This window comes from Pseudomonas sp. A125 (assembly GCF_055409485.1).
Window position 1 is genome coordinate 113377 of sequence record NZ_JBUZVP010000003.1, and the last position, 55179, is coordinate 168555.

Annotated in this window: 54 protein-coding genes (2 of these 54 cut by a window edge); 23 read left to right on the forward strand and 31 right to left on the reverse strand. The window is 63.2% G+C overall.

Annotation, left to right across the window (positions count from 1 at the left end):
• The 4 genes from tssC to ACZRN6_RS05590 form a co-directional block, all read right to left on the reverse strand.
• Positions 1–648: the 5' portion of a type VI secretion system contractile sheath large subunit gene (gene tssC / locus ACZRN6_RS05575; RefSeq protein WP_322144520.1), read on the reverse strand. 852 nt of this gene lie to the left of the window's left edge; 648 of the gene's 1500 nt are visible here — the first part of the coding sequence; it begins with the start codon at positions 646–648; its stop codon lies beyond the left edge, outside the window.
• A gap of 80 nt (positions 649–728) precedes the next feature.
• Positions 729–1229 (reverse strand): type VI secretion system contractile sheath small subunit, encoded by a 501-nt coding sequence (tssB, locus tag ACZRN6_RS05580; RefSeq protein WP_322144519.1) that lies wholly within the window; start codon positions 1227–1229, stop codon positions 729–731.
• A 35-nt stretch (positions 1230–1264) separates the two neighbouring features.
• The gene (gene tssA, locus ACZRN6_RS05585) at positions 1265–2287 is read right to left on the reverse strand and encodes a type VI secretion system protein TssA (protein WP_464007393.1); all 1023 of its coding nucleotides are present in this window, start codon (positions 2285–2287) and stop codon (positions 1265–1267) included.
• Positions 2288–2418: 131 nt separating this feature from the next.
• Positions 2419–8697 carry an amino acid adenylation domain-containing protein gene (locus ACZRN6_RS05590; protein WP_464007394.1) on the reverse strand — a complete coding sequence of 2093 codons (6279 nt, stop codon included), beginning with the start codon at positions 8695–8697 and terminating at the stop codon, positions 2419–2421.
• Between the two features lie 487 nt (positions 8698–9184).
• Between ACZRN6_RS05590 and ACZRN6_RS05595 the strand changes: the two genes are divergently transcribed.
• Both ACZRN6_RS05595 and ACZRN6_RS05600 read left to right on the forward strand, forming a co-directional pair.
• Complete coding sequence (locus ACZRN6_RS05595) at positions 9185–9979, forward strand: helix-turn-helix transcriptional regulator (protein ID WP_322144517.1); 795 nt, start codon at positions 9185–9187, stop codon at positions 9977–9979.
• Positions 9979–11457 (forward strand): efflux transporter outer membrane subunit, encoded by a 1479-nt coding sequence (locus ACZRN6_RS05600; protein WP_464007526.1) that lies wholly within the window; start codon positions 9979–9981, stop codon positions 11455–11457. The genes ACZRN6_RS05595 and ACZRN6_RS05600 overlap by 1 nt, the downstream gene beginning before the upstream one ends.
• 142 nt (positions 11458–11599) lie before the next feature.
• On the opposite strand, the gene ACZRN6_RS05605 is transcribed toward ACZRN6_RS05600, so the two are convergent.
• The 5 genes from ACZRN6_RS05605 to ACZRN6_RS05625 form a co-directional block, all read right to left on the reverse strand.
• Positions 11600–12565, reverse strand: coding sequence for a flavin-nucleotide-binding protein (locus tag ACZRN6_RS05605; RefSeq protein WP_464007395.1), 966 nt, complete (start codon positions 12563–12565; stop codon positions 11600–11602).
• A gap of 2 nt (positions 12566–12567) precedes the next feature.
• Positions 12568–13467, reverse strand: a complete 900-nt coding sequence (locus ACZRN6_RS05610) for a LysR family transcriptional regulator (protein WP_464007396.1) — start codon at positions 13465–13467, stop codon at positions 12568–12570.
• Complete coding sequence (locus ACZRN6_RS05615; protein ID WP_322144514.1) at positions 13467–14387, reverse strand: LysR family transcriptional regulator; 921 nt, start codon at positions 14385–14387, stop codon at positions 13467–13469. The genes ACZRN6_RS05610 and ACZRN6_RS05615 overlap by 1 nt, the downstream gene beginning before the upstream one ends.
• 40 nt (positions 14388–14427) lie before the next feature.
• Complete coding sequence (locus ACZRN6_RS05620) at positions 14428–15048, reverse strand: glutathione S-transferase family protein (RefSeq protein ID WP_464007397.1); 621 nt, start codon at positions 15046–15048, stop codon at positions 14428–14430.
• A gap of 125 nt (positions 15049–15173) precedes the next feature.
• Positions 15174–16046 (reverse strand): LysR family transcriptional regulator, encoded by an 873-nt coding sequence (locus ACZRN6_RS05625; RefSeq protein ID WP_322144513.1) that lies wholly within the window; start codon positions 16044–16046, stop codon positions 15174–15176.
• A 190-nt stretch (positions 16047–16236) separates the two neighbouring features.
• Between ACZRN6_RS05625 and ACZRN6_RS05630 the strand changes: the two genes are divergently transcribed.
• Both ACZRN6_RS05630 and ACZRN6_RS05635 read left to right on the forward strand, forming a co-directional pair.
• On the forward strand, positions 16237–17010 hold the full coding sequence (locus tag ACZRN6_RS05630) for a glucose 1-dehydrogenase (RefSeq protein WP_322144512.1): 774 nt from the start codon (positions 16237–16239) through the stop codon (positions 17008–17010).
• 13 nt (positions 17011–17023) lie between these two features.
• Positions 17024–18076, forward strand: coding sequence for an L-idonate 5-dehydrogenase (locus ACZRN6_RS05635; protein ID WP_464007398.1), 1053 nt, complete (start codon positions 17024–17026; stop codon positions 18074–18076).
• Positions 18077–18080: 4 nt separating this feature from the next.
• Here the strand turns inward: ACZRN6_RS05635 and ACZRN6_RS05640 are convergent, their stop codons facing one another.
• From ACZRN6_RS05640 to ACZRN6_RS05650, 3 genes are all read right to left on the reverse strand, one after another.
• Positions 18081–18875 (reverse strand): ABC transporter permease, encoded by a 795-nt coding sequence (locus tag ACZRN6_RS05640; protein ID WP_464007399.1) that lies wholly within the window; start codon positions 18873–18875, stop codon positions 18081–18083.
• Positions 18872–19549 (reverse strand): ABC transporter ATP-binding protein, encoded by a 678-nt coding sequence (locus ACZRN6_RS05645; RefSeq protein WP_322144509.1) that lies wholly within the window; start codon positions 19547–19549, stop codon positions 18872–18874. Before ACZRN6_RS05645 ends, ACZRN6_RS05640 begins: the two co-directional genes overlap by 4 nt.
• A gap of 97 nt (positions 19550–19646) precedes the next feature.
• On the reverse strand, positions 19647–20111 hold the full coding sequence (locus ACZRN6_RS05650) for a metallophosphoesterase family protein (RefSeq protein ID WP_322144508.1): 465 nt from the start codon (positions 20109–20111) through the stop codon (positions 19647–19649).
• Between the two features lie 193 nt (positions 20112–20304).
• On the opposite strand from ACZRN6_RS05650, the gene ACZRN6_RS05655 reads away from it, so the two are divergent.
• Complete coding sequence (locus tag ACZRN6_RS05655) at positions 20305–21510, forward strand: DUF1835 domain-containing protein (RefSeq protein WP_464007400.1); 1206 nt, start codon at positions 20305–20307, stop codon at positions 21508–21510.
• On the opposite strand, the gene ACZRN6_RS05660 is transcribed toward ACZRN6_RS05655, so the two are convergent.
• Genes ACZRN6_RS05660 through ACZRN6_RS05670 form a run of 3 tightly spaced genes read right to left on the reverse strand, consistent with a single transcriptional unit; the run spans position 21507 to position 22236 of the window.
• Entirely contained in the window at positions 21507–21725 is a 219-nt protein-coding gene (locus ACZRN6_RS05660) for a hypothetical protein (RefSeq protein ID WP_464007401.1), read from the reverse strand. The two genes, ACZRN6_RS05655 and ACZRN6_RS05660, sit on opposite strands and share 4 nt — an antisense overlap.
• Positions 21722–22105, reverse strand: coding sequence for a VOC family protein (locus ACZRN6_RS05665; RefSeq protein ID WP_322144505.1), 384 nt, complete (start codon positions 22103–22105; stop codon positions 21722–21724). The genes ACZRN6_RS05660 and ACZRN6_RS05665 overlap by 4 nt, the downstream gene beginning before the upstream one ends.
• The gene (locus ACZRN6_RS05670) at positions 22102–22236 is read right to left on the reverse strand and encodes a hypothetical protein (RefSeq protein ID WP_464007402.1); all 135 of its coding nucleotides are present in this window, start codon (positions 22234–22236) and stop codon (positions 22102–22104) included. The genes ACZRN6_RS05665 and ACZRN6_RS05670 overlap by 4 nt, the downstream gene beginning before the upstream one ends.
• A gap of 117 nt (positions 22237–22353) precedes the next feature.
• Between ACZRN6_RS05670 and ACZRN6_RS05675 the strand changes: the two genes are divergently transcribed.
• Positions 22354–23256 (forward strand): LysR family transcriptional regulator, encoded by a 903-nt coding sequence (locus ACZRN6_RS05675; RefSeq protein ID WP_464007403.1) that lies wholly within the window; start codon positions 22354–22356, stop codon positions 23254–23256.
• Here the strand turns inward: ACZRN6_RS05675 and ACZRN6_RS05680 are convergent.
• Positions 23253–24137, reverse strand: a complete 885-nt coding sequence (locus tag ACZRN6_RS05680; protein ID WP_464007404.1) for a LysR family transcriptional regulator — start codon at positions 24135–24137, stop codon at positions 23253–23255. The genes ACZRN6_RS05675 and ACZRN6_RS05680 overlap by 4 nt on opposite strands.
• A 103-nt stretch (positions 24138–24240) precedes the next feature.
• Between ACZRN6_RS05680 and ACZRN6_RS05685 the strand changes: the two genes are divergently transcribed.
• The 4 genes from ACZRN6_RS05685 to ACZRN6_RS05700 all read left to right on the forward strand — a co-directional run bounded on the left by ACZRN6_RS05685 (position 24241) and on the right by ACZRN6_RS05700 (position 28238).
• Entirely contained in the window at positions 24241–24897 is a 657-nt protein-coding gene (locus ACZRN6_RS05685) for an RraA family protein (protein WP_464007405.1), read from the forward strand.
• On the forward strand, positions 24894–26123 hold the full coding sequence (locus ACZRN6_RS05690) for a pyridoxal phosphate-dependent aminotransferase (protein ID WP_464007406.1): 1230 nt from the start codon (positions 24894–24896) through the stop codon (positions 26121–26123). Before ACZRN6_RS05685 ends, ACZRN6_RS05690 begins: the two co-directional genes overlap by 4 nt.
• 97 nt (positions 26124–26220) lie before the next feature.
• Positions 26221–27546 (forward strand): MFS transporter, encoded by a 1326-nt coding sequence (locus ACZRN6_RS05695; RefSeq protein WP_464007407.1) that lies wholly within the window; start codon positions 26221–26223, stop codon positions 27544–27546.
• Positions 27547–27575: 29 nt separating this feature from the next.
• A complete protein-coding gene (locus ACZRN6_RS05700; protein WP_464007408.1) occupies positions 27576–28238 on the forward strand; it encodes an RraA family protein in 663 nt (220 codons plus the stop codon).
• A gap of 8 nt (positions 28239–28246) precedes the next feature.
• On the opposite strand, the gene gspD is transcribed toward ACZRN6_RS05700, so the two are convergent.
• The 13 genes from gspD to hpaR (ACZRN6_RS05765) form a co-directional block, all read right to left on the reverse strand.
• Positions 28247–30424: a type II secretion system secretin GspD gene (gspD, locus tag ACZRN6_RS05705; RefSeq protein WP_464007409.1), complete on the reverse strand. Its 2178-nt coding sequence runs from the start codon at positions 30422–30424 to the stop codon at positions 28247–28249.
• Positions 30421–30945, reverse strand: a complete 525-nt coding sequence (locus tag ACZRN6_RS05710) for a hypothetical protein (RefSeq protein ID WP_464007410.1) — start codon at positions 30943–30945, stop codon at positions 30421–30423. The genes gspD and ACZRN6_RS05710 overlap by 4 nt, the downstream gene beginning before the upstream one ends.
• Positions 30942–31553 carry a type II secretion system protein GspM gene (gspM, locus tag ACZRN6_RS05715; RefSeq protein WP_464007411.1) on the reverse strand — a complete coding sequence of 204 codons (612 nt, stop codon included), beginning with the start codon at positions 31551–31553 and terminating at the stop codon, positions 30942–30944. Before gspM ends, ACZRN6_RS05710 begins: the two co-directional genes overlap by 4 nt.
• A complete protein-coding gene (locus ACZRN6_RS05720; protein WP_464007412.1) occupies positions 31528–32565 on the reverse strand; it encodes a type II secretion system protein GspL in 1038 nt (345 codons plus the stop codon). Before ACZRN6_RS05720 ends, gspM begins: the two co-directional genes overlap by 26 nt.
• The gene (locus ACZRN6_RS05725) at positions 32562–33284 is read right to left on the reverse strand and encodes a type II secretion system minor pseudopilin GspK (RefSeq protein WP_464007413.1); all 723 of its coding nucleotides are present in this window, start codon (positions 33282–33284) and stop codon (positions 32562–32564) included. Before ACZRN6_RS05725 ends, ACZRN6_RS05720 begins: the two co-directional genes overlap by 4 nt.
• Positions 33281–33901, reverse strand: coding sequence for a prepilin-type N-terminal cleavage/methylation domain-containing protein (locus ACZRN6_RS05730; RefSeq protein WP_464007414.1), 621 nt, complete (start codon positions 33899–33901; stop codon positions 33281–33283). Before ACZRN6_RS05730 ends, ACZRN6_RS05725 begins: the two co-directional genes overlap by 4 nt.
• Positions 33898–34269 (reverse strand): type II secretion system protein, encoded by a 372-nt coding sequence (locus ACZRN6_RS05735; RefSeq protein ID WP_322144492.1) that lies wholly within the window; start codon positions 34267–34269, stop codon positions 33898–33900. The genes ACZRN6_RS05730 and ACZRN6_RS05735 overlap by 4 nt, the downstream gene beginning before the upstream one ends.
• Positions 34266–34697, reverse strand: coding sequence for a GspH/FimT family pseudopilin (locus ACZRN6_RS05740; RefSeq protein ID WP_464007415.1), 432 nt, complete (start codon positions 34695–34697; stop codon positions 34266–34268). Before ACZRN6_RS05740 ends, ACZRN6_RS05735 begins: the two co-directional genes overlap by 4 nt.
• The gene (gene gspG / locus ACZRN6_RS05745; protein WP_464007416.1) at positions 34697–35122 is read right to left on the reverse strand and encodes a type II secretion system major pseudopilin GspG; all 426 of its coding nucleotides are present in this window, start codon (positions 35120–35122) and stop codon (positions 34697–34699) included. Before gspG ends, ACZRN6_RS05740 begins: the two co-directional genes overlap by 1 nt.
• 20 nt (positions 35123–35142) lie before the next feature.
• Positions 35143–36345, reverse strand: a complete 1203-nt coding sequence (gene gspF, locus ACZRN6_RS05750) for a type II secretion system inner membrane protein GspF (RefSeq protein ID WP_464007417.1) — start codon at positions 36343–36345, stop codon at positions 35143–35145.
• Positions 36342–38078, reverse strand: a complete 1737-nt coding sequence (gene gspE, locus ACZRN6_RS05755) for a type II secretion system ATPase GspE (RefSeq protein WP_464007418.1) — start codon at positions 38076–38078, stop codon at positions 36342–36344. Before gspE ends, gspF begins: the two co-directional genes overlap by 4 nt.
• Before the next feature lie 327 nt (positions 38079–38405).
• On the reverse strand, positions 38406–40796 hold the full coding sequence (locus tag ACZRN6_RS05760; RefSeq protein WP_464007419.1) for a TonB-dependent siderophore receptor: 2391 nt from the start codon (positions 40794–40796) through the stop codon (positions 38406–38408).
• Between the two features lie 87 nt (positions 40797–40883).
• A complete protein-coding gene (gene hpaR / locus ACZRN6_RS05765; RefSeq protein ID WP_322144486.1) occupies positions 40884–41306 on the reverse strand; it encodes a homoprotocatechuate degradation operon regulator HpaR in 423 nt (140 codons plus the stop codon).
• Positions 41307–41518: 212 nt separating this feature from the next.
• Here hpaR (ACZRN6_RS05765) and ACZRN6_RS05770 point away from each other — a divergent pair, with 212 nt between their 5' ends.
• Positions 41519–42775, forward strand: a complete 1257-nt coding sequence (locus ACZRN6_RS05770; RefSeq protein ID WP_464007420.1) for an OprD family porin — start codon at positions 41519–41521, stop codon at positions 42773–42775.
• An 11-nt stretch (positions 42776–42786) separates the two neighbouring features.
• On the opposite strand, the gene hpaA is transcribed toward ACZRN6_RS05770, so the two are convergent.
• Positions 42787–43689 carry a 4-hydroxyphenylacetate catabolism regulatory protein HpaA gene (gene hpaA / locus ACZRN6_RS05775; RefSeq protein ID WP_177047956.1) on the reverse strand — a complete coding sequence of 301 codons (903 nt, stop codon included), beginning with the start codon at positions 43687–43689 and terminating at the stop codon, positions 42787–42789.
• Positions 43690–43832: 143 nt separating this feature from the next.
• Between hpaA and ACZRN6_RS05780 the strand changes: the two genes are divergently transcribed.
• From ACZRN6_RS05780 to hpaI, 8 genes are all read left to right on the forward strand, one after another.
• Positions 43833–44498, forward strand: a complete 666-nt coding sequence (locus ACZRN6_RS05780) for a fumarylacetoacetate hydrolase family protein (RefSeq protein ID WP_464007421.1) — start codon at positions 43833–43835, stop codon at positions 44496–44498.
• The gene (locus ACZRN6_RS05785; RefSeq protein ID WP_464007422.1) at positions 44495–45265 is read left to right on the forward strand and encodes a fumarylacetoacetate hydrolase family protein; all 771 of its coding nucleotides are present in this window, start codon (positions 44495–44497) and stop codon (positions 45263–45265) included. Before ACZRN6_RS05780 ends, ACZRN6_RS05785 begins: the two co-directional genes overlap by 4 nt.
• 5 nt (positions 45266–45270) lie before the next feature.
• Positions 45271–46731: a 5-carboxymethyl-2-hydroxymuconate semialdehyde dehydrogenase gene (gene hpaE, locus ACZRN6_RS05790; protein WP_322144482.1), complete on the forward strand. Its 1461-nt coding sequence runs from the start codon at positions 45271–45273 to the stop codon at positions 46729–46731.
• Positions 46732–46901: 170 nt separating this feature from the next.
• Positions 46902–47759 carry a 3,4-dihydroxyphenylacetate 2,3-dioxygenase gene (hpaD, locus tag ACZRN6_RS05795; RefSeq protein WP_464007423.1) on the forward strand — a complete coding sequence of 286 codons (858 nt, stop codon included), beginning with the start codon at positions 46902–46904 and terminating at the stop codon, positions 47757–47759.
• Positions 47760–47903: 144 nt separating this feature from the next.
• On the forward strand, positions 47904–48296 hold the full coding sequence (locus tag ACZRN6_RS05800; protein WP_464007424.1) for a 5-carboxymethyl-2-hydroxymuconate isomerase: 393 nt from the start codon (positions 47904–47906) through the stop codon (positions 48294–48296).
• A 51-nt stretch (positions 48297–48347) separates the two neighbouring features.
• Positions 48348–49652, forward strand: coding sequence for an MFS transporter (locus ACZRN6_RS05805; RefSeq protein WP_464007425.1), 1305 nt, complete (start codon positions 48348–48350; stop codon positions 49650–49652).
• 10 nt (positions 49653–49662) lie between these two features.
• The gene (gene hpaH, locus ACZRN6_RS05810; RefSeq protein ID WP_322144478.1) at positions 49663–50466 is read left to right on the forward strand and encodes a 2-oxo-hept-4-ene-1,7-dioate hydratase; all 804 of its coding nucleotides are present in this window, start codon (positions 49663–49665) and stop codon (positions 50464–50466) included.
• Between the two features lie 18 nt (positions 50467–50484).
• Positions 50485–51285: a 4-hydroxy-2-oxoheptanedioate aldolase gene (hpaI, locus tag ACZRN6_RS05815; RefSeq protein WP_322144477.1), complete on the forward strand. Its 801-nt coding sequence runs from the start codon at positions 50485–50487 to the stop codon at positions 51283–51285.
• Between the two features lie 128 nt (positions 51286–51413).
• Here the strand turns inward: hpaI and hpaR (ACZRN6_RS05820) are convergent, their stop codons facing one another.
• Entirely contained in the window at positions 51414–51836 is a 423-nt protein-coding gene (gene hpaR / locus ACZRN6_RS05820; RefSeq protein WP_010175444.1) for a homoprotocatechuate degradation operon regulator HpaR, read from the reverse strand.
• A 195-nt stretch (positions 51837–52031) separates the two neighbouring features.
• Here hpaR (ACZRN6_RS05820) and ACZRN6_RS05825 point away from each other — a divergent pair, with 195 nt between their 5' ends.
• From ACZRN6_RS05825 to ACZRN6_RS05840, 4 genes are all read left to right on the forward strand, one after another.
• Entirely contained in the window at positions 52032–53330 is a 1299-nt protein-coding gene (locus ACZRN6_RS05825; RefSeq protein ID WP_464007426.1) for an NAD(P)/FAD-dependent oxidoreductase, read from the forward strand.
• Positions 53331–53457: 127 nt separating this feature from the next.
• Complete coding sequence (locus tag ACZRN6_RS05830) at positions 53458–53823, forward strand: cupin domain-containing protein (RefSeq protein ID WP_322144475.1); 366 nt, start codon at positions 53458–53460, stop codon at positions 53821–53823.
• 52 nt (positions 53824–53875) lie between these two features.
• Positions 53876–54535 carry a response regulator transcription factor gene (locus ACZRN6_RS05835; RefSeq protein WP_322144474.1) on the forward strand — a complete coding sequence of 220 codons (660 nt, stop codon included), beginning with the start codon at positions 53876–53878 and terminating at the stop codon, positions 54533–54535.
• A gap of 87 nt (positions 54536–54622) precedes the next feature.
• Positions 54623–55179, forward strand: the 5' portion of a protein-coding gene (locus ACZRN6_RS05840; RefSeq protein WP_322144473.1) for a molybdenum cofactor biosynthesis F family protein. The gene runs 265 nt beyond the window's last position; only the first 557 of its 822 coding nucleotides appear in the window; it begins with the start codon at positions 54623–54625; its stop codon lies off the right edge, out of view.

The window sequence follows — 55179 nt, forward strand, 5'->3', positions numbered from 1 at the left end:
GTCGCGCGGGTTGGCCAGTTCCTGCCAGGACTCCATCAGCATCACGCTGGGGTCGGCGGCGGTGATCAACGGGCAGTGGGCGGCAGCGCTGACCCGGGCCATCTGGGTCAGCAGTTCCACATCCGGTGCACTGTTGTTGAAGTAGTAGTCGGCCACGAACGCGCCATAGGGCTCACCGCCGAACTGCCCGTATTCCTCTTCGTAGAGCTTCTTGAAGATCGGGCTCTGGTCCCAGGCCACGCCCTTGAACTTGCGCAGGGTCTTGTGCACTTCGTTCTTGGAAATATTCATCACCCGAATCTTCAGCGACTCGTCGGTCTCGGTGTTATTCACCAGGTAATGCAGGCCGCGCCAGGCACTTTCCACGCCCTGGAACTCCTCGTGATGGAGGATGTGATTGATCTGCTCGGTGAGCTTCTGGTCCAGGGCGGCGATCAGACCTTCGATGGTGCCCAGCACGTCATTGGAGAGCAGGTGTGTGCCTTGCAGCGCCTGTTCAGCCAAGGTACGCACGGCGGTTTCCACTGCTTCCTTGGCCTTGTCGGTCTTGGGTTTGAACTCTTTTTGCAGGAGGCTGGCGAAGTCGCCGGCATCAAACTGAGTGGCGCCTTGCGGCAGTCCGGACTGTTCCGATTGTGTAGTGGACATGACGGTATCCTTGAAAATTGGGCACAAGCGTCCCCGTGCCGGGGCAATCAGGGCGCCGGCAGAGTCAGCGGGAAAATCAGTTACTCGGGTTGTTTGGGCGCACTGCTCAATGCTTGCATCACGGCCGGATCGCCCAGCAGCCTGGCCATCAACTCTTCAGCGCCAACCTTGCCGTCCATGTAGGTCAGCAGGTTCGACAACTGGCTGCGGGCGGTCAGCAACTGGTTGAGGCTCGGCACCTTGCGGGCGATGGCGGCCGGGGTGAAGTCGTCCATGTTTTCGAAGGTGATCTCCACCGGCAGGTTGCCTTCACCGGTCAGGGTGTTGGGCACCTGGAACGCAACGCGCGGCTTCATCGACTTGAGGCGTTCGTCGAAGTTGTCGATGTCGACCTCCAGGAACTTGCGTTCGGCGACAGGCGGCAACGGCTCGGCAGGTTTGCCGGAGAGGTCGGAAAACACGCCCATCACGAAGGGCAACTGCACGGTTTTTTCCGCCCCGTAGATTTCCACGTCGTACTCGATCTGGACCCGCGGGGCGCGGTTGCGAGCGATGAATTTCTGACTGCTTTCTTTGGCCACGGGATAGCTCCAGTGTGAGGGTTGATTGGGGACGGTCAGTCGTTGCCGGGGCGAATACCGCTGACCAGCGCCAGTTGTGCCAGACCATCGGGGGCGAGGTCTTGCAGCAATTCCATGAAGTTTTTGTCGATCAGTTTCTTTGCCCGCTGCAGCAGGAACGGCACGGGGCTGGCGGGTTCGTGGGTGTTGAAATAGGTGCACAGGCGGTCGATGGCCTGACGCGCGTCTTCGCGGCTGCTGATCTCGCCCCTCATGGCCTGCAGGGCTGCGGCCGGTGTCGGGCCGGCGTCGATGTGGGTCGCGACAGACGGGCTTTCTGGCAGGCGCCGACGCACGGTGTCGGCCTGGCGACGCAGCAAGGTCGCCAGGCCGCCGAGGTCGATGGCGCGGCCAACGCCGACGTGTTCGGTGAGGGATTGTTCGATGTGCTGGCTGCGCTGCAAGGCTTCGGTGAGGGCCGCTTCGGTGTGGCGCAGGGTTTGCGGATCCGCGTCGGCAAAGGCGCCGTCGATCATCGCCAGGGCGTCAGTGCTGCCCTGCTCGCCGCTGGCCAGATCGAGGTCACGCAGGCTGAACTGGCCGACACTGCGGGCGCCCACCAGGGGCATGTCCTGCAGCTCGCGCAACAGGCCGGTGGGTTCGCACAGGGTGGCGAGGATATTGATGCGCAGCAGCGGGTCGTGGTCGTCGTCCGGGTCGAGTTGCGGGTGCAGGCCGCCCCAGCAGTTAACCAGCAGGGCTTCGATCAGGCCGAGGCCGGCATTGAGGCCGTGGATGCCATTGAGGTTGAGTTGGGCACGGGTCAGCCAGGTGGCCAGGCGCAGGTCGCGGCTGCGTTGCATCAGCGGCAATGCCAGGGACATTACCCGCTTCCAGTTGGGCACGACGGCCTGGGTGATGGTGTCGCCGTATTGGACCTCGGGCTTGCCCAGGGCTTCTTCTTCCAGCTGGAGGAAGTCGGGGTCGTACTCGACGTTCTCGCCACAAGGCTCGATGTCGCCCAGGGGTTGGGCCAGCGCGCTGAAATCCAGCGGTTGCGCTTGGGTGGAGAGGTCCATCGTACTGCCCTCGTTGAAGATGTTCTGGGGATAGAACAGGCGAGGGCCTGGGTTTATTCCTTGGGGTTTGAAAATAATCCGCGCAGGCCTGTCCGTTACGGCAGTAACGGACAGGTACAAGGGTGAAAGCCTTAAATCCTGCGCCGGTGCCCTAACTGCGGAATCGCCGCCAGAGGCACCTCCACCCGCGCCACCGCGTGCCCGACCAGCCCCGCCAACCCGGCCAGGGTGGGCTGGCTGAACAACATCCGCGCATCCACCTCCAGCCCCGCCTTGCGCATGCGCGCCACCACCCCCACCGCCAGCAATGAATGGCCGCCCAGTTCAAAAAAGTGATCCTGGCGCCCTACCCTTTCCAGCTTCAGCACCTGGGCCCATACCCCGGCGATCAATGTTTCCACCTCGCCCCGAGGCGGCTCATAGGCACGGCTTACCACCGCCTCTGCCCCAGGCTCCGGTAAGGCCTTGCGGTCCAGCTTGCCGGCCGGGTTAAGTGGCCACATGTCGATGTGCACAAACGCCGCAGGCACCATGTATTCAGGCAATGCCTCCAGCATATGCGCGCGCAGCGCCTCCAGCCCCGGCACCCCATCGCGGGCCGTGAAATAAGCCACCAGCCGCTCATCCCGAATCAATACCGCAACCTCGCGCAACGCCGGGTGCCTGGCCAACCGCGCCTCCACCTCTCCAAGCTCCAGCCGTACGCCTCGCAACTTGACCTGGAAGTCATTACGCCCAAGAAACTCCAGGTTCCCGTCGGGCAGGTAACGCACCAGGTCGCCGGTGCGATACAGCCGGTCGCCCGCGACAAACGGGCTGTCGATAAACCGTTCGGCCGTCATCTGTGCCAACCCCAGGTACCCGCGCGCCACGCCGACCCCGCCGATATGCAGCTGCCCACTGACGCCCAGCGGTACCGTGCGGTCATGCTCATCCAGCACATACAGCCGGGTATTGCTGATCGCCCGGCCAATCGGCAGCTGCACGGCCGGCACTGGTGCGCCCGGTTCCAGGGTCCAGGCGCTGCTGTCTACCGTGGCCTCGGTGGGGCCGTAGACGTTGTGCAAGCGCACCTTGGGCAAGCGTGCCTGGACCCCACGTGCCAGGGCTTCGGACAGTTCGCCCCCCCCACATAACACGTCGGTCAGGCTGGTGCACCGGGCGGACTCTTCCAGGTCGAGAAACTGCTGCAACATCGCCGGCACAAACTTGATCACGCTGATCTGCTGCTCGCGAATCACCTGCGCCAGGTACGCCGGCTCCCGGTGCCCGTCGGGGCGCGCGAGGACCAGGCGCATTCCGCTGGCCAGCGGCCAAAACAGTTCCCATATCGAACCGTCAAAACTGAACGGCGCCCGTTGCAGCAAAGCGCCACCCCCGGCATTCGGGCATAGCTGCGAGCCCCAGTGCATCAAATTGGCCAGGCCGCGATGTTCAATCATCACACCCTTGGGCACGCCGGTGGAGCCGGAGGTGTACATCACGTAGGCCAGGTTGCGGGCACCCAGGCCCGGTACCAGGGGGTTGCCCTCGGGGGCCTGATGCCAGGAACAATGGTCGAAGTCGATCACCGGTATCGACACGCCTCCCACCAGGTCACGGGTGGCGCCCTGCACCAGCAACGCCACCGGCGCGCTGTCTTGCAGCATGTAGGCCAGGCGCTCGCGGGGGTAGCCCGGGTCCAGCGGCACATACGCGCCGCCAGCCTTGAGAATCGCCAACAACCCCACCACCAGGTCCAGCCCGCGCTCCACACACAGCGCCACCCGAGAGTCCGGCTGCACTCCTCGCTCGCGCAGGTGATAGGCCAGGCGGTTGGCGCGTTCGTTGAGCTGGCGATACGTCAACTGTTGCTCACCGGCCTGCACCGCCACGGCGTGGGGCGTGTGCCGGGCGTGGGCTTCGAACAGGGCGTGGACCGCCAGGTTCTCGGGGTATTGGGTTTCGGTGGCGTTGAAATCCACCCACTGCTGCTGAAGCTCGGCCGCAGGCAGCACCTGCACATCGAACAGCGACGCTTGCGGCGCCTCGGTCAATCCTGCCAGCACCGTGCCGAGGTACTCCAGCAGGCGCCGGGCGCCGACCTTGAGAGGCGCCTTGGCCTTGAGCCGGAAACCGCTGGCCAGGTCATCCACCGTCAACATCAGCGGGTAACTGAGGATGTCTTCACTGTTGAGCAACTCAATGCCGGGCAGCAGTTCCTGGAGTTCCTCGGCCGAGACATGCCGGTAATTCAGCAGGCTGTTGAACAGCGGCGTAACGCCGGCGCAACGCTGGGCCAACGCCAGCGACGCTTGCTCATGGGCGAGCAAGGCGCTGAGTTGCTGCTGGGTGTCCTTGATCGCCTCGCTCACCGTCAACCCGGCCAGGCGCACCCGCAGCGGCAAGGTATTGATGAACATGCCCAGGGCACGGTCTGCGCCCTCGCCCGCCTGCAACCGTCCCAGCAATACGGTGCCGAACACCACGTCGTCACGGCCGGACACGCGTCCCAGCACCTGGGCCCACGCCAGGTGAAACAGGCTTGCAGCCGTGACACCCAGCACGCGAGCCTGCTCACGCAGGCGTTGGCCGAGGGCGTCGGGAAGTTGCAGGTGGGCTTCCTCGGTCGCGTGGCGTTCCGCCTGGCGTTCCTGCAAGCCGAAGGCCAGGGTCGGCTCGTCGACATCCGCCAGTCGCGCCCGAAAAAACCCTTCGTGCCCGGCCTGGCGTATAGGTGAAAGAGCCTGGGCAACCATGTTGCGATAGGGCACCGACGCCGCAAGTTGTTGTTGCTGGCCACGCAGATGCGCCTGGATTTGCGCCATCAACACCTGGGTTGATGTGGCATCGTTAACCAGATGATGCAAGCGCAGCATGCCCACCCAACGGCGGTTCAGCGGGTCTTCGGCATAATCCAGGGCCATCAGTGGGGCCCTGCGCAAATCCAGCGGGCGCTGGCGCTCGCGCAGTTTGTCGACGACTGGCCCCCCTTCAAGGCTCACCAGCTCCACAGGCAGGCGCGCCTCGCGCCATACCACTTGCATCGGCTGCTCAATGGCATCCCACGCCAGGCTGGTGCGCAAGATGTCATGGCGGTCGATCACCTGTTGCAGCGCCTGGGCAAATGCATCCAACTGTTCGCGGCAGGCAAAGCTGAACATTGCGTGTTGCTGGTAGGGATCGCGCTCATCGGTGATGTGGTGATACAGCAGGCCTTCCTGCAACGGCGCCAACGGGTAAATCTCCTGCACATTGGCGGCCCCACCGGGGATGCCTGCGACGATGCTTTCAATCGTGGCTTGGTCCAGCCTGGCCAGTACCAGCAGGTCCGGGGTAATGCGCGTGCAACCCAAGGGAACCCGGTTGGCCGGCACATCAACCTCAACGCCCATGCCCACCGCTGCCGCCAGCGCGGCCAACGTCGGCTGGCCGAACAACACCTGCACATCCGCCGGCATCCCGGCCTGGCGCATGCGCTGCACCAGTTGGACGGCCAGCAGCGAATGGCCGCCCAATTCGAAGAAATGATCGTGGCGCCCCACCCGCTCGACCTGCAGCACCTCGGCCCAGATCTGCGCCAGGGCGGTTTCCGTGGCGCCTTGCGGGGCCTGGTAAGCCCGGCTGATGAATGCATCGGCACCCGGTGCGGGAAAGGCCTTGCGGTCGAGCTTACCGTTGGCAGTCAGGGGCAACGCCGCCAGCTTTACGTAGGCCAGCGGCAGCATGTAGTCCGGCAAACGCGCTTGCAGATGGGCACGGATCAGCCCGATGGCCACCGGGGCATGCTCGGTGAACCAGGCCAGCAGTTGCCCGTCCCGCACCTGCACCACGGCTTCAGTGAGGCCCTCATAATCGGCCAGGGCCGCTTCGATTTCGCCCAGTTCGATACGCACGCCACGGATTTTTACCTGGTCGTCATTGCGCCCCAGGTAGTCGAGGTTGCCATCCGGCAGCCAGCGCGCCAGGTCACCGGTGCGGTACATGCGGCCGGGGTTGAAAGGGTCATCGAGGAAGCGCTCGGCGGTCATTTCCGGGCGATTCAGATAGCCTCGCGCCACGCCATTGCCGCCGATGTACATCTCACCCGCGACACCGATGGGCACCGGTCGCTGCTGTTCATCCAGCAGGTAGACCGTGGCATTGGCGATGGGCTTGCCAATGTGCAACGCCTGACCCACCTCCACCCGGCCCGAGGTGGCAACCACCGTGGCTTCGGTGGGGCCGTAGTTGTTGATCACCGTAAAACCGCGCGCCTTGTTGAACTGGCGCAGGCGGTCACCGCCAATCAGCAAGGTACGCAGGGTCGGGTGCTCGATGCCCTGGCTGAAGGCGTACTCGGCCACAGGCGTGGGTAGGAAGCACACGTCCACAGGTTGCGTGCACCACCACGCCAGCAGGGCGTCAATGTCTTCGGCGCCGTCATGGGCCGGTGCCAGGTGCAGGGTGGCGCCCACGCACAGTGCCGGCCAGACTTCCCAGGCCATGGCATCAAAGCCAAACCCGGCAACGCTGGCGGTGTGGCTACCCTGGTGCAGGTCGAAGGCCTGGCAGTGCCAGCCCACCAGATTGGCCACGGTGTGGTGCTCGACCATCACGCCCTTGGGCAGCCCGGTGGAGCCCGAGGTATAAATCACGTAGGCGAGGTTGGCCGGGGTGACAGCCACCTCTGGGTTGTGGGCCAATTGTGCAATGGCGTGATCCAGGTTGATCACCGGTACACTCAGCACCGGCAGGCGCCCCCGTAAATCGGACTGTGTGAGGACGGCCACCGGCGCGCTGTCATCGAGCAGATAGGCCAGGCGTTCGGCGGGATGGGCCGGGTCAACCGGCACATAACAGGCACCGGACTTGAGAATTCCCAGCAACCCCACCAGGGTCTCCAGGCTTCGCCGGGCAACAATCGCAACGCGGTTGTCAGGCCTTACCCCCAGCCCACACAACTGTTGCGCCAGGGCATTGGCGCGCTGGTTCAACTCGCCATACGTCAGTGTCTGGCCCTTGTACACCGCGGCGATTGCACCCGGAGCCAAAGCGGCCTGGGATTCCACCCGCGCATGCAGGGTCTGCGCCGCCGGGTACGCCTGGGCGGTGCTGTTCCAGCATTGCAGCTGCGCGGTTTCTGCGGGCGTCACCAACGAAAAGTCCACCACCGTCAACGCCGGGTTTTCCAGCCCCTGCTCCAGCAAATACACCAACCGCCCAGCCAGCGCCTGCACTTCGTGTGGCTGGAAATACGCCTCGTTGTACACGCAATGCAGGCACGCGGTGTGGTGGTAGCGGTTGCTGCGCAAGTGGATCGCGATCGGCAACGGTTCATGGTGGTTGGAGACCTTGATCGCCCGGGCTGATGCCTGGCCGTAGCGAAACTCATGGTCATCCTGCTCGTAGGACACCGACAGGTCAAAGAGCTGGGCACGGTCCGCACGCAGTACGCCCAATTCGCGATTCATCTCGCTCAGCGGGAAACGCTGGTGCCGGAAATCCTGCTTGAGCTGGTCGCGCACACCGCGTACCAGGGCGCCAAAGGAGGTGTCGCTGCCGAACTGCAAGCGCACTGCACTCACCTGGGTAAACAGCCCCAGGGTCGAGCGAAAACGGGCGTTGGAACGGTTAAGGATCGGCAGCCCGACGACCCACTCCTGGCGCTGGCCGGTGCGCGTGAAATACACGTACATCGCGGCCAATAACACATGGAAGGCCGACGCCTGGTAACGGTTGGCCATGCGCTCCATGCGGTTGAGCAGCTCGGCCGGAAATGGCTGCACCAGGGTATTGCTCGGCGCCTGGCCCCTGGCATGGTAACGCGGTGTCAACAGGGGTTCGGGCAAGGCCTGGTATTTGGCCAGCCAGTAGCTGCGGTCACGCGCATAACGGGCCGACTCGCGGTAGCGTTCATCGCTGTCAATGAAGTCGACATAGGACGGCGCTGATAGGTCCGGTTGCCGGCCCTGTTCGAGGGCGCTGTAGATGCCGGCCAGCGATTGCAGCATCTGGCCAAAGCCCCAACCATCGAGGATCAGGTGGTGGGCCTGGGTGCCAAGGCGGTAATGCTGGTCATCAAGCTTGACCAGGAAGAAGCGAAACAACGGTTCACCGCCCATCGAATAGGCCTGGGCCATCCGATCCTGCATCAAGGCCTGGGCTGCGAGGTGGGGATCGGGTGAGCCGCAGACATCATGTTGCGGAACCGACACCTCCACAGCCTCGGCGAACGCCTGCCGGGGCAAGCCATCGGCCTGCACCTGCAACACCGTGCGCAACGCGTCGTGCTTGGCCACCAGTTGTTCTATGGCGCGCTGGATCAATGCAGGATTCACGGGGCCTGTGAGGTCGACATAGCCGCCGATGTTGTACAGCGGCGAGTCACCCAGGCGCAGTTGGTCCAGCCAGATATCCCGCTGTGCGGCGGTCAGGGGGAAAAACTTCATAAGATCCTTCTCATGTGAGGTGTCGATAAGGCGCACAACGCCCCATTGAGGCGAAATCAAGCGGATTTAAGCATCGCGCCCCTTACTCGTCTGTCACCCGAAACCCGGACAGCCGGGAACCGTGCCAGGGTTGGCTGACGTTGCATTGCTGAAACGATTAAATGAATGTAGGAAATTGGCTATAGCTGGCCGTTGCTTGGGCGGCCGAATATTTGCGTCACAAATTTTAATAGTCTTATTTATCAAATAGTTAATAGTCTATAAACCGCTCTAGGCGTGCAGCTGCATCTTATTTCCCTGTCAGTAATGACGAATTAATGACGTGGTTTTTATGGCACGTTGTGTCCCTCGTTTCCGCTACATACGTAGGACAAATCCCCGTGGCTAAATGACGTATCGAGCACCGACCCAGGTTCAAGGAGAACCGCAGGCCTGTACATGCACGGGGTAACCGACGACGGTTTTCGACATCAAGGATGAGATGGCTATGAGTCTGACCAGCAGTATTCGAAATATGGAAAGCCCACATTTTTATTTCGAGTTGGGGGAGTTGATTTCAAGCACGGGCACAGAACACTTTGCAGCGAACATGCTGCACCTGGTCGACAAGCTGATTGCGGTGCACCTGGTAGACCTCAGTGAATGGAGCCTCGACGAACACCAGGCCTGTGTACTGGATATCACCCTATTGGGCAGTGCCGGCCTGAAGCGCGATTTGCCACCGCCAGGCACGCTGCATCATCGCGATGATCACCCGCTGCTGAAAAAGATGCTTGGCATGAACGACCCGCTGTTGATCCAGATGAATGCCAAGGCCAACAGCCCCCACACTCGCGGCACTTCCCACCAGTGCAACCTGGTCTCGCGCCAGGCCAATCGGCGCTGTGTCATCTCGTTCTATCGGCCCCACACGCAGCGGGCATTTTCCCTGGCCGAGTTGTCCTTCCTCAAGCGCCTGTCGGAAACCCTGTTGCCCTTGATCGAGCGTCACGCGCAGATCAATCGACAAACCCCACTCGTTGAACCGCCGCCCTGCAAAACCCTGTTGGAGCAATCGCAATTGCAGCGCGAATTTTACAAACGCCTGTCACTCAGTGACATCACCTTGTCTGCGCGGGAACAGGAGGTTTGCCTGGAGTTACTGACCGGCGGCACCGTGCCGCAGATCGCCTTGAAGCTCAGTGTGAAGAACAGCTCGATCGAGACTTACCTCAAGCGTGCCGCCGCCAAACTGGGTGTCAGTGGCCGCCATGGACTGGCCAAATGGATGGTTGGCGCGTGATGAAAAAACTGATGCTCGGCGTGGTGTGTGTGCTTGGCGGGTGCTCGCTGATTCCGGACTACCAACGGCCCCCAGCGCCCACGCCTGCGCAATACCCGGTGTATAACGCAGACCGGGTGCCACCCTCGGCGGCAGTTCCCGACTGGCAACAGCTGTTCCCGGACCCGGTGATGCGCCAGTTGATTGGCCGGGCCTTGGTCAACAACCGCGACCTGCGGGTGGCGGCGCTGAACGTCGAGGCCTTCCAGGCGCAATACCGCATCCAGCGCGCAGACCTGTTCCCGGCGGTGTCTGCCACAGGTGCCGGCAACCGCCAGAAAGTCCCTCGGCGCGTCAGCGGTACCGGCGAGTCCGCGATCACCTCCACCTATTCGGCGACACTGGGCGTAAGCGCCTATGAACTGGATTTTTTTGGCCGGGTGCGCAGCCTCAGTGAACAGGCGATGCTGCAATACCTGGCCACCGAAGAAGCCCGGCGCAGTGCGCAACTGAGCCTGGTGGCCAACGTTGCCAACGCGTACCTGACCTGGCGCGCCGACCAGGAGTTGCTGGCTTTGGCCCGGCAAACCCTGGCCTCGGACGAGCACAGCCTGCGCCTGACCTCGCGCAGCAAAACCGCCGGCAAGGCAACGTCGATCGATGTGATCCAGGCCCAGACCAGCGTCGAAAGCACCCGTGCGAGCATCGCCCGCTACCAGCGACAAGTGGCGCAGGACCAGAACAGCCTGGCCTTGCTGGTAGGTGGCCCGGTGCCGGATTCACTGCCGGCGCGCCCGCTGGCCGACGACCTGGTAGCCCGCATGCCCGCCGGGTTGCCGTCAGACCTGCTGCAACGCCGGCCCGACATAATCCAGGCCGAATTTCAACTCAAGGCAGCCAATGCCAACATCGGCGCGGCGCGTGCAGCGTTTTTTCCTTCGGTGACGCTGACGGCCAATGCGGGCACATCCAGCAGCGATCTGTCGGGGCTGTTCCAGGGTGGCTCGGGGAGCTGGGTGTTTCAGCCGCAAATCAACCTGCCGATTTTCAATGCCGGTAGCCTGCGGGCCAGCCTGGATTACGCGAAGATTCAAAAGAACATCTTTGTTGCGCAGTATGAGAAATCGATCCAGACGGCGTTTCAGGAGGTTTCCAACGGGCTGGCGGCGCGCCAGACTTATAACGAGCAGTTGGCGGCGCAGCGGGACTTTGTGCAGGCCAACCAGAAGTATTACGACCTGGCACAGCACCGCTATCGCAGTGGGGTGGACAGTAACCTGGTGTTTCTGGACGCGCAGCGCTCGCTGTTCAATTCACAGCAGGCGTTGATTGTGGATCGCTTGGCGCAGTTGGTAGCGCAGGTGAATTTGTATACGGCATTGGGTGGGGGTTGGGGGGTAGATATTGTTGGGACGCAAGGCATATCCGTTATTCAGGTAACGGCGGCTCGGCGTTCCCACCCCGCGCTTGAGTGGCAGAAGCCAGGGCAAAGGCTGTAGGCGCTGGCTTGCTGTTGATTCCAGGCGGCCCGCTCCGTAATGCCTGCGCCCGGCCACATCGAGCCCAAGCAAGGCGCCGAGTGCTGGGCAAGAGCCGTTTGGTTACTTTTGCCGCGTTTGCAACAAACAACGCAGATGCCCCCTAACCGCGCCAAGGCCCCAGCGCCAAACTATAAGGAGAAAATCCGTCAAACTGCCAACGCAATGCCAACGCCGCATCCCGCCGAACCACATGTTCCACCGTCACCCGCCACAACCGCTCCGCGCCCTGAAACCCCGCCAACTCAGGTCCACCCAGAATCACCTCGGCCCGCCCGACAACCTGCAGAACATCCCCTGAAGCAAAATCCACAAACAACAACCCCGCAACAGGGTTGACCTGCAAATTGCCCAAGGTGTTGAAAAACGAGTTGCCGGTGAAGTCGGGAATCGTCAGCACATCACCGTCCACCCGAACAAACCCGGTGTTGCCACCCCGGTGCGAAACGTCCACCGAGCGCTTGGCCGCATCGCCCTCCAGGTCCACGTAACTGGCGACGAAAAATGTATCGGCAGTGCGGATCACCGCCCGGGTTGCGTCATCAAGCGAAGTCGCGCGCTGCACTGCCGGCTTGGCTGGGCGCTGTCCCTGGGCACCCGGTTCCACCGTGCGCAGCTGAATGTACTTGGGGCAATTGCCAAAGGTATGCACCACCTGCACCGCAAAACCATCAATGCCCACCGCGCCGACAACCCCGTTCATGCGGTTGCGCCGCCGGGTATTCAGGTCAATCCCCAACAGCCCCACCGCTGCGCCTTTTTGTATACCGGCGCCGGCCGGGTCTCCCACGGCAGGCAGGCTGTCGATGCGCAAACGGTAAGGATCCGGTGAGTAGGCAAACCCCGGCGCGCCCTCCAGCAGCGTGGCCCAGGGAAGCCCCAGGTCATCCACGGCCCCCACCACCAGATAGGGCAACAGCTCATAAAACGCCCGATGCTGCTCCGGCAAATGATCCCGTATGACCTTGGCGCCGATCACCTGCATGCGCTCGGCCACGCCGGCGCTTTGCTGCAATTGCCGCTCGCCGGCATGCCATGGCGAGGCAGGGGATGCGTCCTGGTGATTCATGCTCAAGCCCTCAGTGGATGAAACGCCGGATGTTCACGCAATGCCGCCACGCTGAAATCGACAAAACTGCGCACCCGCGTCGACGCGTTGCGCCCCTCGCGGTACACCACATGCACCGGCAGCGGCGACGGTTCATAGGCCTGCAATACGCGGCGCAACTGGCCGGTCGCCAAGTGCTCGTGCACCGGGTAACTCAAGCACCGGACCAACCCCGCCCCCTGGACCGCCGCATTGATTGCGCCCTGTACGGTGGTGCTCCCGAGGCGCACCCATGCCCTGATGCTGGAACCCTGGAAATCCCACTGTGCCCAACCCGCGGACGCCTGGCTGGCGACCAGCCGATGCTGCTTGAGTGCCTCAGGCTGCAGCGGCTCGCCATGGGTTTCCAGGTACCCGGGGCTGGCACACACGATGTTGCGCACATGGCCCACAGGCCGGGCAATCAGGGATGAACCCGGCAGTGCTCCCACCAGGATTGCCACATCCAGGCCGTCTTCGTTCAGGTTCGGATAATGGTCGTGGTAATGGGCAAACACCCGCACCCCGGGGTAGCGCTCCAGGTATTCAGCCAACAGGGGCGCCATCACATAACGGCTGAACAGAAGCGGGAAAAATACCCGCAGATTGCCCTCGGCCTGCACATGTGCACCCTTGGCAGACGCTTCGGCGGCGCCCACGTCGTCGAGGATCCGCGAGCAGTCCACCATGAACCTCGCCCCGGTTTCGGTGAGGCGAAAACCCTGAGTGTTGCGCTGTATCAATGACACTCCCAAGCGCGCCTCCAGCCTGGCAACCGCACGCATCACTGTGGGCCCCGAGACGCCCAGGTAACGGGCAGCCGCTGCCAGGCTCGGCTGGCCGGACAGGCCCTGGAAAATCTGCATGTCGCGATAGCGGTCCATCAGGCCGGCCGCGGCATCGACGGGTTGAGCGCTGCATCCTGCCCGAGCCGAGTGACTAAAAAGTCGACGAAGGTGTTGACCTTCGCCGGTACCCGGGCGCTGTTCTGGAATACCACATGAATCGGCAGTGCCGGCGGCTCGAAGTCCTGCAGGATGATTTCCAGTGCGCCGGCACGCACATCGCTGGCTACCTGGTAAGACAACACTCGCGTGATGCCCCAGCCAAGGCGCGCCAGGTTGATTGCCGCATTGTTGGCGGTGACCACCAGGCGTGGCTCAACCGCCACGTTCAAGGGCTGGCCGGCTTCGATGAATTGCCATTCGCTGACCAACTGGCTGGAGGACGAGGTGACAATCCTGGCCTCGCGCAGTTGCCCGGGGTGCAGTGGCCGGCCATGCCGCTCAAGGTACGCCGGCGCGGCGCAGACCACCCGGCGCACCTCGCCGACCTTGATCGCTTGCTGGCCGGCGTCCTGCAAGTGCCCGATACGCACGGCCACGTCGACACCTTCGTCGGTCATGTTGACCACGCGATCCACCAGCAAGGCGTTGATGTTGACCTGGGCAAACAGGTCCAGGTAATCCCCCAGGATCGGCGCCACGAACAGTTCGCCGAACAACACCGGCGCGGTGACCGTCAGTTGCCCCCACGGGACCGAGAAACTGCCCGCCGCCGCCTCTTCGGCTTCCGTCAGCTCTGCCAGGATGCGTCGGCAATCGTCCAGGTAACGCTGCCCGGCCTCGCTCAGGTGCAGGCTGCGGGTGGTGCGCGAGAGCAACTGCGTGCCGATACGCGCCTCCATCGCGGCAATCGCACGGGTTACGCTGGGCGGCGAGGTTTTCAGGCGCCGGGCCGCAGCGGCAAAGCCCTGTTCTTCGGCGACGGCAAGGAACACCTGCATTTCCTGGAAACGGTCCATTACAGCCCTTTTTATCGAATGTAGTACGCCACAAAAAACATCAGGCCTGGGCCAAACCCACGGCGGTGCGTTGCATGCCGACAAATCCCGGTAGCGCCTCGATGCGGCCCAGCCAGGCACGAACCTGCGGGTAGTCGTTCAGCGAGACGTTACCTTCCGGGGCATGGGCGATGTAGGTGTAGTGCGCGATATCGGCAATCGACGGCACGTCACCGGCAAGAAAGCGGCTGTGCCCCACCTGTTGCTCCAGCACATGAAGCAACCCATAAGACCGGCTGATGGCTGCCTCGGCGTCCAGCGCAGCGCCGAACACGGTGACCAATCGCGCGGCCGCCGGCCCGGCATGCAGCGGCCCCGCCGCGGCCGAAAGCCAACGCTGCACACGGGCCTGGGCCACAGGCTCGGTCGGCAGCCACTGGGTGTTGCCATACTTACCGGCGAGGTACACCAGGATCGCATTGGAATCTGCCAGCACCACGCCGTTGTCATCAATCACCGGCACCTGGCCGAAGTGGTTGAGGGTGGCGAGGAATTCGGGGGTTTTGTGGGCGCCTTGCTTGAGGTCGACCAGCACCAGTTCTGCAGGCACGCCCAGCAGCGACAGCATCAATTCCACCCGATGGGAATGGCCAGACAAGGGGTAACGGTACAATTTGATCATGACGAGCTCCGCGGTGTGCCGGGGTTTCGTCCCGGTGATCGGGTCGATGAGACATATCTTCCACCGCTACGGCACGCAGCAGAATAGCCAGGTTTTACAATCCAGCATTTCAGCAGATGAAACAATCACTCGCCGAACAACTCGCCAATCAGGTTGAACAGGGTGGTTTTCACCGGGCTGTCGAGTTCGCGCCAGGCCAGGCCGGTCCTGGCCCGGAACGCGCCCAACGCCAGGTGCCTGGACACGCAATTGGCCGGCAGCGCCCGCGCCGCCTGCAACGGCAATACACCGACGCCCAGGCCGGCAGAGACCAGCGCCAGCATGGTGGTGAATTCGCCGAGCTCGGAGGCGATTTCCAGGGGCACCCCCATGGCCTGGACGAACTCGTCGTAGAAGCCCGGGGCATAACGCCGGGCCAGGATGAATACGGGCACCTTGAGCAAGTCGGCCGGCTGAAGGATTTCCTGTGCCGCCAACGGATGATCGCCGGGCAAGGCGACCACAAAGCTTTCCTGCAACACCTGCAGGGTCTGTATGCCGGGATAGGCCGCCGGCAAGCGCATCAGGCCAAAATCCAGCTGGCCGTTTTTTAGCGCTGCCGCCTGATCCGGGCCGGGCATGTCCTTGAGCTCCAGTTCAAGGCGCGGGTAGCGTTGATGCACCGCGCGAATCAACCCCGGCAGCAATTCCGGCAGCACCGAGGAGACAAAACCCAGGCGTACCCGGCCGATCTCCCCACGGTTCGACGCGCGGGCGGCATCGGCGGCGCGGGCTGCCTGGTGCAGGGTGGCTTGGGCTTCGGGCAGAAACACCCGCCCGGCGGGTGTCAGCGTTACCGAGTGCCGGTTGCGGTCGAGCAGGCGCACACCCAGGCCACCTTCGAGCAGTTTAATTTGCATGCTCAACGCCGGCTGCACGATCGACAACTGCGCGGCCGCCCGGCCAAAATGCAGTTCCTGGGCGAGCACAACAAACGCACGCAGGTGCTTGAGTTCCATCAGGAGGCTCCGGTTATCATGGTTTTTGATCACCCAATCACAAATGAAAATTGGACGCTGAACCCTTGCTACGTTGAACTAAGGCCCGTCATACACGATATGACAGGGTTTGACCTATAACAATGTGGACGGTGTGCCGTACTCGGATTAATAGTGTTGATCACCTGTCCCTGCCCCGGGAGATCACTCCATGCACAGCGTTTTAGACACCTTCCGCCTGGATGGCCGCCTGGCCCTGGTCACCGGCTCCAGCGCCGGCATTGGCCTGGCCATCGCCCGTGGCCTGGCCCAGGCCGGCGCACGGGTGGTACTCAATGGGCGCAACCGCAGCACCTTGCGTGACAGCGCCGCACTGCTGGCGGCGGAGGGTCTTGAGGTGCACACCCAGGCGTTCGACGTCACCGACGGCGCCGCGGTGCTGGCCGCCGTGGCAGACATCGAAAAGCACCTGGGCCCCCTGGACATCCTCGTCAACAACGCCGGCATGCAACGGCGCGGGCCCCTGGAGGACTACAGCGAAACCCACTGGCGCGAGTTGATGAGCACCAACCTCGACAGCGCGTTCCTCGTTGGCCAGGCTGTGGCTCGGGCGATGATCCCGCGCAAGCGTGGGCGCATCATCAATATCTGCTCGGTGCAAAGCGAACTGGGGCGCCCGGGCATCGCCCCATATGCCGCCAGCAAAGGCGCGCTGAAGATGCTCACCAAAGGCATGGCCATCGATTGGGGCCCCCACGGGCTGACGGTCAATGGCATCGGCCCCGGCTATTTCAAGACCGAACTGAACGCCAACCTGGTGGCCAACCCCGAATTCAGCGACTGGCTGGTGCAACGCACACCGAGCCGGCGCTGGGGCGACGTCGCCGAACTGGCCGGGGCGGCGGTATTCCTTGCCAGCGACGCGGCGAGTTTCGTCAACGGTCATATCCTGTACGTAGACGGTGGCATCACCGCCTCGCTGTAACCCGGAGAATTTCATGCACGCGATTGTTTGCCATGCCTCGAAAGACCTGCGGGTAGAACCGCAAACCGCACCCCGGGCACTCGCCCCCGACCAGTTGCGGGTGCGCATTGCCCGGGGCGGCATTTGCGGCTCGGACCTGCATTACTACCAGCACGGCGGCTTCGGCACCGTGCGCCTGCGCGAGCCGATGGTGCTGGGCCATGAGGTGTCGGCGGTGATCGAGGCGGTGGGCCGTGAAGACACTTCGTTCAAGGTGGGCCAACGTTTGTCGGTCTCGCCGTCGCGGCCTTGCGGGGGTTGCCGTTATTGCCATCAAGGGCTGCCCAACCACTGCCTGAACATGCGTTTTTACGGGAGTGCGATGCCCTTCCCTCACATACAAGGTGCGTTTCAACAGACCCTGGTGATCGAGACGCATCAGGCGCACCTGCTGGCCGACCATGTCAGCCTTGCCGAAGGTGCGATGGCCGAACCGTTGTCCGTAGGCTTGCATGCCATTCAGCGCGCCGGGGCGGTCTTCGGCAAGCGGGTTCTGGTGACCGGCTGCGGGCCCATCGGCAACCTGTTGATCGGCAGCCTGCGCGCAGCAGGCGCGGGCGAAATCGTTGCCGTGGACCTGGCCGCCGGCCCCTTGGCCTGCGCCGCGAAAATGGGCGCCAGCCGCACCCACAACCTGGCGCAAGACGCCGACGCGTTAAAGCGCTACACCGCCGAAAAAGGCTACTTCGACGTGATGTTCGAAGTCTCCGGCAGCGCCCAGGCCTTGCGCAATGGCCTGGAATGCATGGCCCCGCGCAGCGTGCTGGTGACGGTCGGCCTGGGTGGCGAAGTCTCGCTGCCGCTGAACATGCTGGTGAGCCGCGAGATCGACCTGCGGGGCACTTTCCGTTTTCATTCGGAATTCGCCCAGGCGGTGGATTTGCTCAACCGCCAGGTGATTGATGTACGCCCGGTGATCTCCCACACCGTGCCATTTTGCGAGGCGGTACAAGCCTTTGAGCTGGCGGCGGACAAAAGCCAGGCAATGAAGGTGTTGCTGGATTTTGGCGTGCTGGACATGCCATAGGCCTTCAGCTGCGCTCCTCAAGCCGGTAGCGCAGGAACCGATGCCCTGGGGAAAACAACCGCCGGTAGGTGAGCAGCACCGCGCCTACCGTGCCCAGCGCCGACGATGCAGCGATCAAAAACATGATCACGATCTGGTAACGCACCGCGTCCACCGGGCTCTCTCCCGCCAACACCTGGCCGGTCATCATGCCCGGCAGGCTGACAATGCCCACCACCGTCATCTGGTTCAGGGTCGGGATCATCCCGGCCCGCACCGCTTGGCGAATCGCATCCTGCGCCGCCTCCCACCGTGAACCACCCAGGGCCAGGACCATTTCGATGGTGTTACGCCCCGAGGTCAGTTCCTGGGTCATGCGCTCAATGCCCAGGGACACGCCCGTGAGCGTATTGCCGAGAATCATCCCAAGGATTGGAATCGCATACTGCGGCTCGTACCACGGGTGAATCCGGATGATCGCGAACAAGCCGATAGCCGTCACCAGCCACGAACTGCCCCACACCGACACGATACTGTCGGCGCGCTGGCCGGCGTAAGTACGCTTGCCGCGCCCGGCTGCCGAGAGGCCGGCGATCAGGGTCATCAGGCTCATCAGCGGCAACACCACGTACCAGTAGGCGAACTCGAAGACCCAGCCCAGCAGGTAACCGATCGCCAACAACTGCACCACCGTACGCACCGCGGCCCAGAACAGCTGGCGCTCCAGGCCCAGGCGCAACAACAACGACAACGCGCCGTTGATCAGGATCAACGAGGCGGCGATGGCCATGTCCAGTGCTGTGAGGTCGTGATAATTCATGGCTGCTCGGCGCCTGTCAGCATGCCGGCGTCCATGTGCAGGCGGGTGGTGCTCATGCGTTGCGCCTGGCCCGGGTCATGGGACACCCAAATATAGGCGTGGTCATTATCCGCCTCTGCCCAGGCGTTGATCAGCGCCTCAACTTCCCGAGACGAGTCCGGATCGAGGGCGGCGGTGGGTTCGTCCAGCAACAGCACATCGGGGTTGAGTTGCAGGGTGCGGATCAGTGACACCACCTGGGACTCGCCGCCGGATAAATCGCCGGCATTTTTTGCCAGGAAGCCCGGCGCCTTTCCCGCGTGGGCCAGCAGCGCCTTGACCGCATCCGGGTCGAAACCCAGGTGGTGCAGGGCCTTGAGGCTATAGGGAAAGCGCAGGTTGTCTTCCACGGTGCCCTCGATCAGCGCCGGGCGTTGGGAGAGGTAGCTGATGCGGCTGCGATAGTGCGGGATTTGCGCGTTGGCGATGGGTTGCCCCTGCCAGAGGATTTCCCCTGAGGTGGGCGCGTCGAGCAAGGCGAGTGCCCGAAGAAATACGCTTTTGCCGGAGCCGGATGAACCGGTGATGGAGATGCGGTCGGCGTGGTGCAGCTGGAAGTTCGTAGGTTGCAGCAATTGCAGCTGGCGGCGCTCGTCCATACGCGTGAGCGCCCGGGTTTCGATCAACACACTCATGGACTTGATGATCCTTGTTCCTGGTTTAGACACAATGCTGAGGCAGAACATACCGCCCTTGTGGCGAGTGAGCTTGCTCCCCCCCCACAAGGGTTGCTCAGTGCTTGGGCTCGAGTGACACCACGCGTGGCTTGATCGCGTGCTCGCGCACGTCAAGCAGCGCCAGTGTCACCGGCAACTTGAAGCGCCGGCGCCCTGCACTGCCCGGGTTGAGAAACAACCGATCGCCACGCCATTCAATCAACGGTTTGTGAGAGTGGCCGGTGATCACTAACCGGATGCCCGGATCAAGCGCCTGCGGCACATCGGCGATGTCATGCACCAACAGCGCCCGCCAGCCATTCAGGTCGAACTCCAGCCGATCCGCCAGGTGTTCTGCCCACGCGGCGTCGAGGTCGTTATTGCCGCGCACTACGTGTAACGGCGCAATCGAGGCCAACAGTTCGAGGATTTCCGGGCTTCCGATATCCCCGGCGTGAACAATTTGCTCGCACCCTTCCAGGGCCGCCAGGGCCTCGGCGCGGAGCAAGCCGTGGGTATCGGAAATCACACCAACTTTCATGAACGTCTCCTGTGCCATGCACCGGCGTCCTGCGCCGGGCGGCTTGCAATCAACCATTGCACTGCCTATATTTCCCGCTTGGCGCCATCTACGCCACCATCCGCGGAAAGGGCTGCGCCCAAGACCTTGACTGAATATCACATTTCTACGACTCCCAACCTTAAAGCGGACAAGGTTTGTGCAAGGAGATCGTATGTCCCAAGCCTTATCGTCCTCTAACGGCCATATCAACCTTGAGCAGCAACGCAAGCGTGCCAAGGAGCTTTTGCTGCGCCTCAAAAGCGCCGGCGCCGCCGCAGCCCCGACTTTATCCGATGCTCAATGGCAGATCGCCAGGGAACTGGGCTTCCCGAGCTGGCCCAAGCTCAAGGCGCACGTCGACGCGGTGGACTTTGCCGCGCGCCACCCGAGTTTCGAGGCGAGCGATGAGGCCCGTACCACCCACTGGCGCTGCGGCAACGATATTGCCCACAGCCTGGGCATCGCGGGGTTCAAGGGCCGCTTTCGAATGCTGATTGATCCGTTGTGCATGGGGCCGGTCCAGGATTTGCCCGCCGCTCAATACGAAGCCGATCGCAGCCGCTATATTAGCCAGGCTTTTGCAATGGACGAGCAGGAGGTGGCGCACCGGCATGCCGACGAATACGCACATCTTGAACAACTGGGCCGCGCCGGCCACAGCGTGTTGTGGTGCGAGGCGGATGCTTACGATCAGTTGTTCCTGATGCGTGCGCTGGCGGGGCTCGATCATGTACCTGAACGGCTTGAGCTGATCGAGGTTGACCGTATCCCCGGCGTGCAACGCTTTATCGGGATTGGCCAACTGGCCCCCGAAGTGCTGGCCTGGTTGTGGCCCCAGCGCCGGCGAGTCGATGCCGACATGCTGGGCCTGGCGCGGCAAGCCTGGCTGGCGTATTGCGACCGTTCACCAGTGAAGCTGGCGGAACTGGCCCGGGGCAGCCACACCTCCCTGCCCTTCCTGGCCCCGGCGCTGCGCCGGCAGTTGCAGGAATTGCCGGGGGTTCGGGACGGCTTGTCACTGACCGAACGCTTGTCCTTGCAGTACGTGGGTGAAGCGGGCCCGATTCCGTTTGGCCGGGTGTTTGCCGAATTGATGGGCAAACGTGAACCGCTGCCCTATCTGGGGGACATGATGTTTCATGCCCTGATGCGGCCGCTGATCGATGGCGCCCCTGCGCTGCTGATCGAGTCGGAGGTTCAACTGCCATGGCCGCAACGCCCGCTGGCATTGACCGCGCTTGGCCGCCAGGTTCTGGAGGGCAAGGCTTACTGGCCGGACCACGCCACCCAGGAACGCTGGATCGGCGGCACCTGCATCCGGCCTGGCCAACCGCACTGGATGATTGACGAGGCGCTGGTTCCCGTCTGGCGCGGCTAAAAGCGGCTCTGCTGCCCTGGCGCAACCGTTACGCAGCTCTGCGGCGAGTTTTTCTTCGTCCAGTGCCCCTTCCCATCCAGTGGAATATCCAACACCTGGGCGATGAAATTGACTTGAAGCCAACCCGACCGATGCGCTTGAGGCTTTGCGCTAACCCCGGCCGGGACGGGAATGTTCAGAGGCAGGCTGTCGCTGTCGAGGGACGCCACGTTCATGGCTGCACCTGCTCGGAAATCTCGATCAGGTTGAGGTCAGGGTCGCGCACGTACACCGAGCGGATCGGCCCGGTGGCGCCGGTGCGCAGTACCGGGCCTTCGATGATCGGCCACTCGACCTTGGCCAAGTGGGCAATCACCTGATCCAGTGGAATCGAGGCGATAAAGCACAGGTCCAGCGCCCCCGGCACGGGTAAATGGGCCTTGGGCTCGAATTCGTGGCCGCGTACATGCAGGTTGATTTTCTGTTGGCCGAAGGCAAACGCCTTGCGCCCGCCAGCGAAGGTCTGTACCTGCATGCCAAGCACGCGCACGTAGAAATCCTCGGCGGCGACGGGGTCGATGGTGGTGAGTACGAGGTGGTCAAGATGGTCGATCATGGGCGCAGCTCCAGTGTGTTGGCCAGTGCCATGCGGCGGGTGTTGTGAAAGTGCAGGGTCAGCGCTTCGTTCTGGAAGCCGTCGCGGGTGGCGACTTCGTGCAAAAAAAGGCGTTGCAACGGTAAGCCCATGACGTTTCCCGTTCTTGTTGAATGCGTGCGCCATGGATAATCGACATAAACCGGACGGATGAAAATTTCGAATTTCGCCACTATCCTTTCCAAATTGGAAACCCTCGGACACACCTGATGATCAATCCCCTGCATTTCGACCTGCTGTCCCTGCGCTTGCTGATCTTTGCCGCCGAAACCGCCAACCTGACCCGCGCCGCCGAAAAGGCCAACATGACGGTCTCGACCGCCAGCAAGCGCCTGGCCGAACTGGAGCGCACCACCGAGTGCCCGCTGTTCGTGCGCCTGCCACGGGGGCTGGAGTTGACGGCGGCGGGCCAGGGCATGGTCGAACACGCGAAAATCATCCTGGCAGGCGTCAACCGCATGGCCTGCGACGCCAGTGACTACGCGGTTGGGGTGCGCGGGCACGTGCGCCTGTTCGCCAATACCTCGGCGGTGGTGCAGTTCCTGCCGGACGACCTGGCGGCGTTCCTGCAGGACAACCCCCATGTGCGTATCGGCCTGGAAGAAGCCCTCAGCGAGCCGATCATCCAGGCGGTGGAAAGTGGCCGCGCCGATATCGGGATCTTTGCCGACAACGTACCGGCGCAGGGGCTGTACACGTTGCCGTATCGCGAGGACCGGCTGGTGTTGCTGGTGCCGGTGGGCCATGCGCTGGCTACGGCACGTAGGGTTTCTTTCTGCGACACCCTGGGTTTTGACTACGTGGCACTGAACCAGGGCAGCTCGCTGCTGCGCCGGATCACCGACGCCGCCGCAAGCGCCGGCAAGGTGCTGAAGGTACGGATTCAGGTCAGCAGTTTCGACGGGATCTGCCGGATGATCGAAGCCGGGTTGGGCATCGGGATCCTGCCGCTGTTATCGGTGCGCGCCGAACTGCTGGGCAGCCGGCTGATCGCAGTCGAACTGGACGATGACTGGGCGCAACGTACCTTGTTTGTCGGGGTCAGCAACCAGGCGCAATTGGCGCCGGAAGCGGCGAAACTGTTCGAGTACCTGAGCCGGGGCAACCCTTAGCGAAACCGCGCAATCACCGCCTCCACCACCGGGTTGGCGCGCTGGGTATTCCAGGCGATGGCCGTGGTCACCACGTTAAGTTTCTGGCTCAACCCACGAAACACCACATTGGCCGGGGCCAGTTTTTTCAGCGACGCCGGCACCAGCGCAATCCCCTGCCCGTAGCTGACAAACGCAATCTGCGAGGCCACCGAGCGCACTTCATGCAGCACACGTGGGGAAAAACCGCTGGCGCGGCAAGTGGCGATCAGGTTGTCGAAATACACCGGGCTGACGTTGCGCGAAAACATCACCAGCGGCTCGTTGGCCAGGCTCGACAGGCTGATGCGCGTGCGGCTCGCCAACGGATGATCCGCGGGCAAGGCTACCACCAGCCGATCCTCGGTCAATGGAAGTGACTGCACCGAAGCCCCCAGGTCGCCGTCCAGGCGCGCGAATGCGAGGTCGATATCCCCGGCCTCCAGCGCCGGCAGTGCCTCGACACTATCGATTTCGCGCACCGATACCGTGAGCTGCGGGTACTCGAGCTTCAGTTGCTCGATCAGGCCGGGCAACACATCGAACATCGCCGTGGAGATCGCGCCAATGGTCAGCATCCCCGACTGCCCCGCCACTGCCTCCTCCACCGCAAGCTCCAGGCGCTCCAGTTGCTCGGCGAACTTGCGCACCGCCGGCAGGATTGCCGCGCCCACCGGCGTGAGTTTTGCCCCGCGCCGGGAGCGGTCGAACAGCTTGACCTTGAGCGCCTGTTCCAGCACCTGGATCTGCTCGCTCAGGGGCGGCTGGGACATGCCGAGGCGCTTGGCGGCGCGGCCGAAATTCTGCTCCTCAGCCACCGCGAGGAACAACCAGAGGTGACGAATCAGACGAAAATTGATCATGGTTTTTCCATAGGTTAAGCGTATGCAAGGCTTCTGTACTTCGTAATATACCTATCAAAGCGACTCGCTGACACTGGCCGTCTCCGTCACCCGAGGCTCGCCCATGACCGCTGATCACTTGCTTGACCGCCTGGCCGCACTGGACACCAACACCGTGTCCGACGCCCTCGACTTCCTCGGCCTGCCCGGCGCCACTGTGGGCCTGCGCCCGTTGTGGAACTGCCCGAAAATCGTCGGCCGCACCAGTACCGTGCTGCTCGGCCCCAAGTCCGACACCGCCCCGTCGGTGCACCTGATCACACCGGTGATCGAACAGGTTGAAACGGATGACCGGGTGCTGGTGATTGCCGGCGGCACCGAGGGCATTTCCTGCTGGGGAGACATCATCGCCAACGCGGCATCGCGCAAACACATACGTGGCACGGTGATTGATGGTTTCAGCCGCGATATCGACGGCAGCGAGGCCATCGGCTATCCGGTGTACGGGCGCGGCGTGACCATGATCAGCGCGCGCAACCGCGTGGTGCAGGTCGGTGCCGGCGTGACCTTAAGCGTCGCTGGCGTAAGCGTCAGCGAGGATGACTATGTGATCGCCGATACCTGCGGCACGGTGTTCGTGCCCCAGGCGATGATCGAAAAGGTACTGGACCTTGGCGAGCGCATCGCCCGCCGCCAGGACGGCATGGTGCAGGCGGTGCGCAGCGGGCGTTCAGTGGTTGAGGTGATGCACGACGCGCAGTTTGAGGCGATCACCCGATGAGCACCGATACCCAACGGCTCAACCCGCGCCTGGCCAGCGCGCAACCGTCCGCCACCTATCGCATCATGGACCGCGTCGCCGAACGCCGGGCGCAAGGCGCGCACATCATCTCGCTGTGCGCCGGTGAGCCGGATTTCGATACCCCGCGGCATATCCGCGAAGCCGCGATCCAGGCCATTGAAACCGGGCATACACGCTACACCCAAGTCGCGGGTGCCCGCGCCTTGCGCGAAGCGGTGGCGGCTAAGTTCCGGCGTGAAAATGGCCTGGACGTGTCCTGGCAGGACACTCTGGTGTGCAACGGCGGCAAGCAAGTGATCTACAACGCCCTGGCGGCCACCCTCGATGAAGGTGACGAGGTGATCGTGCCGGCGCCGTACTGGGTCAGCTACCCGGAGATGGTGCATCTGTGCGGCGGCGAAGCACGCATCGTCACCTGTGATGCCGACAGTGGCTTCAAGCTGACACCCGAGGCACTGGCCGCCGCCATCACCGCGCAGACCCGCTGGCTGATCCTCAACTCACCGTCCAACCCCACCGGCGCGGTGTACAGCGAGGACGAGTTGCGGGCACTCACCGACGTGTTGCTGGCCCACCCGCAGGTGTTGGTCCTCGCCGACGATATTTACGAACACCTGATCTTCGACGATCAGGCGTTCCATACCCTGGCCCAGGTTGAACCCCGGCTGGCGCCGCGCACCTTGACCATGAACGGTGTATCCAAGGCCTACGCCATGACCGGTTGGCGCATCGGTTTCGCCACCGGGCCGCGCTGGCTGCTGGAGGCCATGGAAAAGCTGCAAGGCCAACAAACCTCCGGCGCCTGCTCGATCTCGCAACAGGCGGCACTCGCCGCACTGGAAGGCCCCAAGGATTTCATCCGCGACAGCCGCGGGGTGTTCCAGGCGCGCCGGGACTTGATGGTCGAGTTGCTGAACGACACACCGGGCCTTGAGTGCGTGAGCCCCGCCGGTGCGTTTTATGCCTTCGCCTCCTGCGCGGCGTTGATCGGGCGTACCTCGGCGGGCGGCCGGCTGCTGCGCAGCGATGAAGACGTGGCCCTGGCGCTGCTCGACGAGGCCAGTGTGGCCGTGGTGCAGGGCAGCGCCTTTGGCCTGGCGCCGTACATTCGTATTGCTTATGCGTTGGATGATGCGTCATTGCGCCAAGCGTGCGAGGCCATTCACCACTTCTGCACCCACCTGCAGACTGAAGAAGAAAAGTGATGAATTCACATAGATAAATATCGCTAATGGTGGCGTGCGGCGCTTCTTAAGATTAGGGCCGATCTGGACAACACTCACAACAACAAGGTCCGCCCCCATGTCTATGCCTGAAGTCATACAACCCGCTGTGCGCAGCCAATACCGCTGGGTGGTTGCGGCGCTGATTTTCCTGATCTACACCGTGGCCGCGGCCGACCGCGCCAACCTCGGCGTGGCGCTGCCGTTTATTCGCCAGGAATTTGAAATGAGCAACGCCCAGGCCGGCGGCCTGGTCAGCCTGTTCCTGCTGGCGTACGTCTTGGCACAACTGCCGGCGGGCTTTGCCTTCGGGCGCTTTGGCGTCAGCCGGATCCTGCCAGGGGCCATGGTGCTGACCTCCCTGTTGACCGGGTTGGTGGGCACCGCCAGCTCACTGCTGGCGCTGAAACTGTATCGCCTGGGGCTGGGCGTCGCCGAAGGCCCACTGCCTATCAGCATGACCACCACCATCAACAACTGGTTTCCGGCACGGGAAAAAGGCACGGCGTCGGGGATCTTTCTCTCGGCGGTGAAGTTCGGCCCTGTGATCGTGCCGCCGCTGTGCGCGGTGATCATTTCGGTGTGGGGCTGGCGCGAGATCTTCTACTTCTTCGCCATCCCGGGCATCGTGCTGGCGCTGATCTGGTACTTGCTGGTCACCGACCATCCTTCCCGCAGCCGCTTCGTCAACAAAGCCGAATTGCAGTACATCGTCGAAGACACTGCGGTCACTCAAACCGCCCGCGTACACAAGACCCCGGCCTGGGTGGAGAAGCTCGACCGGGTTATCCGCACCCGCGATGAAACGCCGCTGGAAACCAACCGCCAGGTGTTCAAGTCCTGGAACATCTGGGGTTGTGCCACCAGCTATTGCTTCCAGCTCGGTGTCTCCAGCGTGCTGCTGGCGTGGATCCCGACTTACCTGATGACCGTCAAGCAGTTCTCGATCATGAACATGGGCCTGGTCTCGGCAGCACCCTGGGTGGGCGCGGTGCTGGGCAACCTGCTGGGCGGTTTCTGCTCGGACCGCCTGATGGGCGGGCGCCGCAAACCGGGCATGCTGCTGTCGGCGGTCGGCACCTCACTGATGATGTACCTGCTGATCAATTCACCCGCCGAGCCCCTGCCCTACGGCCTGCTACTGATGTTGACCGGTATGGTGTTGAGCCTCGGGTTCTCCTCCTACATGGCCTACCCGATGGGCCTGACCACCAAGAAAACCTTTCCGATCTCCAACGCCATCGTGAACATGATCGGCCAGTTGGGCGCCGCCGCAACGCCCTTCATCACCGGCCTGCTGCTGGACAACTATGGCTGGAACTACGTGTTCGCCTGGCTGGCAATCGGCTCGTTCATCAGCTTCATCATTTTGCTGACCATTGCCGAGCCGCGGCCACAACCCTGACTGATTTCCCCCAACACAAGGAGTTACCCATGTCACCCCAAGACCAAGAATTGGTTGCCCTGTTTGCCGGCCTGGACACCCCGGGCGTGTCCGACGCCCTGGACAAACTCGGCCTGCCCGGCCAATGCCTGGGCATCATGCCCCTGGACAACTATCGCCAGGTGGTCGTCGGCCCCGCCTTCACCGTGCGCTACGTCAGCGCCAGCAACCCGCCGGGCACCGTCGGCGACTTTGTCGATGACGTGGCCGAAGGCGATGTGGTGGTGATCGACAACGACGGGCGTACCGACTGCACCGTGTGGGGCGACATCATGACCCAATACGCCGGCAGCCAGCGGATCGCCGCGACCGTGATCGATGGCGTGTGCCGCGACGTGAGCAAGGCGCTGGGCGATGGCTACCCGTTGTTCACCAAGGGCCGGTTCATGCGTACCGGCAAGGACCGGGTTGAAGTGGAAGCGGTGAACCAGCCGGTGTCCATCGGCCAGGCCCGTGTGTGTGCCCGCGACATCGTGGTCGCCGATGCCAACGGCGTGGTGATCGTGCCCCGCGAGCGCGCCCATGAAGTGGCGGCGTGCGCGCGTTCGATTGAAGCGGTGGAGGCGCGTATCCGGGCGTTGCTTGATGAAGGCAAATCGTTGCGTGAAGCCCGGGCAGCGCTGGGCTATCACACCTTGCAACGCAAGGGCTGACGCGCCGTTCAGTTCGCCGGGCGCAACAGCTGCATCTGCTGGCGATAATCATCCGTCACCTGCCGCGACTGGCTGCTGCTGGTAATCACCCTGGGCGTGATCAGCACAATCAACTCGGTGCGATCCCTGGACTTGCTGGTGCTGCCAAACAACCAGCGCAGCCCCGGGATTTTCCCCAGGTACGGCACGGCGCTGACGCTCTCGGCGTTGTCCTGCTTGATCAGCCCGCCGAGCAACACGGTCTGGCCGCTTTGCACCGCCACTTGGGTGGACACCGAGCGCGTGGAGATACGCGGGTTGTTGGGCGTGTCGCTGCTGTTGGTGGTCGGGGTCTCGGCGTCACTGACCTGCTGCTGGATGTCCATGTACACCAGGCCACCCGGGTTGATGCGCGGCACCACGTCAAGGATCACCCCGGTCTGCACGTATTCCACGCTGCTCAAGGTGCTGTCGGCGTTGCCGGTGTTGACCGTGGTCTGGCTGATGGGGATGTTGTCGCCCACCTGGATCTGCGCCGGCTGGTTGTTCATCACCACCAGCGACGGCGCCGACAGCACCTGGGTTCGGCCATTGGTCTCCAGGGCATGCAAGGCCACTTGCAGGTTGGAGCTGACGAAGGAATAGAACAGCGAATCTGCGCCCAACCCCGCGCCGCCACCGCCCAGCGCGCCCTGACTGCCGGGGGTATTGGCCACGGTGGTACTGGTGGAGTTGCCTGCCAGGCGTCCCAGGTACCATTGCACGCCGAGGTCGAGTTCGCCGGTGAGTTTGACTTCAAGGATGCGCGTCTCGATCTGCACTTGCAGTGGTGGGTTGTCGAGGCGTTTGATCGCCGATTCGATCTCCTTCCACTGCACCGGGCGCGTGCGCACCAACAGTTGGTTACTGCTTTTTTGCGCGGTGATTCGGGTGCCAGCGTCGAGGCTTTTGTCGCCAGCGCCCGGTTCCACGCGTTCATTCTCTTCGCTGGCGGCCGCGGGCTGCTCTTCATCATCGCCTGCGGGAGGGCTGCTGCTCAGGCCCGCGCTATTGCCGCTGGTGTTGAGTGAGGACAAGGTCGCGGTGCGCAAACCCGGCGCCACCTTGGCCGGCGTATCGTCCTTGATCGCGTCGGTGCCGTAGATCTGGCGCAGGTACTTGGCGAGGTCCGTGGCTTTCATGTTGCGCACGTCGTACACGTACATCTGCGGTTCGTTGCCGCCGCCTTCGTCGATGGTGTGAATCCAGTCGCCAACTTCACTGAGGTACTGCGGCTGGGACGAGATCGCCACCACCGAGTTGGTGCGCTCGATCGGCAGGAACCGCACCATGTCCGCCAGGGGCATGCCGCTGTCGGGGCCAAACATCTTTTGCAGCTCGGGCATCAACTCGGCCACCGAGGCCCGCTGCAAGCCGAACACCCCCACCGACATGCCTTTGAGCCAATCAACATCGAAGGTGTCGATGGTGTCCTGGTAGTTGGCCAACTCATCCGGCGTACCGGCCAGGCTCAACACATTGCGCGCCGGGTCCACCAGCAGGAACGCGTTTTCCCGGGCAAACGGCTTGAGCAGTTTCTGCATTTGCGTGGCCGAGATAAAGCGCAGCGCAAACAGCCGCGCCGAGAGCCCGCTGGAGGGTGGCGACACGCTCATTTGCGGCACCAGCTTGCCCGTCACCGCCTGGTTGGCCGGCAGGATCACGTAGCGCTGGCCCTGGCGAATCATCGCGTTATCGGTCCAGGACAGCAGGGTTTCGAGGATCGACAACGCCTGCTGCTTGCTCACCGGTCTGGAGGTGGAAAAGCTCACGTTGCCTTTCACGCCCTCGGCGATGCTGTAGTTCTCGTGCAACAGGTCGCCCATGACGCTGTTGATCACCGCCTCGATCGGCTGGTCGGCGAAGTTGAACACGATGTCGCCAGTGGCTTCATCCTTGACCGCAGGCGCCGGTGCGGGCGCACGCACAAACTGCTGGTTGCCGCGAATCAACTGGCGCTGGGGCGGCGTGGGTGCTTGGGGCTGGGCAGGCGGGTCGCTGGCTGCGTCCACGGGCGGGCGTTGCGAACCGGTGCCCTGCATCGCCTCGTGGAGCAAGGCATCGTCCGGGTCGAGGTGATCGGGGAATGACCCACAGCCGCCCAGTGAGGCGGCCGTGGCCAGGCAAAACACGGTGGTGCGCAAGGCGCCAGGGCAAGTATCGATCAAGGGGCGGGCTCGTGAGGAAGGGAAATCGGCGGCGTGGTGGATGCCGGCGGCAAACGCGGAACGCTAAGGCTCAGGGTTTGGGTGCGGCCATCCAGCACAAAACGGGCGTGCAACGGTGTCAGGTGTTCCAGGCGCCAGCCGTTGGGCAGGGTCTGGCCTTGGTGGATGTTGAGGGGCGGGCCGTCGGGACGTTTGAGCAGGGCGACGCGCAGGTCGCCGTCGAGCAGTACGCCGGTCAGTTTCAGGCTCGACAGGCTGGACACCTCGGCCTGGCCAATGGCGGCATCGGGGCTGCGGTCGGGGCTGAACAGCGGCGCCTGCCAGGTGCCGGCGAGGCTTTCCAGGCTCGCACTCGGGGCGACGCGGACCTTGGCCGAGGCATTGGCGCGCGCCGTGGAGGCAGGCTCATCCAGCCACTGCGGCGCATCACCGATGCTGCTCAAGATGCCCGCCATCAGCAGGCCCAGCAGCCCGGCCACACCGAGCAGTCCCCATTCCAGGGGCCGTAATGAATTGATCATCGGCGGGCCTGCGTGGCGGCAGCCGGTTGCAGATAGCCGCGCACCAGCAGGTGCACCACCAGCTTTCCGGCGCCGCCGCTGGCGGGGGCATTCGGCCCGCGGCGGATGCTGATTTCGTCCACGAACAGGAACGGCCGCTGGTACTCCAGTTCATGCAGGATCGCGCTCAGGGGTTCGATGGCGCAGTTGAGGGTCAGGCTGACTTTCACCTGGCGATAGGGCTCGGTGTCATCCTGCTCCGGGGTGATGGGCATGCGCTGGGTCAGGCTGCAGCCGCCGCCGCGGCTGGCACGGCTGCTGATCAGGTCGGCGATGCGCTGCATCAGGTCCGCTGCCACCACGCTGGGGTCATCACCGGGCAGCAGGCTGGTGCTGCTGGCCGGGTCCTGGCGGGCTTGCTCCAGTTGCTCGCGCAGGGACGCACCCTGCTGCAGCAGGCCGGCATAGCGTTGCTGTTGTTCGCGCAGCTGTTCGGCTTGCTCGCCCATGGCGCGCAATGGCCCGGCAAACCAGCTGTCGATCAGCAGCCAGTAGGCGCTGCCGAGCACCAGCGCCAGGATTAGCAAGGCCGCGCCGCGCCGTTCACGGGGTGTCAGTGGTCGGCGCATCGGCGGCCTCCTGGTGCAAGTGGGCGCGCAGGGAAAACTGATCCTTGCCGGTTTGCGCGTCGGGTTGGATCACCCCTTCGAACTGGGCGTTTTCCAGGCTGTGGCAGGCCTTGATCCGGGTGATCAGTGCACTCGCCTTGGCGCTCTGCCCGGAGAAGGAAACCTCGGCGCCGTTGTTGACGTCCAACTGGTCGATCCAGGTGTCGGCGGGCAGGCACGCGGTCAGCTCGTTCAGCAGCGCAGCCAGCGGCGGTTGCGCCGACTTGCGGCGGATCAGGTATTGCGCGGCACCCCGGGTGTTGAGCAGTTGCTGGCGCAGGCGCTGGACCTCGGCGACCTGGGCTTTTTGCTGCTGGACCTGCTCATGCATAACGTCGAGCACCCGCTGGCGGTCGTTGAGCCACAACAACATCGCCGCAATCAACAACGCGCCGCACAGCCACGGCAAGCTGCGTTGCAAGCCCTTGCCGGCCGGGCGCTGGCGTGGACGCAACGGAGCCGGCAGCAAATCGATGCCCATTGCGTTCACATCCACCGCGTGAGGCTGCAAGCCGAGGGCGGCACATTCCACGAGTATCTGATCCAGGCGCTCACGCAAAATCGCCACCAGCGTCACCTGCACCTGCGTGGCCGTGCGCTGTTCCTGACGGGCCACGAAGTACAGCTGTTCAGCCTCGAACGGGGTAAAGCGGTCCAGCTCATAGCCCACCACCGTCGACAGGTTGCGCGCAGCCGCCAGGGGCAGTTGCAGGGTTTGCAACAGCACCGCCCCCTGCGCAAGCACCAGCACCTGGCGCACTTCACCGCCAGGGTGTGCCACCGGCTCGGTCAACGGCCAGTGGTAGCGGTACTCGGGGATGTCGTGGATCGACAGCCATGCCGGCAGGCAGCTACGCAGCTCCTTGAGCCACAGCTGCCAGCCCACGTGCAGCAAGCTGCCGCGCCAGCGCCGGGTGAGCGGCTCTGCCAGCCGTTGAAGGTGCGCCATGGGCGCCGAAAGGTATCGATTCATTCTTGCCAACGCAGCACCCGATAAGGCTGTGCGCTTTCCTCCGATGGGCTCAATAACACCGTGGTTCGTAACCGGGCGTGGTAACCGCCGGGGCGTTGTGCGCGGCTGTCGATCACCAGCACGTCACCCGGGTCAGCGCCCACCGCGCTTTGCCGGGGCAGGTTCAAGGCGCGACGCATCAAGGGGCTGGCGAAAGCGGGATCGGGTCGGTCCAGGCCACTCCACAGGCTGATTTCCGGGGCCAGCCGGCGGTACAGCGCCTGAGTCATGCCGGGGAGTTGCCGCACTTCCTCCACCACCCGGAACGGCGCCAGGCCTTCGTTGCGCCGTGCCTCCAAATCCTTGGCGAGCCGGCTGGCCTGGGCCTGGGTCGCACCGCAGGCCAGGGCCAGGCGGGCGAAGTCGGTCGCCTCAGCGCTGTTTAAATACAGCTTGCCGCGCTCGCTGTGCAGGCTCACGCGTAACTGTGCATCGTCAAACACCAAGGGCATTTCACGGCCGTCGGCGATCCATTGCTTGCGTTGCAGCGGGTCGGCCAGGGCCCGTATGGCCAGCGCCACGCCCGCCTCTGCCGCCAGCAACGCCTGGGTGTGCTGGCGATGCCAAAGGGCCTGACGGCTTTCCAACTGCACCCACCCGGCCAGACCGCCCAGCAGCAGACTGAGCAACGCCAGCACCCACAGCACCAGCAGCAGCGCTACGCCGCGCTGGCGCTTCATTGGTCCGATGCGCCGCTGGAGAGATTCAGTCGCAGGGCCACCACTTGGGTCACCCACGGCACCGGCCCGTCGACCCGTGCCGCAATGCGTACCGCGTACGGCAGGCGCTTGGTCCACGGCCAGTCGCTGACCCAGCCGGTGGCCTGGCCCTTGGGCGACACGCCGCGATACCTGAACTGCAAATCCTCGACATTCTTCAGCAGCACCTGCGGCTCGCCGCGGGTAGCCGGCACGCTCACCTGGGCGCTGGACTCAAACCGGGCGAACGCTACCTGCAACTCGCGCTCGGTCAACTGCAAAGTGAAACGCTGAATGCCGCCGCCGAGCACGCCCGGCAAGGTCGCGACGAATTGCAGGCGCTGGGCGGAGCCGACGAAAAAGCCGTTGGTTTGGCTGTCGTCCTCAGTCACGTCCAGAGGCAGCGCCTCGCTGATGGACGTGCGCAGGAACTGTTGCGCGGCGCGCATTTCATTCAGGCTGGCCGTGTAGCGCTGGGCCTTGAGCACCGCACGGTTGGCGCCCAGCAACGCACCGCCCACCAGAGTCAACAACAGCCCCAGCAAACTGAGCACGATCATGATTTCCAGCAAGGTAAAACCCTGCTGACGCCGATTCACAGACCCGCCCTGTCGGTGGCAGCGCGCAGCTTCAAGGTGCTGAAACGCGCCTGGCGCCGCGCCTCGCTGACGGTCAGGTCGAGGCGAAACAAGCGTGGCTGACCGATACGTGTCGGCTGCTGGGCGATGCTCAATTGCCAATCGATACCATCGCCCAGGCTACCCTGGCGAGTGCCGCTGGCCAGTGGGCCGGAGGTTTCCTGATCCATCACGCTCAAGGCGGCATGGGTCAGACGGTCGCTGTGGGCGACCTGTAATAACGAGCGCGCGCTCTGGCCGAATGCGACCAGCAGTACGCTGCTGCAAATCGCCATGAGCGTCAGCGCCGCGAGCATTTCCAGCAAGGTGAAACCCGACTGGCGATTCATGGCAATACCTTCGACTGCACGCTGCCGGTGAGCCAGCCAATATCGATGCGCCAGCGCCGCGAGCCATTGGCCAACAACAGATTGCCTCCGGTGGAACTGCCGTCGGGGTAAAACTCCACGGCCGCGCCTGCGTGTTCGGCGGTGTGCACCGTCACTTGCAGGTCGGCCGGCCAATGCCTGACAGGCCGCCCCGGCGCCTGGAAACTTAGTTGCTCCAGGTCAAATACCGTCCTGGCCGGCGTACCGCTGATAATCGCCTGCGCCCGTGTGCTGCGCAGCGCATCGACCATCTGCCCGACCGCCTGACGCTCCTTGGCAACCCGCAGGCCTTGTTGCAGGCCAAATCCCACCAACCCGGCCGCGAGGCTGATCAAGATGATCACCGCCAGCATTTCCAGCAGGGTAAAACCGCGTTGGAGGGCCGGCATTATTCCCAGTTGCCCAGGTCGGCGCTGTAGCCTTCGCCGCCGGGCTGGCCGTCCTGACCGTAGAAGATCAGGTCGAAGGCGCCGTGCTCACCGGGGAAGCGATAGCCGAAGGCGTGCCCGAACGGGTCCTTGAGATCTGAAGGTTTGGCGTACGGCCCGGCCCAGCCGGTGGTGTTGCCGGGCTTCTCGACCAATTGCCGGAGGGTCTTGGGCGGCGCGCCGACGTCCAGGCCATAGCTCTCGATTTTCATGCTCAGGCTGGCCAGTTGCGCTTTGCCCGCGCCGTATTTGCCCTTGTCGACGTTACCGCCAACCTGGCGCACCACGATGGTGGCGACGATGCCCAGCAGCACGATCACCGCGAGCATTTCCAGCAAGGTGAAACCAGCCTGACGGCGGGCGGGCTTGAAACGGGTATGGCGCATGGGCTTGCTTCCTTGGGTCTTCATATATTGCTGGTCAGGCTCATCAGCGGCAGCATGATTGCCAGCATGATCACCGCCACCAGGACGGCCATGAGCACGGTCAGCGACGGCACCAGCGCGGCCAGCAGGCGGTCGATGCCACGTTTGGCTTCGACGTCGAACACGTCGGCAACCTTGAGCAGCATGCTGTCCAGTTCACCGGCCTGTTCGCCGACTTCAATCATTTGCAGCGCCAGGTCTGGCAGCAGTGGCTGGGCGCCAAACGCACTGGCCAGGGTGCCGCCGCCCTTCACCGACTCGGCGGCTTGCGCGACTTGGGCTTGCAAGGCGCGGTTGGTGCAGACCTGGCGCGCGATCACGAGTGCTTGCAGCAACGCCACGCCGTTACTCAACAGCGTACCGAGGGTGCGCGCCAGGCGTGCGGCTTCGACCCGTTGCAACAGCGGGCCAATAAGGCGAATGCCGAGTAAACGCCGGTCGTACTGCTCGCGGTGCCGCGGGTTACGCAGGCGCACAGCCAGGCCCCAACTCGTCACGATAAAGCCCGCCAATACCGCCAGGCCATAGGCACCGAGGAACTGGCCGAGCCCCAGAATCACTTCGGTGATCAGCGGGATCGGCACGCCCAAGTCGTTGAAGATCGGCACGAACTGCGGCACCACGTAAGCCAGCAACAGGGCCAGCGAACCGAGCACGCCCACCACCAGGAATGCGGGATAGATCAGCGCGTTGATCACCTCGCCTTTTAATAACTGGCTGCGCTCCAGGTAGTCGCCGAGTTGGCGCAAGGTGTTCTCCAGCGCGCCGCCCGCCTCGCCGGCGCGAACCATGCTCAGGTACAGCGGCGAGAACTGGCTGCCCTGCTCCGCCAGCGCCGCCGACAATGGCTTGCCCGCCTTGACGTGCTCGCGGATGCGCTCGATCAATGCACGGGTTTGCGGCTGGCCGGGTTGCTTGAGCAGGATGCCCAGCGAACGTTCCAGCGGCTGGCCCGCGCCCAGTAGCGTGGCCAGTTGCTGGGTAAAACTCACCAGCGCCGCGCCGTTCAACTGGCCGCGCCCGAACGCACTGCGCAGCCCTTGGGCACCGGCGGCGTCTATCTGCAACAGCAGCAGCCCGCGTTTTTGCAGCGTGGCGACGGCGGCGGCCTGGTCCCGGGCTTCGAGGGTGCCGTTTTGCGCAACGCCCTGGCTGTCCAGGGCCCGGTATTTGAACAGGCTCACGCGCCCTCTCCACGGGTGACGCGCAACACTTCTTCAAGGGACGTGACACCCGCCACCGCCTGGCGCAGGCCCTCTTCATGCAGGGTGCGCAGGCCACCGCGGCGGGCGGCGTGTTCGAGGGTCGCGGCGTCGGCATGCCGCATCAACAAGCTGCGCAGTTCGTCATTCATCACCAGCAATTCGGTGAGTGCACTGCGCCCGTGATAACCGCCGCCGGGGGCATTGGCGCGGGGCCGGTACAGCAGGATCGGGCGCTGCTCGGTGAAGCGGTCCAGGCCATGCTCCTCGATCAATTCCGGGGGCGCTTCGAACGCCTCGCGGGTCGCCGGGTCGAGGCGGCGCACCAGGCGCTGCGCGAGGATGGCATTGACGGTCGAGGCGATCAGGTAGCTCTCCACGCCCATGTCCAGCAGACGCGTGATACTCGCCGCGGCGCTGTTGGTGTGCAGGGTCGAGAGCACCAGGTGGCCGGTCAGGGATGACTGGATGGCGATGCGGCAGGTTTCGAGGTCGCGGATTTCACCGATCATGATCACGTCCGGGTCCTGGCGCACGATCGAGCGCAGCGCCCCGGCAAAGTCCAGCCCGATGGCGGGTTTGACCTGGATCTGATTGATGCCTTCCAACTGGTATTCCACCGGGTCTTCGACGGTGATGATCTTGCGCTCGGCGGTATTGAGCCGCGACAGCGCGGTGTAGAGCGTGGTGGTTTTGCCCGAGCCGGTAGGCCCGGTGACCAGGAGGATGCCGTGGGGCCGCTCGAGTACTTCAAGAAAGGTTTGCAGGCGCTGGCCGTCGAAACCCAGGCTCGGGAAATCGAACTGCACGGTCTGGCGGTCCAGCAGGCGCATCACCACCGACTCGCCAAAACTGGTGGGCACCGTGGATACCCGCAGGTCCAGTTCCTTGCCCTGGATGCGCAACATTATTCGCCCGTCCTGGGGCAAACGGCGCTCGGCAATGTCGAGGCGCGCCATGATCTTGACCCGGGAAATCACCGCCGCCGAGGAACTCGACGGCGGCGCTTCGGCGTCCTGCAACACACCGTCGATGCGGTAGCGCACCTTGAGCTGGTTTTCGAACGGCTCGATATGGATGTCCGAAGCGCGATGCTCCACGGCCCGTTGCAGGATCAGGTTGACCAGGCGAATCACCGGGGCTTCGGAGGCCATGTCCTTGAGATGCTCGATGTCTTCCAGGGCGCCGCCCTGCTCGTCGAGGTTTTCGATCAGGGTGCCCATCGCCGAACGGCCCTGCCCGTAGTAGCGCTCGATCAGCGTTTCGACTTCGTTGCGTGGCCCTACCGCCAGCCACACCGGCACGCCGCAGGCATACGCCAGGGCCTGGAACGGGTACAGCAACGCCGGGTTGGCAGCCAGCACGCGCATGCCGCCGTGGCTCCAGCCCACGGGCACCAGTTGGTAATGGCGCATGAAGCGTTCGGTCAGCACCGGCAGCGGGTCGAGCACCGGGGGTGCGGCGTCGGCCAATAACAGCGGTGCGCCAAGCAAATCGGCCCAGGCCCGCGCCAGTTCCACTTCAGAGACCAGCCCCAGGCGCGTCAGCAGGCCGAGCAATTCGCTGTCGTCGGTGTCCTGGGATAAGCGCCGGGCGCGCTCCAGGTCGACGGTTTTCAAACCGGCCTTTCGCATCAGCCACGCGCACACGTGTTCGGCATCCGGAACTTGCATTCGGCATGCATCAATCGGCGTTGGCGGTAGGGTCTGGAACATCTGCACCAATCTGAAGAACCCGTTGAGGAGGCTGTTTCAAGGGTGCAGAAACAACAACGAGTCCCAGCGGCGCCTTGAACAAGATCAAGACCCTGCACTCAAGCGATGTGCAGGACAGCCGTGGCAAATCATGGCCTTTTACAACTAGTGACCAAGGCCATTAGTTCGCCATAATTCATAAAATCTTGTTAAACACATCGACTAACATATTGTCACTTAGTTCACGATTGCATATAGCCAGCCCTTCGCAACTGCACTATTCGTTGAACTTCAGGTGTTTAATCTTTAACTACGGGAGAGTGCCACTTCCCTGTGGCGTGGTCGCGATTAGAAGTCGACCGTGGCCGACAGCAGGTACGTACGCGGCGTCGACAAGGTCAAGCCCGGCTCGCTGTCATCCGAGGCGCCGGCCGAACTCCAGTAGCGTCGGTTGGCCACGTTCTCAACGTTGGCCCGCAGGGTGATGTGCTTGTCGTCGACCTTGAAGGCATAGCGTGCGCCCACATCGAGGCGGGTCCAGGCGTCGATTTCCTTGACGTTGGACTGGTCCAGATACTGCGAACTGGAATAGATCCCGCGGCTGGTCAGGGTCAGGCCTTCAACGGTCGGCACATCCCACTCGGCGCCCAGGTTGACGTTGTACTTGGGCGTGGCCGGCGCGCGGTTGCCGTCGAAGGTGCCGTGGGTGGTGTTGGTCAACTCGCTGTCGATGTACATCACCCCGCCCAGCAGGCGGAAGCCCTTGAGCGGCTCGCCAAACACGCTGAGTTCCACGCCGTCATTCTGGCGCTTGCCGTTGGGGCCGAAGACCAGCGTGGTGGCATTGGTCTCGTAGGCCGGTTGCTTGATGCGGAACACCGCGGCGGTCACCGCAAACGCACCGGCGTCGTACTTGGCGCCAACTTCGACCTGGCGACTGATAAACGGCGGGAAGATTTCGTCGTCGTTGACCGAAGTCGACGGCGCAACCTTGCCCTGGCTCAGGCCTTCCATGTAGTTGGCGTACAGCGACAACTTGTCGGTGGCCTTGAACAGGATGCCGCCCGAGGGTGAGATCTTTTCTTCGTCGTAGGCGGTCTTGCCTTTGACGTCATCGGTCCAGTCGTCGACCTTGACCCGCTGCCAGCGCGCGCCGAGGGTCAGCAGCAGCCGGTCATCGAAGAAACCCAGGGTGTCGGACAACGCCACGCCGCTGAAGCGGCTCTCGGTGTACACCTTCGAGTCGAATCGCGTCGGCCTGCCGGGCGCGGGGGTTTGCACCGGGTTGTAGAGATTGCTCGACCCCGATGCATACCGCGCGCCGCCGTTTTCAAAGTCCATGTAGAAGTAACTGGCCGCCAGGTTGACCTCATGGCTCACCGGGCCGGTATGGAACCAGTTGCGCACGCCGGCCGTGGCGGTACGCACGTTTTCGTCGCGGGTAAAGTCGCGGGGCTGCACACTGAAATCACCGGCATTGTTGGTCACCGACACGGCATGGCGCAGGAAGTCGTGGTTACTTTTGCGCGCGCCCACGCCGCCGTAGAGCATCACGTTGTCGCTGAGGTCGAATTCACCGTTGAACGTGCCAAAGGTGTCGTTGGTACTCGCCTTGCTCCAGGGCTGCGCGTAGTTGTGGCGCACGTCGTTGGCACTCGGCACGTTGGCCTTGGGGCCGACTTGCACGCGCTCTTGCGGGGCGTCGGTGTCGCGCTCGGTGTGGCCGACGTCGGTGGAGAGTCGCAGGCGCTCACCGCGAAAATCCAGGCCCAGCACGGCCATCTCGCGGTCGACACTCTGGTGATCCCAGGCGGTGTCGCCAGACTGTTTCACGCCGTTGAAACGCAGGCCGAACTGGTTGTCTTCACCAAAACGCCGGCCTATATCCACCGCCCCGCCCGCCTGGCTGTCGGAGGCCCAACTGCCGGTAAACGAGGTGATGGGGGCGTCGGTGGCGCGCTTGGGCACCACGTTGATCCCGCCGCCCACGCTGCCCCGTGGCGAGATGCCGTTGATCAACTGGCTGGGGCCTTTGATGATGTCGACGCGCTCGGCCATTTCCATGTCGATGGTGTAGGTCGGCAATACGCCGTAGAGGCCGTTGTAGGCGACGTCACTGTTGAACAGGCTGAAGCCGCGAATGGTGAACTGCTCATAGCGCCCGCCCGCCGGGTTGGTGGCGCGCACCGACGGGTCACTGGCGATCAGGTCGCCGAGGGTACGCGCCTGCTGGTTCTTGACCGCCTCGCTGGTGTAGGTGGTCATGCTGAACGGGGTTTCCATAAAGTCCCGCGAGCCGAGCAAACCCTGGGAGCCACGGCGCGCCACCTGGCCGCCGGCGAAGGACTCGCTGCCGGCATCGCTGGTGGTGCCCAGAATCGAGGTCGGCGCCAATTGCAGGCTGCCGCCCTCTGGAGCCGGGGTCAGCATGTACGCCTGCTCGCCCATCGGTTGCAGTTGCAGGCCAGAACCTTGCAGCAAGCGGGCAAACCCTTCTTCGACGCCGTATTCGCCCGACAACCCGCTGCTGTTGCGGCCGCTGACCAATGCCGGGTCGACCGACAGGTTGACCCCGGCCAGGCCGGCGAAACGGGTCAACGCGGCACTCAGGCTGCCGGCCGGCACCTGGTAGCTGCGCCGGGACGCGCCGTCGTCGGCATAACTGATGGGGACAAACAACGGGCTGGCACTCAGGCTCAGGATGAGGCTGAAATTCAGCAACGGGCGTATTGCGGGCATTGGCAGAGGCTCTCGATTTTGTTCACTTACCTGGAATGACCAGCCACGTGACAAAAGGGGACAGGCTTGAGCCAATATTGTTTGAAATTACGGCTTGATGCTTTTCAGCTTGTTGAGCAGACCCAGTAATTGTTCCAGGGATTCCTCGCCGAACTGCTCCTGGATCTTCAGGTAATTGCTTTCCATCCCGGCGCTCATGTCGACAAAACACTGTTGCCCCTGTTCGGTCAGGGCGACGAACATACGGCGCTGGTCTTCGGCCGATTTGCGCCGGCGCACAATGCCGTCACGCTCCAGCCGGCCCAGTACGCCGGTCATGCTCGGCTTGAGGATGCACGCCAGGTGTGCCAGCTGATGGCTTTCCAGCTCGCCTTGCTGGCGCAGGATGCGGATCACCCGCCACTGCTGTTCGGTCAGGTCATGTTCATTGAGCAACGGCCGGAAGAACGCCATGGTCGCTTCGCGGGCCTGGAGCAAGGTGAGCGTAAGGGACGGTCTTGGGGTGGGCATGGTTCACGCGTATCAGAGGTCGAAGCGTCGAAGCTTAGAGTCGGTACCCCGTGCACGCAACCCAGCGCTCGCAGCAAGTCGTTAATTTCGAAATGAATTCGCAAAAACCTGTGAATCCCGCTATCCAGCCTAAAGATAACATGTTAACAATATGCCGCCCCTGACCTAGCAGAGGGCGCATACCAACAAAAACAACAAAAGGAACGCCCCTCATGCATTCGTGCCTCTTTCGCACGGCGGCAAGCGCTGGCCTGTGCGCCGCGTTTACCCCTCTGGTCGCCCACGCCGACTTTGTCCAGGACAGCAAAGCCAGCCTGGACCTGCGCAATTTCTACATGAACCGCGACTTTCGCCAGGCCAACGCGCCGCAGAACAAGGCTGACGAATGGGCGCAAGGTTTTGTGCTGCGCCTGGAGTCGGGCTACACCGAAGGCGTGGTGGGTTTTGGCGTGGATGCCCTGGGTGAAATGGGGCTGAAGCTGGACTCCAGCCGTGACCGCCGGGGCACCGGGCTGCTGCCGTCTGGTGCCAGCGGGGAGCCGGCCGACAGCTACAGCGAACTCGGCCTGACCGCCAAGGTGCGCCTGTCGAAAACCGTGCTCAAGCTCGGCACCCTGCAACCGATATTGCCGGTGGCCGCCTACAACGACACCCGCCTGCTGCCGTCGACCTACAACGGTGAACTGCTGACCTCCCAGGATATCGACGGCCTGACGTTGAACCTCGGGCGCCTGGAAAAACAGAACCTGCGGGACTCCTCCAACAACGAGTCCATGAGCTACGGCGGCGTCACCAGCACCCACCTGGACCTGGCCGGTGGCACCTACGCGATCAATCCGCACTTGGCCGCGACGTATTACTATGCGCAAATGCAGGACATCTACCGCCAGAACTTTATCGGCCTGGTGCATGACCTGCCGCTGGCCGAGGGCGTAAACCTGCGCACCGACCTGCGCTACTTCGACACCCGCGAACAAGGCAGCGCCTTGCTGCGCAGCCCTGCCCGGGTCGACGGCGGGCGAATCGACAACCGCTTTTTCAACGGCATGTTCAGCTTGTCGGTGGGCGCACACAAATTCGGCCTGGGCTATCAGAACCTTTCCGGTGACGGCGACTTTGCGTTCCCGGGCCAGGACCCGTACTCGGTCAACCTGGTGACCATCAATATCTTCACCAAGGCCAACACCGACGCATGGCAAGCGCGCTACGACTACAACTTCGCCGCCCTCGGCCTGCCCGGCCTGACCTTCATGACCCGCTACGTCGATGGCAGCCACGCGCAAACCGCCACGGTGCGCGACGGCCGGGAATGGGAACGCGACACCGACCTGGTCTACACCGTGCAGAGCGGCCCGCTGAAAAACGTCAACGTGCGGCTGCGCAACGCCACCCTGCGCTCAAGCAACGGCCTGACCAGCGACATTGACGAAAGCCGGGTGATTATCGGCTACACCGTGGCCCTGTGGTAACGCCGCGCGCCTCAACGCAATCCCGATTGACGCTGGCGGTATTCCCCCGGCGTCATCTGCGCGTAGCGCTGGAAGAACCGGCTGAAATACGCCGGGTCCTTGAACCCCAGCTGGTAGCAGATTTCATTCGCCGAACTGCCGGTAAACAGCAGCAGGCGCCGGGCTTCCTGCATCAGCCGTTCGAGGATCAGGCGCTTGGACGGCAGGTCGGCAATGCGTCGGCACACCTCGTTCAGCCGCGCTTCGGTAACGCCCACACCGTCGGCGTAGCGCGACAGCGGCCAGTGTTGCAGGTAGTGGTCTTCGATCAGTTCGTTGAAGCGGTGGAAAATCCGCAGGTCTTCGTGGCGGGCCGGGCGGGCCTCCAGGGAATTGGCGCAAAGCCTGAGCAGGCTGATCATGATCAGGCGCGTCAGGCTGTCCAAGGCCGAGCCGCGTCCGCTGGCCTGAGCGTTGATCTCGCTGCACAGCTCGTCGAAGAGGAACTCCAGGCGGCGCACCTCGGGATGAAACTCCGGCGCCAGCCGCGCCAGCGCCACACAGGCTGCCGGCAATTGCGCGCCCGGGGCCAGGCTTGGGTCGGCGTCGATCAAGGCCCACACCAACTGTTGGCGCACGGTCAGCACATGGCCGTCGGCATCGGCTTCGGTGACGAACGAATGCGCCACCGTCGGCGGCGTGAGGAAAAACATCGGCCCGGACTCAAGGTACTGCTGGTCGTCCAGATAGACGCGCACCGCGCCCGTCTTGACGTAATGCACCTGGAAAAACCGGTCATGGCGATGCACCGGCATATTGCGGCCAAAAAAACCCGCCAGGTTGCCGAGCCTGTCGTAGTGCACCTCGGCATCGCTGTAACGCTGGTCGTAGACCTGCCCGATGTTGATGTTGGGGATCGGCTGACGATCGCTCATCACTGCATTCTCTTTGTTGTTTTGAGTGCCCTGAAATATTGCCACGCTTGACGATAGTTAACATCTTAATTATAACGTTAACAGGTTAACGAATATTCCACGGAGCAGGCCCGAATCTGCCCCGCCACTGCCAGGAGAAAAGCATGAGCCGTGCCCTGCATGATGTTGCGAACGGCACCCTGTTCGGCGTTGCGCTGAACTACCAGGGGTTGCTGAACCAACGTCTCGTCGAATTCGAACAAGCGCCTTACCAGAAGCCACCGGTCAAACCGGTGCTGTTCATCAAGACGCCCAACACCCGCAACGGCCACGATGGCGTAGTGCTGCACCCCCAGGGTGAACGCCTGCAACCCGGCCCGGCACTCGGGGTAGTGATTGGCAAGCGCGCCAGCCGGGTCAGCGTCGAAAACGCCCTGGAGCACGTGGCCGGCTACACCATCGTCAACGAGTTCAGCCTGCCGGAAGACAGCTACTACCGCCCGGCGGTGAAAGCCAAGTGCCGGGATGGTTTCTGCGCATTGGGCCCGGAACTGGTGGCCCGTGACCAGGTCGCCAACCCGCACCAATTGAGCGTGAAGCTGTTCGTCAATGGCGAACTGCGCCAGCAAAACTCTACCGCCAACTTTGTGCGCAGCCTCCCGCAGTTGATCGCCGAGATCAGCGAGTTCATGACCCTGCACGAGGGCGACGTGCTGATCACCGGCACGCCCGAAGGCCGGGTGGACGTGCAACCCGGTGACACGGTTGAAGTCGAGATCAGCGGCCTGGGCCGCCTGGTCAACCACATCAAGGCAGAGGAGCTGTCATGAAACACGCCCGTATTCGCTTTGAAGGTGAAGTCCATTCGGTACAGGTCGAAGCTGAAAACGCCGTGCGCCTGGCCGACGGCCGCCTGCTCGCCGAAGACCAGGTGGAATGGCTGCCACCGGCCACCGGCAGCATATTCGCCCTGGGCCTGAACTACGCCGACCACGCCGCCGAACTGGCCTTCAAGCCGCCCACCGAGCCGCTGGCGTTCATCAAGTCCCCCGGCACCTACACCGGCCACAACCAGGTGACCTGGCGCCCGGACAATGTCGCCTACATGCACTACGAGTGCGAGCTGGTGGCGGTCATCGGCAAACCGGCGCGCAACGTCAAGCGCGAGAACGCCCTGGAGTATCTGGCCGGCTACACCGTGTGCAACGACTACGCCATCCGCGACTACCTGGAAAACTACTACCGCCCCAACCTGCGGGTGAAAAACCGCGATGCCACCACGCCTGTAGGCCCGTGGATCGTGGATGTCGCTGACGTACCAGACCCCGGCAACCTGAAGCTGCGCACCTGGATCAACGGTGAACTGCGCCAGGAAGGCTCGACCTCGGACATGATTTTCGACATCCCGTATTTGATCGAATACCTGTCCAGCTTCATGACCCTGCAACCCGGCGACATGATCGCCACCGGCACGCCCGAAGGCCTGGCCGATGTGGTGCCGGGGGATGAGGTGATCGTTGAAGTGGAAGGCGTCGGTCGCCTGGTGAATCGAATTGTCAGCGAGGCGGACTTTTTCGCCGCCCGTAAAGAGGCTTGAGCAACATGATCAAACACTGGATCAACGGCCGTGAGGTCGAAAGCAAAGACACCTTTATCAACTACAACCCGGCCACCGGCGAAGCCATCGGTGAAGTCGCCAGCGGCGGCGCCGATGAAGTGGCGCAGGCGGTAGCGGCAGCCAAGGAGGCCTTTCCGAAGTGGGCAGGCACACCGGCCAAGGAACGGGCCCGCCTGATGCGCAAGCTCGGTGAGCTGATCGAGCAGAACGTGCCGCACCTGGCTGAACTGGAAACCCTCGATACCGGCCTGCCGATCCACCAGACCAAAAACGTATTGATTCCACGCGCCTCCCACAACTTCGATTTCTTCGCCGAAGTGTGCACCCGCATGGACGGCCACAGTTACCCGGTGGACGACCAGATGCTCAACTACACCCTGTACCAGCCGGTGGGTGTGTGCGCGTTGGTGTCGCCGTGGAACGTGCCGTTCATGACGGCCACCTGGAAGACCGCGCCGTGCCTGGCGCTGGGCAATACTGCGGTGCTGAAGATGTCTGAGCTGTCGCCGCTGACGGCCAACGAACTGGGACGCCTGGCGGTCGAAGCCGGGATTCCCAACGGCGTGCTGAATGTGATCCAGGGCTACGGCGCCACCGCCGGCGATGCACTGGTGCGCCACCCCGACGTACGGGCGATTTCCTTCACCGGCGGCACCGCCACCGGCAAGAAGATCATGCAGACCGCCGGGTTGAAAAAGTACTCGATGGAACTGGGCGGCAAGTCGCCGGTGCTGATCTTTGAGGATGCCGACCTGGAGCGCGCCCTCGACGCGGCGCTGTTCACCATCTTCTCGTTGAACGGTGAGCGTTGCACCGCGGGCAGCCGGGTCTTCATTCAGGAGAGCGTGTACCCGCAGTTCGTCGCCGAGTTTGCCGCCCGCGCCAAACGCCTGATCGTCGGCGACCCGCAAGACCCGAAAACCCAGGTTGGCTCGATGATCACCCAGGCCCACTATGACAAGGTCACCGGCTACATCAAGATTGGCCTCGAAGAAGGCGCCACCCTGCTGGCCGGTGGCCTGGAACGCCCGGCCAACCTGCCGGCGCACTTGAGCCGCGGGCAGTTTATCCAGCCGACGGTATTTGCCGATGTGAATAACAACATGCGCATCGCCCAGGAAGAGATCTTTGGCCCGGTGGTGTGCCTGATCCCCTTCAAGGACGAAGCCGAAGCGCTGCAACTGGCCAACGATACCGAGTACGGCCTGGCGTCGTACATCTGGACCCAGGACATCGGCAAGGCGCATCGTCTGGCCTACGGCATCGAAGCCGGCATGGTGTTCATCAACAGCCAGAACGTGCGGGACTTGCGCCAGCCGTTCGGTGGCGTAAAAGGTTCCGGCACTGGCCGTGAAGGCGGCCAGTACAGCTTCGAAGTGTTCGCCGAGATCAAGAACGTGTGCATTTCCATGGGCAGTCACCACATCCCGCGCTGGGGTGTTTGAGTGACCCATGTAGGAGCTGTCGAGCTCCAGCGAGGCTGCGATGCAGGCGCTGCGCTCTGCCCGTGACAGCGCGGTGATCCCATCGCAGCCTCGCCTGGGCTCGACAGCTCCCACAGTTGATCTTTGACAACACGCTTCCAAGACAAAAACAATTATTCAGGAGAATCATCATGGGCGAAGTCGTCCTGGCCGCGAAGATCTGCCACGTCCCTTCGATGTACCTGTCGGAACTGCCCGGCAAGCACCACGGTTGCCGCGAGGCGGCCATCGCCGGGCACAAGGAAATCGGGCGCCGCGCCCGCGAACTGGGGGCCGACACCGCCGTGGTGTTCGACGTGCACTGGCTGGTCAACAGCGGTTATCACGTCAACTGCGGCGAGCACTTCAAGGGCACCTACACCAGCAACGAGCTGCCGCACTTCATCAAGAACATGGAGTACGAGTACCCGGGCTGCCCGGAACTGGGCGAGTTGATCGCCGCCGAGGCCAACCTGGCCGGCGTGCGCACCATGGCCCACAACATCCCGAGCCTGGAGCTGGAATACGGCACCCTGGTACCGATGCGCTACATGCACATGGGCGTGCCCGACGAGCAGAAGTTTGACGTGATCTCGATCGCCGCGTGGTGCGCCTGGCACCGCCTGCAAGACAGTTTCGCGTTTGGCGCCGCCGTGCGCCGGGCCATCGAGAAGAGCGACCGCAAAGTGCTGGTGCTGGCCTCGGGCTCCCTCTCCCACCGTTTCTCGGACGACCGCGAAGCCGAAGCCAACATCCACAACTGGACCCGTGAATTCGACAAGCAGGTGGACCTGCACGTGGTGGAAATGTGGAAGCAAGGCCGCTTCAAAGAGTTCTGCGCGATGCTGCCGGACTACGCCGAACATTGCTTTGGCGAAGGCAAGATGCACGACACCGCGATGCTCCTGGGACTGCTCGGCGGGCCGGAATACAACAAGCCGGCCGAGATCATCACCCAGCCGTTCGGCAGCTCGGGCACCGGGCAGATCAATGCCGTTTTTCCTTTATGAGCCTTGGTAAAGATCACCTGTAGGAGCTGGCTTGCCTGCGATGCAGGCACCTCGGTGTATCTGTCTCACCGAGTTGGTGCCATCGCAGGCAAGCCAGCTCCCACAAGGAATTCGCTGCACCTCACCCCAAGAGGAGATAGTCACATGCCGCACTTCATTGCCGAATACACCGACAACCTCGAACAGCAGGCCAACCTGCCGGCACTGTTCGAAAAGGTCCACGCCGTGCTGGGCGACAGCGGTGTGTTTCCCCTGGGGGGCATCCGCAGTCGCGGCGTGCGCCTGGACACCTGGCGCATGGCCGACGGCAAGCATGACTACGCCTTCGTCCACATGACCCTCAAGGTCGGCCACGGACGGGACCTGGAAACCCGCAAGGCGGTCGCCGAAGCGCTGTTCAAGGTCATCACCGAGCACTTCGCCGAACTGCAAGCCCAGCGGCTGCTGGCGTTGTCGTTCGAGATGATCGAGCTGCACCCCGAGCTGAATTTCAAGCAGAACAACGTGCACGCCTTCCTGAAGAACCAGGCGAGCTGACCACAGCCCGCCTTTCCGCCCATGGCCACTCAAACCAAAAAGAACAACATCATGAGCACAGCCAATACTGCCGACAGCACCACCCTGATCGAACATCAGCGCACCCACAGCCTCGTCACCTGGCGACTGATGCCGTTGTTGCTGATCTGTTACCTGTTTGCCCACCTGGACCGGATCAACATCGGCTTCGCCAAGATGCAGATGAATACCGACCTGCACTTCAGCGACACGGTGTACGGCCTGGGGGCCGGCCTGTTTTTTATCGCCTACGCGTTGTTCGGCGTACCGAGCAACATGGCCCTGGACCGGGTCGGGCCACGGCGCTGGATCGCCTGCCTGATGGTGGTGTGGGGCCTGCTGTCTACCAGCATGCTGTGGATCGAAAGCTCCACCGGCTTCTACGTGCTGCGCTTTTTGCTGGGGGTGGCCGAGGCCGGTTTCTTCCCGGGGATTTTGGTGTTTCTCAACCGTTGGTACCCGGCCCGTCGCCGGGCGCAAGTCACCGCGCTGTTTGCGATCGCCGTGCCCATGGCCGGTGTGGTCGGCGGGCCGTTGTCTGGTGCGATCCTGGAGCACTTCCATGATTTCGGCGGGCTGCGCGGCTGGCAGTGGATGTTCCTGATCGAAGGCGCCCCAGTGGTACTGCTCGGCCTGGTGGTGCTGAAGTACCTGCCCGACAGCTTCGAAACCGTGAAGTGGCTGGCGCCTGCGCAAAAGCAACAACTGCGCGAGCAACTGAGCAGTGAAGAACAGCGCAAATCCATCACCTCCTTCGGCGGCATCGTGCGTGACCCGCAGGTGTGGCTACTGGTGGCGGTGTACTTCGCAGTGATGCTGGCGGTGAACACCCTGGCGTTCTGGATGCCCACCCTGATTCACGGCGCCGGCATCGGCCGCGACAGCCAGGTGGGCCTGTTGAGCGCGGTGCCGTACCTGGCCGGGTGCTTCTTCATGATCGGCTGCGGGCGCTCCTCCGACCGCAACCGCGAGCGCCGCTGGCACTTGTGCGTGCCGTTGCTGATGTCTGCCGTCGGCATTGCAATGGCCGGGCTCTCGCCCACCAACCCGACCCTGGTGCTGGGCGGCCTGATCCTGGCCGGCATGGGCGCCAGCGCTGCGTTGCCGATGTTCTGGCAATTGCCGCCGGCGTTCCTGTCCAACAGCACCCAGGCGGCCGGCATCGCGCTGATCAGCTCGTTCGGCAGCATCGCCTCGTTCCTGGCGCCGTACCTGATCGGCTGGATGCGCGACACCACCCAAAGCGCGAGCCTGGCCCTGTATGTGCTGGCGCTGCTTATCGCCCTCGGCGGCCTGCTGGTGCTGCGCACCCACGCTGCCATCGTCAATCCCCAGTAGAGAATTCGTCATGCTTGATCAAGCCCAAATCCGGCAAGCCGCCGCCCGCCTCGACCAGGCCGAGCGGTCCCGTGAACAGGTGCGCCAGTTTTCCCTGGAGCACCCGCACATCACCATCGAAGACGCCTATGCCATCCAGCGCGCCTGGGTCGCACAGAAAATCAAGGACGGGCGCAAGCTGGTCGGGCACAAGATCGGCCTCACCTCCCGGGCGATGCAAGTGTCGTCGAACATCACCGAGCCGGATTACGGCGCCCTGCTCGATGACATGTTCTTCGACGAGGGCACCGACATTCCCTTCGAGCGCTTCATCGTGCCAAGGGTGGAAGTGGAGCTGGCATTTATCCTCGGCAAGCCGCTCAAGGGCCCCAACTGCACGATATTCGACGTGCTGGACGCCACCGAGTGGGTGATCCCGGCGCTGGAAATCATCGACGCCCGCATCCAGCAAGTTGACCCGCACACCAACGCCACACGCAAGGTATTCGACACCATCTCCGACAACGCTGCAAACGCCGGTGTGGTGATGGGCGGCCGTGCAGTGCGCCCCACCGAGATCGACCTGCGCAAGGTGCCGGCGGTGTTGTACCGCAACGGGGTGATCGAAGAGTCCGGGGTGTCGGCCGCCGTGCTCAACCACCCGGCCAAGGGCGTGGCGTGGCTGGCGAACAAACTGGCGCCATACGACGTCACCCTGCAGCCGGGCCAGATCATCCTTGGCGGTTCCTTTACTCGCCCGGTGGCGGCAAACCCGGGTGACACCTTCCATGTCGACTACGACATGCTGGGCTCCATCTCCTGCCGCTTTGTCTGAATACTGGAGGACCGTTTCATGCACATGCCCATCAACCGTTTCAAGCAACGCCTGCAAGGCGGCCAGACGCAGATTGGCCTGTGGCTCGGCCTGGCCGATGCCTACTGCGCCGAGCTGGCGGCGAATGCCGGGTTTGACTGGCTGCTGATCGACGGCGAGCACGCACCCAATGACCTGCGCGGCATGCTCGGCCAGTTGCAGGCCGTAGCGCCGTACGACAGCCAGCCGGTGATTCGCCCGGTGATCGGCGATACCGCGTTGATCAAGCAGGTGCTGGATATTGGTGTGCAGACGTTGTTGGTGCCGATGGTGGAGACGGCGGAACAGGCCCGGCAACTGGTGCGGGCGATGCGTTATCCACCGGGTGGTGTACGGGGCGTGGGCAGCGCGCTGGCGCGGGCGTCGCGCTGGAACAGTATTCCCGGTTACCTGGATGAGGCCGATGCGCAGATGTGCCTGTTGGTGCAGATCGAGAACCGTGAAGGCCTGGACAACCTCGATGCGATTGCCGCGGTTGACGGAGTGGACGGGGTATTTATCGGCCCGGCGGACCTGAGCGCGGCCATGGGGCATCGGGGCAATCCCGGGCACCCCGAGGTGCAGGCAGCGATTGAAGACGCCATCGTCCGGATTCAAAAAGCCGGCAAGGCGGCGGGGATCTTGAGTGCGGATGAGAAACTGGCGCGGCGGTATATCGAGCTGGGGGCGGCGTTTGTGGCGGTCGGGGTGGATACGACGGTGTTGATGCGCGGGTTGCAGGGGTTGGCTGCGAAGTTCAAAGACACTGCGGCACCGGCCACTACCGGGGGCGTGTACTAACCCCGTCAAACAACAGAGATCAACTGTGGGAGCTGGCTTGCCTGCGATAGCATCACCTCGGTGTACCTGAAGGACCGAGGCGCCTGCATCGCAGGCAAGCCAGCTCCCACATTTGGATCGGTGGTGTGTCAGCGTTTGATGGTTTTCAACTCATCCAGCAACCCCAACAACACCTGCAATTTCTCCTCCCCAAACTGCCCCTGCAAGCGCTGGTAATTTTCCTCCATGCACTGGCTCATCGACTCAAAACTGGCTTTGCCCTTCTCTGCCAGCGTCACCAGCACCCGCCGCTGATCCTGCTCGGCCTTGCGCCGATGCACCATCCCCGCCGCCTCCATGCGCACCAGCACACCGGTCATGCTCGGCTTGAGAATGCACGCCAGTTCCGCCAGTTGGTAAATCTCCAGCTCGTCGTGCTGGCTGAGAATTCGAATAACCCGCCATTGCTGCTCGGTCAGCCCGTGCTCATTCAGCGAGGGTCGGAAAAAACTCATGGCCGCTTCACGGGCCTGGAGCAAGGTCAAGGTCAAGGATTGTCTGGGTTTTAACATAGGCTCAGGGTCACGATAAATTTAGTTAATGTTTTAACGAAACTCTAACACTCTCCTCCCCACCTCACGCTATAACTTGTGAGGCCGGCGAAGGCTCTGGCGCGCAGGAACAAAAAGCCCGGCACGCAGAATCAAGACATCCAGCGCGCCAACGGCCTTAATACGCTCATTAGCTCTTCACTGTCAGGCAGCGCAATGATCAATATCGAAACGCCGACCTATTACACGGCGACCAAGAAATACAACCTCAGCTTCCCGACCCTGGAACAGGACGTGGAAGCCGACGTGGTGATCATCGGCGGCGGCTTTTCCGGGATCAACACCGCCCTGGAACTCGCTGAAAAAGGCATCACCAACATCGTCGTGCTGGAAGCGCGTTACCTGGGTTTTGGCGGCACAGGGCGCAACGGTGGGCAGATCATGGCGGGTATTGGCCACGACCTGGAAAAGATCAAGCAGGACGTGGGTGAAGACGGCCTGCGCCAGATCTTCGAGATCAGCGACCTGGGCGCCGACATCATCAAGAACCGCATCGCCAAGTACGACATCGATGCCGACTTCTGCCACGGCTACGGCTACATGGGCTTCAACGCCCGCCAGGAAAAGACCCTGCGCGCCTGGGAAAAAGACTTCAAGTCCATCAACACCCAACACGAGATCCGCTTTCTTGGCGGCTCCGACGTGAAGCAGATCATCGGCTCCGACGCCTACAGCAGCGCCCTGCTGCACATGGGCGGCGGGCATGTGCACTCGTTGAACCTGCTTTTGGGCGAAGCCAAGGCCCTGGCCGGCCACGGCGTGCGGATTTTCGAGAACAGCCCGGCGCTGGAAGTCAGCTACGGCGAACGCATCACCGTGCGCACCGGACGCGGTTCGGTCAAGGCCAGCAAGCTGCTGTGGGCCTGCGACAGTTTCCTCAACAAGCTGGAGCCGGAACTGCACCGTTCGACCATCAACACCTACGCGTTCCAGATGATGACCGAGCCGTTGTCCGAAGAGCTGATCAAGCGCATCAGCCCGATTCGCGGGGCTTACAGCGACATTCGCCCAGTGATCGACTACTACCGCGTCACCAACGAAAACCGCCTGCTGTTTGGCGCCGCCACGCCTTTGGTGGAGCACATCCCCGGCGATTTGAAAGCCTGGAACCGCAACCTGATGCTGAAGATTTTCCCGTACCTCAAGGACGTGAAGATCGACCTGGCCTGGGGCGGCCCGATGGCCTGCAGCCCGAACCTGTTCCCGCAGATCGGCACCCTGCCCGGGCGCAGCAACGCGTTCTACGTGCAGGGCTATTCGGGCTTCGGCGTCACCCCAAGCCACATCATCTGCAAGGTGCTGGCCGAGGGCATGAGCGAAGGTTCGGCGCGGTACGACCTGGTCAGCTCGATCCACCGCCCGACCATCATCGGCAAAGACGCGATCCGCCCGCTGCTGCTCACCGCCGGCAAGTCGTGGCATCAGCTCTCCGGTTACTGGAACGGCCGCCGTTAAAACCCAACACCCGACACCTGACACCTGTAGGAGCGAGCTTGCTCGCGAAAAACTCAAGGCCGGCGCGTTAATCCAGGACGCCCGCGCCCCCATTGCCCCAAATTCCCCCTCATCAGGAGCAACTGCCATGACCCTCGTCACCCTCAAAAAAGACATCCAGCTATCCGAACTCGACGCCTGGGGCACCGTCGCCGACCTCGGCTCGACCATCCTCGAAGGCGAAGTCCGGGCCTTCGGCAAGATGACCTTCGGCGCCCCCACCGACCCGGTCAGCAGCGCCTATTTCGGCATCACCCAGGGCAAGTTCCGCATGGTCTATCCATTTTCCGAACAAGCCGTGGTGGTCACCGGCGAAGTGGTACTCACCGACGAATCCACCGGCCAAAGCACCCGCTACAAGGCCGGCGACAGCTGGTTCGTGACCAAGGGCACGCCGGTGCTGTGGGAAGTGGTGAGCGAAAGTTTCGTCAAACACTACTTCGCCGTAGTGTGATAGCCCCGGCTGCCGGCACCCGTCGGCAGCCCTTTGGCGCAGGTGCCCACCGATGCACACTCTCCCCGCCCATGAAGTCGCCGGCCAGTGCCTGCAGGCTTTCACCCGCTTGATTCCGGTCAGCCAGGCCGCGTTTTATTGTGTCGACCGGCACCTGCAAGCCCGCGATTTCCAGTTGCACAGCATGAGCGGCGAGATGCACCGCGACTACCTCGACAACTACTGCCAGTTCGACCCGTTGCAACCGCGCAACTGCCTGTCCAGCGGGTTGGCCGTGGTGCCGCTGGGCTTTGCCATGGCCCGCCAGCCGGCGCGGGATACCCGGCGGTATGGGGATTTCCTGCGGCGCTATGGCGTGGTCGATGTGGTGGAAATCCTGGCCCAGCGTGCCGGCCGGCCCCAGGCGGGGATCTCGTTGCTGCGCACCGCTGACCAAGGCGCCTTTACCGGCGCGCAACTGGCCCAACTGAACGCCCTGCAAACCTTGCTGCAACTGGCCGTAGCCAACATGCAGCCAGCTGAAGACGCACTGGCTTGCCTCACGCCCAAGGAACGCCAGATAGCCTTGTTGTTGCGCCAGGGTGCCAGTAACAAAGAGCTGGCCCGGGAACTTGAAATCGGCCTGCCGACCATCAAGACCCACCTGATCAACCTGTTTCGCAAGACCGGCGTCAGCAGCCGCACAGAGCTGGTGAGCACGCTGTTTCTGTAGCCCGCCTCAACCATCCGGTTGATACCCGGGCCTGCTTCCGGGCGCGATGATCCGTGGTGTTCATCCCCCTACCGGAGCATCGTAAAAATGAGCACATCTTCTGACTGGATCACCGTGGGCGCCCTGGCCGACGGTTTCGCCCCAGCGGCGTTCATCCTGCCAAACCTGGCCGACCTGAGCGGCAAGGCCTTTACGCTGTACTTCGCCAATGGCTGGCAGATCGAGCATCGCTTCGAGCGCGACAGCCTGTCCTGGATCGCCGCCGACGGTCACTCCAGCGGCAGCGCAACCTACCGCGCGACCTCGGTGCGCCCCGGCCTGTACCTGGTGGACTTCATCAAGCACGAAGGCACCCAGGCCTGGTCGGTCAGCCTGGTACTCGACACCGCCAGCGCCTCGTTCACCGCGGTACTTGGGCGGATGCCAACCCACGAGCAAACCCGCGAAGGCCTCTACAGCCGCGCCCTGGCCGGCAAACCGCTGACATCCGTGGAAGTGCAATTCCTCCACGGCAGCCTCGACCGCCCCTGGCAGCCAGGCCAATGCCCCCACGCCCCCACCACTGAACTGACCGGCTTGCGCAACCAGTACCGCTACAGCCCGAGCGAAGTCTACGAGCACATCTACCTCAACGATCAGTTCTA

Excerpts from the sequence above, each read along its gene's own strand:
- hpaH (WP_322144478.1), top strand. The coding sequence starts at position 49,663 with ATGCTTGATCAAGCCCAAATCCGGCAAGCCGCCGCCCGCCTCGACCAG.
- ACZRN6_RS05805 (WP_464007425.1), top strand. The coding sequence starts at position 48,348 with ATGAGCACAGCCAATACTGCCGACAGCACCACCCTGATCGAACATCAG.
- gspM (WP_464007411.1), bottom strand. The coding sequence starts at position 31,553 with ATGCGCCGACCACTGACACCCCGTGAACGGCGCGGCGCGGCCTTGCTA.
- ACZRN6_RS05735 (WP_322144492.1), bottom strand. The coding sequence starts at position 34,269 with ATGAATCGCCAGTCGGGTTTCACCTTGCTGGAAATGCTCGCGGCGCTG.
- hpaE (WP_322144482.1), top strand. The coding sequence starts at position 45,271 with ATGATCAAACACTGGATCAACGGCCGTGAGGTCGAAAGCAAAGACACC.
- ACZRN6_RS05800 (WP_464007424.1), top strand. The coding sequence starts at position 47,904 with ATGCCGCACTTCATTGCCGAATACACCGACAACCTCGAACAGCAGGCC.
- ACZRN6_RS05780 (WP_464007421.1), top strand. The coding sequence starts at position 43,833 with ATGAGCCGTGCCCTGCATGATGTTGCGAACGGCACCCTGTTCGGCGTT.
- ACZRN6_RS05825 (WP_464007426.1), top strand. The coding sequence starts at position 52,032 with ATGATCAATATCGAAACGCCGACCTATTACACGGCGACCAAGAAATAC.
- ACZRN6_RS05590 (WP_464007394.1), bottom strand. The coding sequence starts at position 8,697 with ATGAAGTTTTTCCCCCTGACCGCCGCACAGCGGGATATCTGGCTGGAC.
- ACZRN6_RS05685 (WP_464007405.1), top strand. The coding sequence starts at position 24,241 with ATGACCGCTGATCACTTGCTTGACCGCCTGGCCGCACTGGACACCAAC.
- ACZRN6_RS05645 (WP_322144509.1), bottom strand. The coding sequence starts at position 19,549 with ATGAGTGTGTTGATCGAAACCCGGGCGCTCACGCGTATGGACGAGCGC.
- ACZRN6_RS05725 (WP_464007413.1), bottom strand. The coding sequence starts at position 33,284 with ATGAAGCGCCAGCGCGGCGTAGCGCTGCTGCTGGTGCTGTGGGTGCTG.
- ACZRN6_RS05760 (WP_464007419.1), bottom strand. The coding sequence starts at position 40,796 with ATGCCCGCAATACGCCCGTTGCTGAATTTCAGCCTCATCCTGAGCCTG.
- ACZRN6_RS05680 (WP_464007404.1), bottom strand. The coding sequence starts at position 24,137 with ATGATCAATTTTCGTCTGATTCGTCACCTCTGGTTGTTCCTCGCGGTG.
- ACZRN6_RS05600 (WP_464007526.1), top strand. The coding sequence starts at position 9,979 with ATGAAAAAACTGATGCTCGGCGTGGTGTGTGTGCTTGGCGGGTGCTCG.
- ACZRN6_RS05785 (WP_464007422.1), top strand. The coding sequence starts at position 44,495 with ATGAAACACGCCCGTATTCGCTTTGAAGGTGAAGTCCATTCGGTACAG.
- ACZRN6_RS05670 (WP_464007402.1), bottom strand. The coding sequence starts at position 22,236 with ATGGGCTTACCGTTGCAACGCCTTTTTTTGCACGAAGTCGCCACCCGC.
- hpaR (WP_322144486.1), bottom strand. The coding sequence starts at position 41,306 with ATGCCCACCCCAAGACCGTCCCTTACGCTCACCTTGCTCCAGGCCCGC.
- ACZRN6_RS05655 (WP_464007400.1), top strand. The coding sequence starts at position 20,305 with ATGTCCCAAGCCTTATCGTCCTCTAACGGCCATATCAACCTTGAGCAG.
- ACZRN6_RS05835 (WP_322144474.1), top strand. The coding sequence starts at position 53,876 with ATGCACACTCTCCCCGCCCATGAAGTCGCCGGCCAGTGCCTGCAGGCT.
- ACZRN6_RS05625 (WP_322144513.1), bottom strand. The coding sequence starts at position 16,046 with ATGGAACTCAAGCACCTGCGTGCGTTTGTTGTGCTCGCCCAGGAACTG.
- ACZRN6_RS05615 (WP_322144514.1), bottom strand. The coding sequence starts at position 14,387 with ATGGACCGTTTCCAGGAAATGCAGGTGTTCCTTGCCGTCGCCGAAGAA.
- gspG (WP_464007416.1), bottom strand. The coding sequence starts at position 35,122 with ATGCGCCATACCCGTTTCAAGCCCGCCCGCCGTCAGGCTGGTTTCACC.
- ACZRN6_RS05610 (WP_464007396.1), bottom strand. The coding sequence starts at position 13,467 with ATGGACCGCTATCGCGACATGCAGATTTTCCAGGGCCTGTCCGGCCAG.
- ACZRN6_RS05630 (WP_322144512.1), top strand. The coding sequence starts at position 16,237 with ATGCACAGCGTTTTAGACACCTTCCGCCTGGATGGCCGCCTGGCCCTG.
- ACZRN6_RS05605 (WP_464007395.1), bottom strand. The coding sequence starts at position 12,565 with ATGAATCACCAGGACGCATCCCCTGCCTCGCCATGGCATGCCGGCGAG.
- hpaI (WP_322144477.1), top strand. The coding sequence starts at position 50,485 with ATGCACATGCCCATCAACCGTTTCAAGCAACGCCTGCAAGGCGGCCAG.
- ACZRN6_RS05770 (WP_464007420.1), top strand. The coding sequence starts at position 41,519 with ATGCATTCGTGCCTCTTTCGCACGGCGGCAAGCGCTGGCCTGTGCGCC.
- ACZRN6_RS05640 (WP_464007399.1), bottom strand. The coding sequence starts at position 18,875 with ATGAATTATCACGACCTCACAGCACTGGACATGGCCATCGCCGCCTCG.
- ACZRN6_RS05650 (WP_322144508.1), bottom strand. The coding sequence starts at position 20,111 with ATGAAAGTTGGTGTGATTTCCGATACCCACGGCTTGCTCCGCGCCGAG.
- gspE (WP_464007418.1), bottom strand. The coding sequence starts at position 38,078 with ATGTTCCAGACCCTACCGCCAACGCCGATTGATGCATGCCGAATGCAA.
- ACZRN6_RS05595 (WP_322144517.1), top strand. The coding sequence starts at position 9,185 with ATGAGTCTGACCAGCAGTATTCGAAATATGGAAAGCCCACATTTTTAT.
- hpaD (WP_464007423.1), top strand. The coding sequence starts at position 46,902 with ATGGGCGAAGTCGTCCTGGCCGCGAAGATCTGCCACGTCCCTTCGATG.
- hpaR (WP_010175444.1), bottom strand. The coding sequence starts at position 51,836 with ATGTTAAAACCCAGACAATCCTTGACCTTGACCTTGCTCCAGGCCCGT.
- ACZRN6_RS05665 (WP_322144505.1), bottom strand. The coding sequence starts at position 22,105 with ATGATCGACCATCTTGACCACCTCGTACTCACCACCATCGACCCCGTC.
- tssA (WP_464007393.1), bottom strand. The coding sequence starts at position 2,287 with ATGGACCTCTCCACCCAAGCGCAACCGCTGGATTTCAGCGCGCTGGCC.
- ACZRN6_RS05720 (WP_464007412.1), bottom strand. The coding sequence starts at position 32,565 with ATGAATCGATACCTTTCGGCGCCCATGGCGCACCTTCAACGGCTGGCA.
- ACZRN6_RS05620 (WP_464007397.1), bottom strand. The coding sequence starts at position 15,048 with ATGATCAAATTGTACCGTTACCCCTTGTCTGGCCATTCCCATCGGGTG.
- ACZRN6_RS05710 (WP_464007410.1), bottom strand. The coding sequence starts at position 30,945 with ATGATCAATTCATTACGGCCCCTGGAATGGGGACTGCTCGGTGTGGCC.
- ACZRN6_RS05635 (WP_464007398.1), top strand. The coding sequence starts at position 17,024 with ATGCACGCGATTGTTTGCCATGCCTCGAAAGACCTGCGGGTAGAACCG.
- ACZRN6_RS05740 (WP_464007415.1), bottom strand. The coding sequence starts at position 34,697 with ATGCCGGCCCTCCAACGCGGTTTTACCCTGCTGGAAATGCTGGCGGTG.
- ACZRN6_RS05695 (WP_464007407.1), top strand. The coding sequence starts at position 26,221 with ATGTCTATGCCTGAAGTCATACAACCCGCTGTGCGCAGCCAATACCGC.
- ACZRN6_RS05660 (WP_464007401.1), bottom strand. The coding sequence starts at position 21,725 with ATGAACGTGGCGTCCCTCGACAGCGACAGCCTGCCTCTGAACATTCCC.
- ACZRN6_RS05830 (WP_322144475.1), top strand. The coding sequence starts at position 53,458 with ATGACCCTCGTCACCCTCAAAAAAGACATCCAGCTATCCGAACTCGAC.
- ACZRN6_RS05675 (WP_464007403.1), top strand. The coding sequence starts at position 22,354 with ATGATCAATCCCCTGCATTTCGACCTGCTGTCCCTGCGCTTGCTGATC.
- ACZRN6_RS05700 (WP_464007408.1), top strand. The coding sequence starts at position 27,576 with ATGTCACCCCAAGACCAAGAATTGGTTGCCCTGTTTGCCGGCCTGGAC.
- hpaA (WP_177047956.1), bottom strand. The coding sequence starts at position 43,689 with ATGAGCGATCGTCAGCCGATCCCCAACATCAACATCGGGCAGGTCTAC.
- ACZRN6_RS05690 (WP_464007406.1), top strand. The coding sequence starts at position 24,894 with ATGAGCACCGATACCCAACGGCTCAACCCGCGCCTGGCCAGCGCGCAA.